We start from the raw sequence: 57,671 nt of genomic DNA, 5'->3' as shown, positions 1-57,671 counted from the left end.
GGTGTACAGAACCGTACTCAAGCGGTACTCGCAATCAATGCACTAAATATTGAAAAACGAAAAGTTTAAGATTCTTGCTAGTTAAATTTAACTTCAATATATTGAAAAATTACGAGAAGAGTGTATTAAAAATATGCTCTTTTTTATTTTCTGATTTCTGCATTTACTCATGTAATTTTATTCTAAATCAAATATTTAAAATCTATATCTTACTTGAATCATCAAGGCATTGTCTGTAATAAAACTTTAGCTTTTATCAAGAGTTAAAAATAGGCGTATACTGAACGGACATGAGGAATAATTATGTCTGAAGCACCTGAATCTACAGCTTATATTGAGTATGGCACTCGGCCTTTTATCGCAATTTTACTTTCATTGTTTTTAGCTGGCTTTGCTGTATTTTCATCATTGTACTGTGTTCAGCCGATGATGCCGTTTTTGGCAAGTTTTTTTCATGTTACGCCAACCCATAGCAGTTTCCCGCTTTCATTTTCCACCATTGCCTTAGCTTTAGGGCTTCTTTTTGCAGGACTGATTTCAGATCGTTATGGTCGCAAGCAGATCATGGCCATTTCCTTATTTTCCACCGCAAGCTTATTATTGCTAAGTTCGTTTTTACCGTATTGGGAAATATTTCTTGCAACACGCATGATGATTGGCTTGGCTGTCAGTGGTGTTGCTTCTGTCGCAATGACCTATATCGGTGAAGAAATTGCACAAAAGGATGTTGGCTTTGCCATGGGACTGTATATTTCAGGGACAGCAATAGGGGGAATGGGCGGGCGTTTGATTGCAGGGGTATTGCTGGATTATATCTCTTGGCAAACTGCGACGATGATTATTGGTCTACTTAATTTATTGATCGCGATTACATTTTACATAGCCTTACCTGCCTCTAAACACTTTAAATCTTATCCCATTCAATTCACACGTTTTATCGAGTCCTTTAAGAAAAATCTTTCTGACCCAAAGCTCAGACTATTGTTTGTCGAAGGTTTTATTCTGATGGGATGCTTTGTGACCGTGTTTAATTACATGAGCTATCATCTGTTAGAAAAACCTTTTGAATTGTCACAAACTTGGATTGGTTTAATTTCGATAGCCTATTTATCTGGAATTTATAGTTCGCCTCGTGCAGCCAGTTGGAGTCGTCAATTTGGACGAGGTAAAGTGCTGATTGTGATGTTCTCAAGCATGATTTTGGGTTTATGGATTATGCTGATTCCATCACTATGGGTGATTTTGATTGGCCTATTGATTTTTACTTTCTCATTTTTTGCCGCCCATTCCACATCAAGCAGTTGGGTATCGGTACAATCCTTACAGTATCGCGCTGTCGGTTCTTCGCTTTATCTATTTTGTTATTATCTTGGTTCAAGTTTCTTGGGCAGCAGTAGTGGTTTAGTCTGGGAAAAATATGGATGGTTTGGCCTAACAGTTACGATGACTTGTGTACTTTGTATCGGGCTCTTGGTGGCTTTAAAACTAAATCAAACACTTCATAAAGATCAGGTAAAAGTATGAGCTGCTGCATCTAAATAGCGTTAAATAAGCTTTTCTATTCAATTTCGCTGCGCTTTTAAACGATCCATCATGATAGGTAAATTTTCCTTTTATAACGGATGACGAATATCTTTAACATCTTAAAAAGCTATCAATAACAGACTAAATAGAAGATAAGAAGAAATGTTTACTTTTTAATCAAACAACATGAGTAAAATTCATGGTAAAATGATCAACTTTCATTTTAGATCTCTCCCGATCGCCAACTGCCAATCGAGAAACTCACCATGTCGACCGCTTATACTGCTCAGACAGCGCCTACTGCGTTGTTTGATTATGACAAATATTGGGCATCGTGCTTTGAACCAGCACCATTTTTGCCAATGTCACGTGAGGAGATGGATCAACTCGGTTGGGATAGTTGTGACTTTATTCTGGTATGTGGTGACGCTTATATCGATCATCCATCGTTCTGTTCAGGAATTATTGGCCGAACGCTTGAAGCACAGGGTTTTCGTGTCGGGATTATTGCACAACCAGATTGGACTTCTGCCGAAGCATTTAAAGTATTAGGCAAACCGAATATTGCATGGGGTGTGACCGCGGGTAATATGGATTCTATGATCAACCGCTATACGGCTGACCGTAAAATCCGTTCTGATGATGCATATTCACCAGATAATCTACCCAATAAACGTCCTGACCGTGCAGCAACTGTATATTGTCAGCGTTGCCGTGAAGCATTTCCTGATGTACCCGTATTATTGGGCGGTATCGAAGCATCATTACGCCGTATTGCACATTATGATTACTGGTCAGACAAAGTTCGTCGTTCAGTGCTGATGGATTCCAAAGCGGATTTATTGATGTATGGCAATGGTGAACGGTCTGTTGTTGAAGTTATGCATCGTCTTGCCAAAGGCGAAAAAATTCATGAAATCACCGATGTTCGTGGTACGGCATTCATCGTCAATAAAATTAATCGTGTTTCTAAAGCCAAGTTTGTTGAAATTGCATCGAATGATGTTGATGCGATTGGTCGTGTTGACCCAATCATCAATCCATATGTAATGACTGAAGATTTAGATGGTTGTGAAATTGAACAAGGCAAAGGAAATTCTTTAACCCAATATCAAAATTTCCAAAAAGAATTGGTGGCAAATCCTGTTGTTCGTGAAGGTGATCAACTGGATGAGAATACCCAGATTGTACGTTTATTGCCGACATCTAAAGCAATTAAACATAAATTACCGCCGCGTGAATTGGCTGTGATTCGTTTGCCTGCTTTTGAAGAAGTGGCAACGGATCCTGTACTTTATGCACATACCAACCGCATCTTGCATCTTGAAACCAATCCGGGGAATGCTCGTGCATTGGTACAAAAGCATGGTGAACGTGATGTATGGTTAAATGCACCACCAATTCCATTGACCACCGAAGAAATGGATTATGTGTTTGACTTGCCTTATGCGCGTCTACCACATCCAGCTTATGGTGAAGCGCGTTTCCCTGCATTTGATATGATCAAATTCTCTGTAAATATCATGCGTGGTTGTTTTGGTGGTTGTACATTCTGTTCGATTACCGAACATGAAGGTCGTATTATTCAAAACCGTTCAGAAGAATCAATTTTACGTGAAGTTGAAAAAATTCGTGATACAGCCCCAGGTTTTACAGGCATCATCTCAGATTTAGGTGGTCCAACTGCAAACATGTATCGCTTGCAGTGTAAAGATCCTGAGATTGAAAAGAACTGTCGTAAACCTTCTTGTGTGTATCCAGGTGTATGTCAAAATTTACATACCGACCATGCACCACTTACTCAACTTTATCGCAAAGCACGTTCATTAAAAGGCATCAAAAAGATTCTGATTGGTTCAGGCTTACGTTATGACCTTGCGGTATTGAACCCTGAATATGTCAAAGAACTGGTTCAACACCATGTTGGCGGTTATTTAAAAATTGCACCAGAACATACCGAGAAAGGTCCATTGTCGAAGATGATGAAACCGGGAATCGGGACCTATGATCGCTTTAAACAGATGTTTGATCGTTTTAGTAAGGAAGCAGGTAAAGAACAGTATTTAATCCCGTACTTTATTGCTGCACATCCGGGAACAACGGATTATGACATGATGAATCTTGCGATCTGGCTTAAGAAAAATGGTTTCCGTGCCGATCAGGTGCAAACCTTTTATCCATCACCAATGGCGACAGCGACCACGATGTATCACACGGGGAAAAACCCGTTGGCCAAAGTGGCTCGTTATACCGAAAGTGTGGATATTGTAAAAGGTGAAAAGCGTCGTCGTTTACACAAAGCCTTCTTGCGTTACCATGATCCAAACAACTGGCCATTACTACGTGATGCATTACGTGAAATGGGCCGGGTAGATTTGATTGGTAACTCTAAGCATCATCTGATTCCAACTTATCAACCGCAAGGAACTGAAGGGCAATACCAATCTGCGCGTAAGAAAAATTCGACTGTTGACGGTGATTCGCAAAAGCGTACTGGGGATAGCCGTAATTCACAGGCGAAAACTCAATCGCGTCCTTCCAATACCAAAAAGCGTCCTGAGCGTGGTCAAATATTGACACAACATACAGGTTTACCACCGCGCGAAACAGGTGATAAAAAACCATTTTCTGGAAATGGCAAAGCAAAGTCTAAGCCAAAAAGCAGAGCTTAGTTGCTGTTTGAGAAAGTAATAAGAAAGGATGCCTAAGCATCCTTTCTTAAATCAGCAATTGAATAATAAAAATACCTAACTGTGGATAAGTGTCTGTAAACTGTTGAAAACTTTAGTGTACTAAAAACACACAATTCTCGAATATCATTGTCCTACAATAGTACGCAAGATTCATTAAATTCAGTTGTATTCGCATTCAATACGCGATATATATGAGGTGTAATTCAATTCATTTGGTTGAAATACCAAGTGAATAAAACAAATAATAGTTCAATAAATAAGTTAAAAATGTGATTTATTTGAGTATTTTGAAAAAGCAAATATGAGAATGCGTCTGGCATATTACAAAATTGAACTGATTAAAAATAGTATCTTTGATACACAAGAACTGGTCGTAGACCAAATTATAATAAAGAATTAGGAAATGAAAAATGGACATGATAATCGTTGCGAGTTTGATATTACTTGCTGTCGTGATTGCCGCTGCTTATAAAGGATTGAAAAATAAGCAACAAGCAGATAGTGCTTTACGAAGAAGAGCAGTATTTAACTCACATGAACAAATTACGTTTACGCGTTTAAAAGAAATTTTACCTGAAGCCAATATCTTGGCTCATGTATCTTTTGATGCCTTGTTAACGACAAAATATTTACATACACGTCGTAAGTATCAGCAAATGTTTGCAGACTTTGTTGTGCTGGACAAAGATTATAAAGTTTTAGCTGTGATTGCTTTAGATGATATCAATGCGATTAAGCGTTCGAATCAAAATACCTATGAAGATGCCTTGTTACAGTCGGCAGGTTATCGTGTGATTCGTTATATGGGGATTCCAGAGTATCAGGATTTGCGAGAAGATTTTTTAACAGAATTTTCAGAAATGAGCCATTCGCAAATGTTGGAGGAACATGTACTGGGGAAGTTTGATCTGTACTCAAATCGCGCATATAGCTAAGCAAAAAATGCATGTTTAAACATGCATTTTTTAGTTCATTCAAAATTTAGTATTGAGCTTATTCTGGTTTGACCGCAACAACCGTCATTTCAACTAAAACATCAGGTCGATAAAGCTTTGCTTCTACACAAGTTCTCGGCAGAGCTTGCATATCTGAACACCATGCATCCCAGATTTCGTTCATTCCTGCATAATCTTTTTCGATGTCTTTTAAAAAAATCATCACAGACATAATGTGCTTTTTATCTGTGCCCGCATCTGCAAGAAAACGATCAATGATATCTAAGGTCTGTTGAGTTTGCCCTTTGATATCCAAACTTAAATCCGTAGCCAATTGACCCGCCAAGTGAACTAAATTTCCCGAAATTGCAATTTCGGAAAAGCGTTTTTCTACGTGCAAACGTTGTACAGTCATGATCATTCTCAAAGTTTGTTTATGTTTTAAATTTTACGTCATCATTTACAATCTGCAAATTAACTTTGTTGCTTGTTGGTGAATCTATCTATACGAATGAGGATTTTATACTTAAAAATAATCAAACAGTTATATTCTGGGCAAATAATGAAATTGCCTAAATTTAAAAATTGAATCTGCGCATCACGTAACTGATTTAAACAAAATGCAATCGAACATTGCAGAGGACAAAGTTGTTGCAACTGCTTAAAGTGTTGCTGCTCCTGTGGTATGGAAATATTCATTGAAATACCTATTATTTAGAATCTATTTTTAAGCCAGTGAATCGCTTTGAGCTATTCACTGTGCCGTTATCAAGCTTGCGGAGGCGTATAGGATTTGAGTTTTTGCTCAGGCTTATTGTTGATTTGATACCAGTCGATATGCCGTGTAATAAACATCATTACAGCAAGTAAAACAAATGAAATGATAGAGCCGATCAGGAAGGTTTTGCCTGAAGATTGCAATAGCATATACATCACGGCATAAAGTGAACTCAGGATGATGCTGAATAGGCCAGCGGCTTTAAAACCTTTCATCACATAGTATAAGTACCAGCTCATTAGCCCGACACAGGCAATTCCAGCAACGAAATAAGCCCATGCAAAGGCATAGTATTCACTGATCGAAAGCAGTAAAACAAAGAACACCACTTGAGCCATCGCCACCAAAGAATATTGAATGGGGTGAATCCGTAAGCTTTTAAGCACTTCGAAGAGAAAGAAACAAGCAAAGGTGATGATGATAATCACGATACCGTATTTAATCGCACGATCTGTTTGTGTATAGACATTGACTGATTCTAGGAATTCTGTTGATAAACCAATACTTTGACTAGGTTCACCCATATAAGCCGGCTCTTGTGCAAAATAGCCATTACTAAACTGGCGAATACACTCATTGTTGTCGCAATCAATCAATTTACTGATGTTTTGATGACCTAGAGCAATATTTTTCCATTGTGCGGTGAATTGTTGCGGTGTACTGGTTTTTGCAAAGGGTAAGTTTTGTCCTGAATATTTGGTATCCGCCCAATTGCCTTTGGCCTGATAAGTGACACTACGACTGGTTGGGATCAGGGTGAATTTTCCCAGACCCGTAATATTGGCGGTTAAATCAAAAGTGAAACCATTTTGAATGGCATTGATTAATTCAGGATACTTTTTTGCAGAAACATACATAAAGTCAAAACCAGAACTGTTACTGCCTTGAGCACTCATTTCAAAAGCATAACTTTTATTGAGCATGTTTAAGTTCGGTTGGGTATCTAAGCCGCGAGGATCATGTACAGGGAAGATAATTTCAGCTCGGTCCCATTGGTAATCTTTCTTTTCAAGTGTTGGTTTTTGGAATACGCCTTTGGCCATGAGATTTGCGGTGTAGCTAATTGCTCGATAGATGGTGCGTTTATAAGTGTTGTCAGAAACATTAAAGTTGGATGACCATTGCGTGCTGTCAGCACTGATATATAGCCATTGTTCCTCAGTACACAAATAGGCCACCTTCTTTTCATCGAGGCAGTTTTTTTGCTCATTGTAGGGCACACGGATATACGGTGAAATCACGGTTTGAGGGCTAATATTGTTTTGTGCAATTTCTTTCAGAAATGCCCGTTGATAATCTTGTCGTTCTGAGACCAGACTGGTAATAAAGAGTAAGCCTATCCAAAATAAGGCAACTAAAATTGCGATTGCAATAATTTTGAATGTAATAAAGTTGGATCGCATCACTGTTTTCCTTCGCCGTTGTTTGTTGTCAGTGTTGAGTGTGCGAAACAGCAATGTGCTTTGTTTGAGGCGTATCAGTTTTTTATATGAATTTTAAGTGAAGTTTGGTCGTGCTAAGGCAATTGAATTTTTACCAATACACCCTTTTGGTGGGGTTGTAAGATGGTGATTTCATTTCCTTGAATATTGCCAATGTGAATCTGTCCATGGTGTTGTTCAATGACTTGTTTAACAATGCTCAGTCCAATACCAGAACTGCGTTGTTGGCTAATCGGACGAGGCAAGGAAAAATAAGTATCAAACACTTGCGTGAGTGCATAATCTGGAATCCATTCGCCCTCATTAAAAACCTGTAATTCTATCTGCTGGTGTGTTTGACGATGAAGCCGAATCAGGATTTTTGCTGAATCTGTGGAAAAATCCAGCGCATTATCTAAAATATTGGCAAGGGTTTGTTGAATCCAAAATCGATCTGCACGAAGCATACAATTGGCTTCAATATCCAGTAAACACTGGATTTTTTTGGCTTGAATTTGACTGGCATGCTGGTCTAAAGTCTGTTGAATCAGTTCAGATAAATTGAAATCTTGCATTTCAATTTGATGTTTAGATTTTTCCAGACGAGTCAATAAGAGCATTCGATCAATCAGGCTACGTAAGCGCTGGCTTTGTTCATGAATATGCGTGGCAAATTGTTGTTGATCATTTAGTGGTAAATCTTCTTTGAGTAGTTCTGCACTGGCTTGAATTGCGGTAAGCGGACTTTTGAGTTCATGGGTCAGTGTATTGACATAGTGTTCCACATAAGCACGATCTTCGAGTTTTTCTCGCATATTTTCAACTGCTTGAGCAACTTGATTGAGTTCTTTTGCCGAACGAAAATAGGGGGTTTGATTGACAGGTGCAAGTGCCTGCGCGTATTTACGGACACGGTCAATACTGTGTTTTAGCCAATAGGCCACCAAACTGGCAAGAAACAGACTGAGTAATGTAATCCAAGCGGCTTGTCGGATCAGCTGATTTTCAGCACGCTGAATATAAGGTTGTACTGAAATATTGGGCTTTCCAATACTGACAACGCCAATCAATTGCTGTTGTTGACCAACTTGATAATAGATTGGCGCTGCAATAAACATAGTGCTGCTATTGCTGTCCTTTTCATAACTGCGTGTAGAGCGAACGCCGTATTTTCCCTTTAAGGTCAGGTAAATATCATTCCATCGTGAGTAATCTTGTCCTGTAGCGATACCTTGTGAGTCATAAATGACGATACCTTTGTTGTCGGTAATATAGATTTGTTGATTGATCTCATTTTTATTATGTTTCCAGATCGTGGCATTGAGTTTTCGATTCAGCGCTTTTTGAATTTTTTCATCAAACTGAATGGTACTGACTTTATTTTCATAGACATCTTCAGCCACTAACATCGCGATAATATTGGCATTTTCCGCAAGGGTATCTTCTACGACCTGTCGTACATTGGGCTTTACTTGTTGATTGAAGGTATAAGACATAAACCATAAACCCAGCAAGATGATCAATCCAAAGAAGAACCAAATACGAATAAAAATGGACATGGTTTATCCTTGCCTTTTTAAACTATAGCCAAAGCCTCGGTGGGTTTCGATCGGGTCTTGCTCAGGAGAGATCTGCTTGAGTTTATTGCGAATACTTTTGATATGAGTATCGACTGTTCTTTCTAAACTATGCTCAGGATGTTCCCATACATGATCCATCAATTGTTGACGGCTAAACACCTGTTCAGGGCGTTGAATCAATAATTTAAGTAAGCGATATTCATAGCGAGTCAGCTGCAGTATTGTACCTAAGTAATGGATTTGCAAAGCCTCATCATTGCATTGCCAAACTTTAGCTGGTGTTGTAGAAAGCTGTGTATTTGGCTGTGAGGTGTGCTGTAACTGATTTTGTATCTCCATTCTGCGCCAAATGGCTTTAATCCGAGACACAATTTCACGCGAACTAAATGGCTTGGTACAGTAGTCATCTGCGCCAATTTCTAAACCCACAATACGATCTATTTCGTCATCTCGTGCGGTTAAAAATAGCAAGGGTGTGTGATTAAAGAGACGAATTTTTTTACAGACATCAAAACCATTTAAATCAGGTAATCCAACATCTAAAATAATAAAATCAAAGGGTTTCTGTTGAATAAAATCAATGGCTTGCAGGCCTGAATTGGCCCAAGTCACTTGCCAGTCTTCTCGTTCAAGTGCGTAACGTAACGGCATAAGAATAGCAGCATCATCTTCTACACATAAAATCTGTTTTTTATTATTCATTGCATTTAAAAACTCATAATCTCAATAGGAGTGTACTCAAATTGAAATACTTAGGCGAATGAATTTTCAGTGAAGTTTAGATGAACTGTTTTATTGTTTGAAATTGGCTGAATGCCTGTTGGGGTGGGCTTTACCCATGTGAATTTCTGAGCGCCCTGTAATCTTCGGATTTGATCGTCACGCCAATCACAGGACAGCAAATCAAAAGTATTGGTGACTTTTGATATCTCGGCAACGACATGGGTAATGTATTGCGGAAAATAGATTACTCTAATTTTGATCAATTTGGGTAAATTTTTATCGAATTATATTTCTTTTGAGTAAAAAATATTCAATTTGTCCACATATCTAAGCAAGGTTAAAAAAACGATTTTGAAGAATAAAACAGGATGCCAAAGCATCCTGTTTTAACGATTGATTGATCAGGTCATGCCTGAAAATTGGATCAGCGTTTAACCACGATAGAGTCAATACCGCTATGTTGTAAGGTTTGTTGGGCAATCACTGCTGCATTTTGTGATTCATAAGGGCCTGAAATCACACGATACCAAGTTTTTCCAGCTTCTGTGCTTTGAACCACATCGGCAGATAAACCATTTAAGATAATTTCAGCACGACGTGCATCAGCAGCATCAGGATCATCATAACTACGAACTTGAAGGATATATTCAGGTTGAACAGGTGTTGTACGTTCAGCATTTACACCGACATCCACATTTTCAGATTGAGACGGTGCTTCAACAATTACTGGTTGTTGTTGATTTCTGCTTTCAGGAACAGCTTGTTCAGGGATAGGGGTAACCTGTTGTTGAGGTAACAGATCATAAAAACGATAGTCTTTGTTGGTATCTTCTTGATAATGCTCAGACGTGATTTCGTTTTTGGGTTGGACGGGCGCCCACGGTTTCCAGAGCATCAGTGCGACACCAAAACTTAACACGATTAAAATGACGACAAGCATCCCTAACCATTTAGGAATCAATGGTTGTTTAGGTTTGGTTGGCCTTTCTGAAACACCGCGTTGCGTTTTTCCAAACACGTGGAACCCTCTTATTATGTATTGCTTAGATCGTGTTCAAGCATAGTTTTGCTTGAACACGATGTAAAGTAATGATTTATTACACACTTCAATGCTTACTTTGAGCCAGACCTTGGTCTTGGGAACATGTAAAGCAATTCTTGACTTACATACTTTCAGGTGCAGATACACCCAATAATTCAAGACCATTATGTAAGACTTGTTTGATATTTGCTGAAAGCAATAAACGGGCTTGAGTCAATTCTGCATCATCACCCAATACTTTATTCTCGTTATACCAACCATGGAATAAAGCAGCAAGTTCTTTCAAATAATTACCAACTTGATGTGGTTCATAATTATTTGCAGCGCGAATAAGGACTTCAGGATAAGCCGCGAGTTTTGCTAAAATTTCAGTTTCAGCATCAAGTTCTAATTTTGCAGCAAATTGACGTGCATTTTCAGTATCAAATTGAATATTTGTTGTTGCTGCTTTTTCTAACATACGGCAAATACGAGCATGTGCATATTGAATATAATACACGGCATTGTCTTTGCTTTGAGATACCGCTAAATCTAAATCGAAATCAATGTGCTGTTCAGATTTACGCATCACATAATAAAAACGAGCTGCATCATTGCCGACTTCTTTACGAAGATCACGCAATGTCACGAATTGACCTGAACGAGATGACATTTGTACCATCTCACCACCACGCCATAAGCTGACGAACTGCACTAAAAGTACCGTCAATTTAGATGAGTCATAGCCCATCGCGTCAATTGCAGCTTTAACACGTGCAATATAGCCATGGTGGTCTGAACCCCAAATATCAACAAGGTCAGTAAAGCCACGTTGTAATTTATTTAAATGATAGGCAATGTCAGAGGCAAAGTACGTGGTTTGTCCATTACGACGTTTGACTACACGGTCTTTTTCATCGCCAAATTCAGTTGATTTAAACCAAATGTTGCCATCTTTTTCATAAAGAAAACCACGTTGGTCTAATGTTTGTAAGGCTTCATCAATTTTTTCAGCCAAAGATGCTTCACTAAACCAGTGATTAAACGTTACGCCAAACTCACCAAGGTCATCTTTAATGTCATCTAAAATGGCATGTAAAGCTGCTTGATGGAATACACGATAACCTTCACCCACTAAAGCTTGTGCGTTGTGAATTAAGCCATCAATGTGCTTTTCTTTATCGCCTGAAATAACCACTTTATTGCCATCGGCATCAAGCTCTTCAGCATATTGCACATCTTCAGGAACATCTTTGTAAACATCAGCCACACTACGTACATAAGCATCAGCATGTTTGTCGATGATACCTTGGGCGATTTCTTTAACGTAATCACCTTGATAAGCATTTTTAGGGAAAACTAAAGTTTGGCCGCTTAATTCTAAATAACGTAAATAAGTTGATGTGGCGAGGATGTCCATTTGACGGCCAGCATCATTGACATAATATTCACGTTCAACTTTGGCACCTGTTGCTTCAAGTAAGTTTGCAACAGTCATACCATATGCAGCACCACGACCATGACCTACATGCAGGCTAGAGGTTGGGTTGGCAGAAACGAATTCAACCTGAATTTTCTTGGCTGCATTTGCTTGGGTTTTACCAAATTGTTCTTTTTGGGCTTGGATTTGATCCAACACAGTAAAGCGTTGATCGGCATTTAAAAAGAAGTTGATAAAACCAGGACCCGCAATTTCAGCTTTGGCAATATCGACCACTTCGGGTAAATTTGCCAAAATTTTCTCTGCAAGATCACGTGGTTTCATACCAGCAACTTTAGCGCCCATCATGGCAATGTTTGATGCGAAATCACCGTGGCTTCGGTCTTTAGTTCGCGTTAAAACACTCGTGTTTTTCCAGTCAGATGGAAGAGTCCCTTCAGCTTGTAGGGATTGCACTGCATGATCAAGAGCTGCTTGTATGGCCGTATTCATAATCTATAGAGAAATAAATGTCGCAGAAAAACGCTAAATATAGCAAATTTTGCGCCTTTTAGGTGAATGCATTTGTATAGAATAAAACTTATTCGATAAGAAAAATGTCGGTATGCTCAATTTCACTGTGTATTGGCGTTTAGATTTCAAATGGACTTGACGGATTACACTGCTTTAATCACAGGATAAAAAATATGTTTGTGAGTTTTCTAGATCAAATCGATCATGAGATTATAGAAAAAGAACAAGTTATACACTTGTTTGCGAAGATTCAGGCCACAGACTTGGAATATTCAAATTCAGGTTATCTTGCGCTAGATATGCCAAAACAAGGTCAGATCATTTTATTGTTTTGGTGGATAGATACGACTCACTTGATTTTGCGTTACGATAAAAATATCCCTACTGCCCAACAAGGCGAGTCGTGGCTGTCTTGCAATGAAGATCTGAACTTAGCGTTATTTGATGTTGGTGATGACACCTGGCTCCCTTTAAATTCAATTATTTCACTCGATGATGCAATCAATGTGATATCTGAGCTCTATGATCAGCCTTTAAATTTGTCCAATCAAATCAAATGGCAAAATGTGGCCGATGTTATGTGGAAGGATTAATTGTTTCAGGTCTATTAAAAGAATAAAATGTGTCCTGTTGGTAAATTTAGAGCGATATATGTCAAATACTCCTCCCACAATTATTGGCAATATCCCAAAACTCCCTGCAAAATTTGCAGCATGGATTATGCCGTTGTTCTTATCTTGTTTAATGAGTGGCATGGTGTCATTGATTAATATGTTGATCAATGTGGGTTTGATTAACGGATTTTGGGTCAAATGGCTTGCTGCATGGATGGTATCATGGGCTGTGGCATATCCTGTGGTTTTGATTGTTTTACCCTTAGTACGACGTTTAACCGCCGTATTTGTGGATATGCCTAAATAATGGATCTACTCTTTACATGTGACAGGCTTGCTGAGTAACTCAGCATGGCCATTTGTAAAGGTATAAAGTTTGGAATTGTTAAAGATTTTAATCACTTTGGCTTTACTCAGTGCCGTTTTAAATGTCGGCATTTTTTTCGCATTGACTAATTCAAATGGATTGCCATAGTTTTTATTGTCGATTAAGAATTGAACCTGACCGGTTTGCGCATCATGTGCTTTAAGCAGCTCTTTACCATCTTTATCTTCAATCGCAAAACCAGACTTCTGCGAAGGAATCTTACAATTCAAACGCAAATATAGGACGTTTCCATCACTGGATTTGTTTTGTAAGGTGTAAATACCTTGAAGATCATTTTCAATATAGACCCATTGTCCAGTGGGCATATTGATCTTCATTTGTTCTAGTTTTTCGAGGGTGGCTTTACTGACATCAACCACACCTTGCTGATCAACTTCTGGAACTTTGGCTTCGCCTAAGCCCACCATGCTTTTGACTTTTTCAGTGGTTTTAGAAACACCAGAAGAGACTTTTTTTGCAGTTTGGCAGCCAGTACATGCAATGACTGTGCTAAGAAGGAGTAGAGAGATCTTTGTGTTCATTGTTATTGGTTTAGCTTCATCGTATTTTAAACAAAATAAATCTAAACAGAAAAAAAATCAATGATTGGTCAAAATTGCGTACAAATATGCATTTTAATGGTGGGATCATGACTCATTATTTTATGGAAAAATATTAAATTGCTTAAAAACCAGAATTTGATCAGTAAAACTGAGAATAATTTATCATTCTGTAAAATACTTTGAATATCATTATCACGTATCTAAATACCCATTTAGTCAAAAATAGGCTTAAGCTTGTATCAGACCAAAGTCGTAGCTTAGCAAAAGATAGAAGCAGGCAGTCTGCTTCAATGAGAATGGAAATGCCAACGGAAACCCTGAAAAAATATCCTCTATATATTCATTATGCAGGTAATGCCTTATTAGAGCTGCCTTTATTAAATAAAGGTTCAGCCTTCACAGAAGAAGAACGAACTCAATTTAACTTACACGGTTTAATTCCTCATGTGATCGAAAGTATTGAGGAACAAAGTCAACGTTCATACCAACAGTTCTGTTCTTTCAGTGAAGCGATCAATAAGCATATTTATTTACGAAATATTCAAGACACCAATGAAACGTTGTTTTACCACCTGATTGAAAACCACTTAAGTGAGATGATGCCGATTATCTATACACCGACAGTGGGTGAAGCATGTCAGCGTTTCTCCGATATTTATCGTCGTCATCGTGGAGTATTTCTTTCCTATCCTGACCGTAAATACATTGATGAAATCATTCACAACGTAAACCGTAAAAATGTCAAAGTGATTGTGATCACAGATGGTGAGCGTATTCTTGGTTTAGGCGACCAAGGTATTGGCGGTATGGGCATTCCAATTGGAAAACTGTCTCTTTACACTGCATGTGGTGGTATTAGTCCAGCCTATACATTGCCGATTACCATAGATGTGGGAACCAATAATCAACAATTATTGAATGACCCGATTTATATGGGATGGTCGCAACCTCGTGTCAGTGGGGATGAATACTATGAATTTGTTGATGAAGTGATTGCAGCGGTTAAACGTCGTTGGCCAAAAGCATTGATTCAATTCGAAGATTTTGCGCAAAAAAATGCCATGCCTTTACTTGAAAAATACCGTGATAAGATTTGTTGTTTTAATGACGATATTCAAGGGACAGCGGCAGTTTGTGTCGGTACTTTAATTGCTGCGAGTAGAGCCGCAGGTAAACAGCTCAAAGATCAGAAAATTACCTTCTTAGGGGCTGGTTCAGCAGGTTGTGGTATTGCAGAACAAATTATTGCACAGATGGTTGCTGAAGGGCTGACAGATGCTGAAGCGCGTGCCAAAGTATTTATGGTGGATCGTTTTGGTTTAATCACTGAAAATCAGCCAAACTTATTAGATTTCCAACGTAAGCTTGCGCAGAAACCTGAAGATGTTGCACATTGGGGTAATGCTGAGGAAATCATTTCACTGCTTGATGTTGTGAAAAATGCCAAACCAACCGTATTGATTGGGGTATCGGGTCAACCGGGTTTATTTACAGAAGAAATCATTAAAACGCTGGCTGAAAACTGTGAATATCCGATTGTATTGCCTTTATCCAACCCAACTTCACGAGTTGAAGCCGTGCCAGCTGATATTATTCAATGGACAGATGGTAAAGCATTGATTGCGACAGGTAGCCCATTTACCCCTGTGAATTATCATGGTGAAACCTATCAGATTTCACAGTGCAATAACTCTTATATTTTCCCTGGTATTGGTTTGGGTGTGGTAGCAGTTCAAGCAACCCGTGTTACAGACAATATGCTGATGGCTTCAAGTTCAGCTTTGGCTGATTGTTCACCGAAGTTGCAAGATATCCACGCAGACCTATTGCCTGATTTAAATGAATTACAGCAAGTGTCTAAAATTATCGCGTTTAAAGTTGCCAAAGCCGCTATTCAAGATGGTGTAGCGCCGATGATCAGTGATGAGCAATTGCTAGAAAGTATTGAACAGAACTTCTGGAAACCAGAATATCGTGATTATAAACGTGTTCCGTTCTAACTTTTATTGATAGGTCATGAAGATAAAAAGGGAAATTACTAGATAATTTCCCTTTTTTTAAAAAGAAATATTGATTAAAAAATATAACAATTTATCGGTGTCTTTTTTTAAATTTTTAATTAAAATATGGACACTTGTAATTAAATATCAATAACTAAAATGCTGAAAAATATTACGACCTTACTTGAAAGCTTTGGCTTGGGACTACAAACACGAGCGATCCATGTTCAATTCTCAAATCAAGCCTTAAACAGCAGTGTATTCTTGCAATGCATTCAGGGGCAACAACAGATTAATCAAGGCTTAAAGGCGGAATTACTCTGCCTTTCAACCAATGCGCATATTGCTTTAAAACAATTTATCGGGTGTCAGGTTGCAGTTGATCAAGTCACCGATTTTGGTGAATTGTACCGAACCACTGGAATTGTGACAGGGGTAAGCCAAGGGCAGAGTGATGGGGCGTTAAGCGTTTATAAATTAACGCTTGAAGATGCAACCAGTCTTTGGCATAAGCGTCGTAATAGTCGTGTTTTTATGAACAAAAGTGTTCTGGAAATATCGGAAATCTTATTTAAAGAGTGGCAAGCGAAAAGCGCCTTATTTTCTGCCAGTCTAAGTCTGGACAGTAGTGGTTTAAAAAAACAATACGATATCCGTCCTTTTGTAATGCAAGCCAATGAAACGGATTATGAGTTTTTAACTCGCTTGTGGCGCAGTGAAGGTATTAACTGGTTAGTTGATGAGTCTGTACGAATTGTGCCTATTTCGGCAACGCAGATTCAGGCACAGAAATTACGTCTGATTGATGACAATACGCAATATGAGGCAATGCCTAGACGCAGTATACGCTTCCATCGCAGTCATGCAACAGAACGCTTTGACACGATCACCAGCCTCATTGCCCAGCGCTCAATTCAATCAACAGCAATACAAGTACAACGTTGGCAAGCGGATAGCCTTTTACAAGATCAGGGCGATAGCCAGTTAAGTAATCACCAACATAGTGATCAACAAGATAATGAAACTTTAAGTTTAGAGCAGGCTTGGACAATTAGCCCGGCTTGGACCAGTGATCTCAATGGCGAAGACCAAACCACAGTTTCCAGTTCAGCTCAAGTTGATAAATTAAATACCCAACTAACACAATACCAAGAATTACAGTCCAAATATTTTACCGCAACCAGTTCAGTGCGCGATGCGCAAGTTGGCTATTGGTTTGAATTAAGAGAACACCCTGAAATTGATCAACATGATGGTTCGGATCGTGAGTTCTTAATCTTAGGTAAGACTTTTTACAATCAAAATAATTTACCCAAAGAGTTACAAGATCAGTTATCCAAGCTGCTTAATTTAAACTATTGGAACCATTTAATAAAAGACCAACGTCAAGCCAATGAGTTGTCTTTGGTACGCCGTAGAATTCCGATCGTTCCAGAGTATAACCCTTTAGCACATAGACCTTCTGCATTTCCACAACGTGCCAAAGTGGTTGGGCCGCAAGGTGAAACGATTTATGTCGATCAATGGGGGCGAATCAAAGTTCGTTTCCTCTTTACCCGTACCGATGACAATAGTCATGATGGTGGTGCAGGCTCGAATGACAATGATACAGACTCAGCTTGGGTTGATGTATTGACCTCTTGGGCGGGAGAAGGTTATGGCACAAGATTCCACCCACGAATTGGTGAAATTGTAGTCATTGATTTCTTTGATGGCAATGTCGACCGTCCATTTGTGATGGGACGTTTACATGAAGCAGAACGTCATCAAACCATGTTTGATATCAAAGGCCAGTTGCCTGATACCAAAAAATTAAGCGGTATTCGCTCATCGGAAGTGGGTGGATCAGGTTTTAACCAGCTACGATTTGATGACACCACAGGCCAAATCAGCACACAGCTACAAAGTAGTCATGCAGCAACACAACTTAACCTTGGGAACTTAAGTCACCCGAAAGATAAGGAAACCAGCAATGGGCGTGGCGAAGGTTTTGAGTTAAGAACCGATGCTTATGGTGCCATGCGTGCAGGCAAAGGCATGCTTATCACGACGTATGCCCAAGAAAATGCGATTGCAGACCATTTAGAAGCAGCACAAGCGCAGTCCTTGTTAAATCAAGGTGCAGAAAGTATGAAAGTGCTGAGTGAAATAGCAGTCAAACAACAAACGGATGCATTGAATGTTGTCAATCGTTTGCCGAAACTGATTAATTCTTTAGAACTAAAAGGTGCAAATCAGGCTTTACAGGCAACCGTGGGTTTATTTAAAAATGCTGTGGGGAGTGATCCAATTTCAGCACTGAAAAACAGTGGTGATTTTATTGAGGACATCCAGAAATTTGGTAAAGATACCAAGAATATTGTAGACGAATTTAAAGACTTTTTTAATGATTCCAAAGAGTCGATTGAGAACTTAAAGAGTTTTATTGAAAATATTGAAGAACATGGTTCGGATGTTTTAAAAGGAAAATTAACCAGTTTAAAAGACAAATTTGATACAGAACCGTTAAGTGCTTTAAAAGACGTGGGTAAGGTAATTGCCAATGTTGAAATTAAGGATTTTGATTTAACCAGTGTTTGTGGAACTTTTAATAAAGGCAGTAAATTGGATGTGAATCCGATGCAGGCTTTAGGCTCTTTACAGGGCTTTATGGAGAGTTATACAAAAGACTTAGAAAATAGTGGTGATAGTGCCAAACAAGAGCAAGGTAAGATCTTTCGTCAGGCATTGATGTTACTGGCTTCACCCAATGGGATTGCACTGACAACCCCAGAAGATATTGTCTTACAAGCTTCACAAGATATTGCTGAAAGTGCGCAAGGCTCAATTAATTTGAGTGCACAGAAGAATATTGTCGGTCATGCACAAGATAAGATCAGCTTGTTTGCAGCTCAGAAAGGTTTAAGTGCTTTTGCTGCAAAGGGTCCGATCAAAGTTCAGGCGCAAGATGATTTGATTGAAATCATTGCCAAGAAAGTGATTAAACTGATCGCGACTGAAGATAAGATTGAGCTGACCAGTTCTAAAGAAATTGACTTAAAAGCAGGTGGTACTCAGCTTGTGGTTAATGGTAGTGGTGTCTTTATTAAAACTGGTGGAAAGTTTGAAGTGAAATCGGGCCAACAGTTGTTTACCAGTGGGGCAACTGTAAATGCGCAGTTACCGAAAATGCCTGAGAGTGGAATATTTAGTCGAAGGTTTGATTTTGGCGATATTTTTAGTAAAGATGAGTTAAAACAGCAGGTTAAATTTAAGTTCGTAAATCACTCACGAAAAACTGAGTTTATTGGTATTTTGGATGAACTTGGTCGTACACAACGTTTTTTCAGTGATAGTGCTGATAATGTCGAAGCTATTATTCTTGGGCATGATAGTGAAGATTTGAAAGAATTAATTGTGATAAAAAACGATGTTGATGACACTACAGATCATAGTGCATGTGAGGGTGAGGGATGCTGTGGCGCTGCAGATGATCATGGTGCAATAGAAGATCAAAATGAATCTTGTGATGAAGATTTAGAAGCAGATTTTGGCAGTTTCGGTCAGTAAGGGCTTTATTATTATGAGAGCAATATTTTCTTTCTTGTGTTTTTTATTATTTGTACCTTTGTGTCATGCGCAGATTATCAAAGAATTTCCAAAGCGTACCATAGGTGCTGAAACGGTTAGCTTTGCTTATATTGAGTCTGATAAATGCAGTTTTCAACGTAAGGATATTAAGGAGTCTGTATCGAAGATTTTAAAGCAAAATAATATAGATTTAAGTACAGGTTCTTGGTTACATGTTCCTGATGAATGTTGGAATATCAAAAGTTCAGAGCAAAATCTTTTACTTATTTCATTAACAAATAAAAATAAGCCTTTGAAATTTTATATTATTGATGATGGTAAAAACTTAGGTAATGTCATGCTACATCTTAATGAGGATCTGAGCCTAAATTTTGATGGAAATAAAATTAAATTTTCAAAACAAATTAGTGAAAAAACAAAAAATAAAATTCTAATCCTATTTAAACAAATTGATCAAGAATCAAAGGGGGCACTATGAGTTTTGTTTCTCCAGTAAATGGCAAGTCATTTGGTGATGATAGACAAGCATATATATATGCAGTATCCCGAAGAGAGTCATCATCAGATTTAACCTTATCAGATCTCGTAGATCCAAACCTTACTGCTAGAAAGGTGCATAATGGTAAAACTGCTGGGTATGGCTTTATTGGCTATTTTCAGTTTGGTGAAGGTGCACTTTTCGATTTGGGTTATTTTAAGCCACCTTATACTTTTAGTAATGATTCTGACAGCCTTTTTCAGAAATCATTTTCGGTCAATGATTGGAGTGGAAGTTGGACGGGCTTAGATGATGTAACTTCAAAAAGTATTTTTTTAAAAGACAGAACTATTCAAATAAAAGCATTTAATAGCTGGATTAATACACTCTGTAATAGATTAAGAAGTCAGAACGTCAATGAATTTTATGGTGTTCGAATTAATGGCGTTGAAATTACTGAGTCAGGCTGTATTGCCGGAGCACATTTAAAAGGCCCTAAATATGTTTTGGAGTTTGTGCAAGGAGTAGGAAATCAGGCTGATGCTTTTGGTACAAAGGTTGGTGAATACATATCGTTATTTGCTCATTATGATTTAGAAAACTGTTGCAATCGTAAGATTTATATAAATGTTGTAGATGAACAAGGTAATGCTGTTTCAGGGAAAAAAATTATAGTAGAGTCAGAGTATAAAGAGGGAAAATATTATAGCAAAATTGGAAAGCTTTCAAATGATTATAAAACGAATGAAGAAGGAAAAATTCCTGTAATTGTTAGGCATCCCGGCACTAAAATTAAAGTAATCGTTGATGGTAAAACACTCGAGATTACGCAACAAAAAGATAAGAAAGAAAGCTACACGATTAAATTAACTAAACAAGTCTCAGTGCCTGTTGTTTTAGAGCAAAATAGTGCCCCTCAACCAAAACCACAAGCCAATAAAACGCCTCAAGAAGTTAGAAATGAGCAAGCTCCAAGTGTTGCAGAAGAATCAAAAACGACCGATAAGAAAGATGTGAGCTTTAATATACAAATTGTTGAAGCAGATACTGGCAAACCGATCTCTAATATGGGATTTTTTCTCACCTATAAAAATAATATAAAAAAACATGCTGCTGATGGTAATGGCATCAAACAAAATATTATTGCTGAGGAAGGGCAAGATATTGAAGTTTCTGTTTCAGGTGATGGGAAGAATCAGAAAATTCATCATTTTAAAGTTGATACGTCTTTAAATAATCAAACAATAAAAGTAGCACTGCCAGTCCATAGCTTTCAATTGATTGTGAAAAAAGATGATCAAATTGTACCGAATACCTCTGTAACTGTTTTTTATAGAGGAAAGCAAATTCCTAAAAAAACAAATGCTGCAGGTGTAATAAACTTGAAAATGCTGGTAGGCTTTGTATATGGTTTTGGTGTTGGTTCTAAGTCAATAGTAAAAGCTAGAGTAATTAATGGAAGTCCATATAGAATATTTAGAATAAATGAAGGTTTTGTCAAAGAGTCGAGAAAATTAGATGCGGGGCAAAAAACTGTACAACAAAAAACAGTTGGAACTGTTCAGCCAGAAACTAAACCGAAGCCACCAACCCCAGCTAAAGTGCCTGAAGTTAAACAAGAGCCTGCTAAGGTTGCCCAACAAAATACTCATACCGAAAATGGTGGTAAACCACTGACGACAATTTCTAATCAATCACCAGCAACTAGTGATACAACACGATATCATATTTATTCTGATGGTAAAATCAAACGAGAAAATTCAGCTGCAACAGGTTTTGCTGAATACATTTATTATGATAAAAATAATCAAGCACATAATATTGGTAAAACAGAATTTATAGTTGCGCCTAAACGGCAAAAAGGTAATGGATTAGTTGGTGGAAATGTATATTTAGTGGACCAAAGAACTTTAAAGTCTTACAAGAGTCCTGATGGTAAGGTAGGATATTTGTGGGATATTTTTCTACCAGGTCGAACCAGATATTACTTGAAAGGAGATGCATTCGCAGCCATTATTGGAGCCATGTGTTCTTTAGGTTATGGTTATTATCATGGCTCAGGATTTAGTGTCAGAGATGGACGATCTGTGGGTAGCATGTCACACTATAACGGTATTAATGGAGATTTTCGTTATCTAGGAATTAACGGTTGTCATAAAAACGGCCCTGTTCTCGTTAGCCAAGTAGATAGATTTGATTGGGATGCAAATGTACGATTTGTAAATGCCTTATATCTTTTTGGTTACAAAGCATTTGGTTCACAAGTAATGAAAAGAAAAGGTCAGCCAAATAAAACGTTGCCACATGTAGCTTTCACAAATGGCGATCATGATAATCATTTACATTTACAAGGTTATCAACCAAATATTCAGGATATATAAAGGCAAATTATGCATATTAAAAAGTTTATTCCTTTGCTAGTCTTATTTTCACTCGCAGCTTGTCAAAAAGCAGAAAATAAAATGCTAAACTCAGATTCGCAAAAAATGAGTGAATCTAAGGTCAATAGTAGTCTTTTGGTAAATGAATATAAGAAAATTAGGTTGCCATTTGATTTAAAAACAGTATTAGTCAATGATAAGTTTATTAAATTAGATGAATACCCGCTTAACCAAAAGGATTTAAAGCTGTTTTACTCTGGAGAAGATCAGGCAAGAATCTTGATGACAGGTGTCAAAAAACTTGGAAGTAAAGAGTATTTATTGGGTTTAATTGCTGTAAATTTTGATAATTATGAAGGCTCAGGCCCCGCACAATTGGTATTTTTATCTGGGGGTGAAAATAACAACAATAATTATAAAAATACTCTATTTGTAACGATGGGAGGTAAGTTTCCAATCTTGGAGAATGAAGTTAAAAAATTTAATAATATCAATGAGATTAAATTAAAAAATTACTGTATTCAATCTTTTATTCTTAATGATGACTTAAGTAAAAAAGAAGAAATGAAATGTGTGGGGAGTGATCCTAGTATTGAAAAAAAGAACTTTAAATTTAATATAAGTCAACTCGGATATGATGAGCTTTAAAAAAATTTTATTGCTTTACAAATATTTTCTATTATCACTAATTCAAAAATAGTAAATATAATTACTGTATTAACTCTTTTTTGGAATTTATATTTTATATTGGAAAAATAATAATGTAGAAAGTTTATAATATTTAAGATCAGTACTTAACAATATATGGGTATAGTTATCAAGCTTCTAAGAGAAGACGTTAAAGTAATGATAAATATTAACTCTGAATTTTCGAATAGGTGATATAAGTATATTCACTCAAAAATAAAGGTAGCAGTTAAATAGCTACCTTTATTTTTACATCAGTCTTCCAAAATCTCTTCCAACACTTCTTCACTCGGTGCAAAGAAATAAGCACCATCCATAGGTGTTACAAAGTGCAGCAAACGGTCATGAATCCCATCGCCTTGAGTACCAAACATATTGACTAACATACGATCAATACGGGTTAAGTCTTTGGTATAGGCAATAAAAAATAGACCTTGCTCACCTTGACCATCGCCATAAGGAAGAGAGTGGCGTAGTATTTCTAATTCTTCACCTTCATTATCTTCAATGACAACACGAGCAATATGGGCATTTTCAGGTTTGTGTTCATCGTCCATCTCTATACTTTCTAATTTAGAACGACCAATCACATTTTCCTGTGCATCAACTTTTAAACGTTTCCACTTTTCAAGTTCATGTACATAACGTTGTGCAAAAATAAAAGAACCATCTTCAAAAATACCTGAATCTTCACCTAATAACGCAGTCTCCGCACGATCATCAGGGAATTGAGGATTTTCAGTACCATCAATAAAACCAGTCAGGTCACGACCATCAAGATAACGGAAGCATACCCGTTCATCCAGAACCTCAACTTGATTTTGGATGCCATCAAAAAAGGATTGGCTAAGCGCAAAGCAAATATCTGTACGTGCAGACGCAATATGAATCAGAACATCAGCAGGAACCACTGGCATCTCAAATGCGCCTTGAATCGGTTCTAACTGCTTAAACCCTTCAGGAGTTGTGTGATAAAGTTTTGCCCAAAGTTCAGGACCAAAAGCAATAGATGTTTTAATTTCAGCATCAGGGTGTTGGGTAATTAAACGATCACGTGTATTTAACAACGCATTGAGTTGTTCTTTTAAACCATCAATAGACAGATTTTTTAAATTTAAAACAATGAAACGAGCATGATTAGAAGGTAAAGGTAGAATTACAGATTGGGCTGTCATATGGTGATGGCTCCTCAATTTTTATTTATCAATCCTCTTATTGTGCATGATCAAGCAACAGCTGAATAGTAAAGTCTTATACTTTTTACCAATTAAATTAATCGAAATGTATCGTTTTAAAACCGCTATAATAGCGTGTTAAAAGTTTTCTATCCTTTTGTTATGTCGTATCAAGTCTGGTTTGCCTATATGTTGGCGTGCTGGGTGATCAGTATTTCACCTGGTGCGGGTGCGATCGCGTCTATGTCGAGCGGTCTAAATTATGGTTTTCGCCGTGGTTATTGGAATGCAATCGGTTTACAACTGGCGTTGTTGGTTCAAATTGCGATTGTCGCAGCAGGGGTTGGGGTATTGTTTGCAACCACACCGCTGGCGTTTTTCGTAGTGAAATGGTTTGGGGTTTTATATTTATTGTATTTAGCCTACATACAATGGACAACGAAAACACAGTCGATAGATATCCCAACTGAGCAACCGACAAAATCTATTCCCAAGCTGATCTTATATGGCTTTATTGTCAATATCAGTAATCCAAAAGCCATCGTCTTTTTACTTGCTGTTTTGCCACAGTTTCTAGACTTGTCTAAACCACAATGGATTCAGTATTTGATTATGGCAGCGACCATGATCACGATTGATTTGATAGTCATGGCTGGTTATACAGGATTGGCAGCCAAAGTGTTAAGACTATTAAAATCACCAAAACAACAAAAATATATGAATCGTACCTTTGCTGTATTGTTTAGTTGTGCCGCTGGCTTATTAAGCCTGGTTCACCAATAACAGCATAGGCGATTAACTGAGTTATATGTTAGAAATTTGACCCTATAAATAAGCCATTGTTTCGAGGTTACTTTGAATTATTTAGAATTTTATCTGTATGCCATTAGTGTGATTATCATGATTGCAACGCCTGGTCCAGTCATGATCTTGGTTGCAAGTGCAGGTTTAAAAGGTGGCTACCGACAGTCTTTACTGACCATTATTGGGACAAATTTGGCTTCTTTGGTACTTATCACAGCCTCTATTTTAATTTTAAAAGGCATGTTTAGTGTCAATGAAACCCTCTTCTTGATCATTAAAGTTTTAGGATGTCTTTATATTGCCTATCTAGGTTATGGAATTCTAAAAGAAGTATTATCCCAGCAGGACCATCAACTCAATACAATGTTGTCGCCTGTAGATGGTGGTCTCAGCAAAGGCTTTTTAGTAGGTATCTCAAATCCTAAAGATATCATTTTCTTTTCATCATTTTTTCCGCAGTTTATTCATATTCATGCTGATATGAATACCAGTCTGGTTATCTTAGTCGTGACATGGATTATTTTAGATTTTCTCACGTTATCTTTGGTCTATCTGTCGTTTAATAAGCTTTCTAAAAGTCAAATTTATCCAAAAATATTAGGGCTTTGCGGATTAATTCTGATTGTCATTGCTGTATATGGTTTATATGTTTCGTTAAAAAGCATAGTTTAAATATTGAGTGCGGCTAAAGATGGAAATGATTGATTCATCAAGCCATCTTTCTTACTTTCATTACACAGAAAATCACAGCAAACAGCAAAGACATGGTTAATACGATGCTTAGACCTGTAGAGATATTCAGGGCTGCACTTGACCATAAACCCACAGTCACACCAATTTGAGCAATCACAAACGCTCCCATCACCATTTGTTTCGGTGAGTGCGAAATAAGACGTGAAGCCAGTGCTGGAATAACCAATAATGCACCCATCAATAACGAACCAACGGCACGTAAAGCGAGTACGGTGAATAAAGCCAATAACAACATAAAAATTAAGCGCTGCCATTTGGCGTTTACGCCTTCACTTACCGCAATATCTGGATCAATCGCAATTTGAATTTGTGCTTGCCAGTAACGGTAGAGGACAGCTAAAGCAACAATAATCACAGTTGCAAAAATCGGTAGGTCTGACCACTCAATTGTTAATAAATCGCCAAATAAATAACTTAATAACTCAGGACGTAATGCGGGTAAATGTTGAATTAACAATAGCCCAGAACAAAGTAAGGTCGCAGCACATAATGCAAGTAAGGCGTCATTGGGTAAACGCGGGTCATGTAAAACCCAAAGTACTGCCACCAAGAGTATCGCAGTAAAGGTAACACCGACCCAAAGCGGTAAAGTTAAAACAGCAGCTAACGCAACACCAAGCAAGGTACCATGCGCCATCGTGTCAGCAAAAAAAGACATTCTGCGCCATAGCATCAAACAACCTAGTGGCGCTGTTAAAAACACTAAAAGTGTTCCCATAATCCATGCAGGTAACAGTAATTCTAACCATTCCATCATGGTTTAAGCTTCCGGTTCTGGGTGAATGTGTGGATGTGGGCCATGTTCACAAGTTTTGGCGGAGTCACCATGTGCACAATGGTCATGATGGTGTTGGTAAAAAGCGTGGTATTTTCCAAAAGTATCACCAAACAAAGCTTGATATTCTGGATGCTGCTGAATACTGTCAGGTAAACCACTACAGCAAATGTGCTTATTTAAACAGACAACTCGCTGAGTGCCTTGCATGACCCATTGTAAATCATGAGACACAATTAAAATGGCGCAACCATAACGTTGTGGCAGGCTACGCACATATTCATACAATTCAGCTTCAGATTGAATATCTAAACCTTGCATAGGTTCATCTAAAACTAAAATATCGGGTTGGCGTAATAAAGCGCGCGCCAATAAAACCCGCTGACGTTCACCACCTGAAAGTTGTTGTACTTTGGCGTACTCTAATTTGGCAATACCAGTATCTCGAATGATTTCAGCTTTAATGGCCTTATCACATTTCTCAAGATCCAGTAGATCTTTAACTCTTAAAGGCAGACTATGAGAGGGGTTAAATTTTTGTGGTACATACGCCAGTTTAATTTTTTTTGAGCTGATAATTTTGCCCGCATTGGGTTTTAAAATACCCAATAATACTTTGATCAGGGTTGATTTGCCTGCGCCATTGGGACCAATAAGCGTGACAATTTCTTTTTCTTGTAATGAAAAATCTATATTTTTTAGAATGTCACGATCATCAATTCGGACATTAATTTGTTGCAGTTGAACGAGAGGGGAGTTTACGCTTTGTTCGAGCACTGCTGACATATTCCTGAAATCTCAATAATACTGTGATGTGCATTGAAGTGATCTGACGCTGCTAAGTGGTTTAATTCTTGAATTAAACCTTTTGCTGAAGCTTCTTTCACTGTATGACATTCAGTGCAAATTAAAAATGCGGCTTGATGTCCTTCACGTGGGTGACAACAAGGGATATAAGCATTAATAGAGGTTAAACGATGAATAAAACCTTTTTCTAAGAGAAAATCTAAGGTTCTATACACAGTAGGTGGTGCAGCTGGACGTTCTGCAGCACCTTTCATCTTGGCTAAAAGATCATAAGCACCTACAGGACCTGAGGCATTCAAAATTAATTCAAGTACTTCTTTACGCAAAGGGGTAAGGCGGGCACCTGAGGTTGCACAAAGGCTTTCTGCTTCTGATAAACGAGCTTCTACATTGAGATGATCGTGTACACCATGCAAAGTATCATGCTGCTCGTGTGAACATAAGCTCATATCAGACCTCAAAACTTGTTATTTGAATGGAAGAGAATCGCAAATATTAACATGAAGCTCTATCAACTTACGAATGGCGTAGGTATTTTTTAACTTCTGTTATACTATAACATAAATTTTTTTTGGTAATACACTCCCATGAATCGCATTATCGCCTTTTGCTTATGTGCATTATTTATTAGTGTCACTTGGGCTCAAGCGCCTTTAGTGGTATCAACTCATCCTATTTATTTGATTGCAAAAGAAATAACTGAAGGCATAGAAGAGCCTGTTTTGCTTTTGGGAAATCAAACGGGGCATGATGTGCAACTTACACCAGATAATCGCAAAACGATTATGGACGCTTCATTGGTGATTTGGCTGGGAAAAGAACATGAAGCACCTTTGGAAAAGGTTCTAGGTGAGAATACAAAGGCGATTTCAATACTCAATTCAGGTATTATTCAAGCACTTCCTTTAAGAAGTCCAAAAGGTGTTGCACTGAAAGATACGATTGATACACATGTGTGGTTAGATCCAAATAATGCTGTACGTATCGGTTTCTTTATTGCAGCCTTACGTTCACAACAACATCCAGAAAATAAAGCAGCATATTGGAATAATGCGAAGAAGTTTGCCAGTGAAATGCTGCGCGTTTCACAGAAAAGTATCAGTGCTGGTAGCGCACGTCCATACTGGGCTTATCATGATGCTTACCAATATTTAGAGCGTTCATTAAACTTAAAATTTGCAGGTGCGATGACAGATGATCCGCATGTTGCGCCGACCGTGACTCAAATCAAGTTTTTAAATGACACGAGACCTTACAAAAAAATGTGCTTGCTGGCAGAAGGCAGCGCAAGTCCAAGTCAGTACCGAAAATTGGGTGAAATTTCATTTCAAGCGGTAGACGAAACTTTGGCTAAACAACAAGATTTTGTGGTTGCATGGCAGACTTTGGCTCAACAAACACAAGCTTGCGTACTTAATGCACGGAAATGATGCAAAAATTAATCAACAATTGTTCATATGCAAAGCAACCTGTATATCGAAAAAAACACGACTAAGGTCGGGAAAAGATTGCATGTTCAGGGGTGTAACTCTATAATGCCTGCGATTAAAAACGATCATCAGCTAAACTTGTCAAGCATTTATGCTGTGAGTGGATAAAAAATGAGCCAAACTAGTCGCTTGATTGACCGACGATTAGCAAAAGCTTTGGTCTATTTGCAAGCGTTTATGATTCCTGTTTCAGCCTTGGTAGCGTGGGTCTTGAAAGACTCGACTGCGGCTCTGAGTGCAGCGTTAGGTGCACTGATATGTTGGCTTGCCAGTTGTTATTTTTCTTGGCAGTCGTTTCGAGCAGCAGGGGCGCGTGCTTCAAAACAGGTTCTTTCGAACATGTATAGAGGCTTAATGGGCAAATTTGCAATTGTGATCGTTGGTTTCATTTTAATTTTATGCAATGTCAAACCGTTATCTCCGGTGGCATTGTTTTGTGGTTTTATTCTCGTTCAAGCGATGTCGTGGATTGCACCTTTTTGGGTAGCACGGCAACAAAAACGAGTATAAGCGCAGCAGAAATTGAAAATTTTTTTGGGGATTAACGAGATATCATGCAGCACGCGATATTCGTTAACTCTATTTATTATTTGACATTGACCAGGTGTGATTTATGGCTGCTGAAGAACATGCCCTGACTTCGACCGAGTATATCAAGCATCACTTGACCAATATGACCTATGGCAAAATGCCAGATGGTACTTGGAAATTGGCTGAAAGTGGTGCAGAAGCTCAACAGATGGGGTTCACTGCTATCCACTTGGATTCAATGGGTTGGTCAATTGGCCTTGGTGTGATTTTCTGTTTGATATTCTGGTGCGTAGCGAAAGCTGCAAACTCTGGTGTTCCTACCAAGTTCCAGTCTGCAATCGAAATGATTATCGAGTTTGTTGACTCAAGTGTTCGTGATACGTTTCATGGTAAATCACGTTTAATTGCGCCTTTAGCCTTGACCATTTTCGTGTGGATTTTCCTCATGAATGCGATGGACTTAATTCCTGTTGACTGGATTCCGTATACAGCTCAATTGATTGGTGCAAACGTATTTGGTATGGACCCTCACCACGTTTACTTCAAGGTTGTTCCATCTACAGACCCTAACATTACCCTTGGTATGTCTTTGTCTGTATTTGCGTTGATCTTGTTCTATAGTATTCGTGAAAAAGGCATCGGCGGTTTCGTTGGTGAATTGGCACTTAACCCATTTAATCCAAGTAACCCAGTTGCAAAAGCGTTATTGATTCCAGTGAACTTAATTCTAGAATTAGTAACATTCCTTGCACGTCCAATTTCATTGGCACTCCGATTATTCGGTAACATGTATGCGGGTGAGTTAATCTTCATTCTTATCGCGTTGTTACCTTTCTGGATCCAGTGGGCGTTGTCTGTGCCTTGGGCTATCTTCCACATTCTTGTTATTACATTGCAAGCCTTCATTTTCATGATGCTAACAATCGTATACTTGAGCATGGCAAGCGAAAAACATTAATGGTATTGCCTAACTGTCATCCGGTGGTTAGGTATAATTTTTTTACTTTAATTTGGTATAAACCTAACCTCTGAGGAATTATCATGGAACTCACTTTAGGTCTAGTTGCAATTGCATCTGCTATCTTGATCGCTTTTGGTGCTTTAGGTACTGCGATTGGTTTTGGTCTTTTAGGCGGCCGTTTCCTTGAAGCTGTTGCTCGTCAACCAGAATTGGCTCCACAACTTCAAACTCGTATGTTCTTAATCGCAGGTCTTCTTGATGCTGTGCCTATGATCGGTGTTGGTATTGGCTTGTTCTTCATCTTCGCTAATCCATTTGTAGGTTAATCAGCTTAATTCCGAAATTCACTATTTGAGGAATTTGCAATGAATATCAACCTCACATTGTTTGGCCAAGCGATTGCATTTGCGATATTTGTCGCATTCTGCATGAAGTTTGTATGGCCACCACTAATCAATGCGATTAGTGAGCGTCAGCGTAAAATCGCTGATGGCTTAAATGCTGCAGAGAAAGCGAAAGCTGATCTTGCTGATGCACAAGCACAAGTTAAGCAAGAAATTGATGCGGCGAAAGCACAAGCGGCTCAATTGATCGAACAAGCGAACCGTCGTGCGGCACAATTGGTCGAAGAAGCGCGTACTCAAGCATCTGCTGAAGGTGAGCGTATTCGTCAACAAGCGAAAGATGCTGTTGACCAAGACATCAATTCTGCTCGTGAAGAATTACGTCAACAAGTTGCTGCTCTTGCAGTTGCTGGTGCAGAGAAAATTCTGAACCAACAAGTTGACGCAGAAGCTCATAATGCCATGCTGAATCAGCTGGCTGCTAAACTTTAAGAGAGGCGAATATGGCTGAATTCTTGACGTTGGCACGCCCATACGCTAAAGCAGCATTTGCTTATGCATCTGAGCAAAATGCAACTGACGCTTGGTCAAATGCATTACAACTGCTCAGTGCTGCGGTGCAAGATGAAGCATTCTCCGCTTATTTAAATCGCCCTGAGTTGACACCTGCAGAGCAGGTTGATCTTTTTGCGAAAGTTTTAGGTAATGAACAAACTGTGGCTGTGTCAAACTTTTTGACACTTCTTGCAGACAATGGCCGTTTAGCATTGTTACCTGAAATTGACACAGAATTTGAGCAACTCAAATCGCAAAATAACAACACTGTAGATGTTGTGATTGAATCCGCTTTTCCATTGGATTCAGTACAAGAACAGAAGTTGGCTCATGCGTTAGAAAAACGCTTGAACAGCGCTGTGAAAGTTACAGTTGAAGTAAATCCAGCATTGATTGCTGGTGTTGTTATTCGTGCAGGCGACCAAGTGATAGATGATTCTGCGCTTAGCAAGCTTGAAAAAATGCGGACTCGTCTTCTAGCGTAATTGTTAAAAATAACTACGTCTAAAGAAGACTGAACTTTAAAAAGATTGAGGTATAGCGCAATGCAACAACTGAATCCATCCGAGATCAGTGCGCTCATTAAACAGCGTATCGGCGATCTGGACACCAGCGCGACCGCTAAGAACGAAGGGACCATTGTTATGGTTTCCGACGGTATTGTGCGTATTCACGGCCTTGCTGATGCAATGTACGGTGAAATGATCGAATTCGACGGCGGCTTATTTGGTATGGCACTGAACCTAGAACAGGATTCAGTGGGTGCCGTTGTCTTAGGTAACTACTTAAGCCTTCAAGAAGGTCAAAAAGCTCGTTGCACAGGTCGTGTATTAGAAGTTCCGGTTGGTCCAGAACTTTTAGGCCGTGTAGTAGATGCTTTGGGTAACCCGATTGATGGTAAAGGCCCTATTGATGCAAAACTTACTGATGCTGTTGAAAAAGTAGCACCAGGTGTAATTTGGCGTCAATCAGTGGATCAACCTGTACAAACTGGTTATAAATCAGTAGATACAATGATCCCTGTTGGTCGTGGTCAGCGTGAGTTGATCATCGGTGACCGTCAAACTGGTAAAACAGCAATGGCGATCGATGCGATCATTGCTCAAAAACAATCAGGCATTAAGTGTGTATACGTTGCGATTGGTCAAAAACAATCAACAATTGCAAACGTAGTACGTAAGCTTGAAGAAACTGGCGCTATGGCGTACACAACTGTTGTAGCAGCTGCTGCAGCAGATCCTGCAGCAATGCAGTATCTTGCTCCATATGCTGGTTGTACAATGGGCGAGTACTTCCGTGACCGCGGTGAAGACGCACTTATCATTTATGATGACTTGTCTAAACAAGCTGTTGCTTACCGTCAAATTTCATTGCTTCTTCGTCGTCCACCAGGTCGTGAAGCTTACCCAGGTGACGTGTTCTATCTTCATTCACGTCTACTTGAACGTGCTTCTCGTGTATCTGCTGACTATGTTGAGAAATTCACTAATGGTGAAGTTAAAGGCCAAACTGGTTCATTAACTGCATTGCCAATTATTGAAACTCAAGCGGGTGACGTATCTGCATTCGTACCGACAAACGTAATTTCGATTACTGATGGTCAGATCTTCTTAGAAACATCATTATTCAACGCAGGTATTCGTCCTGCTGTGAACGCGGGTATCTCTGTATCGCGTGTTGGTGGTTCTGCTCAAACGAAGATCATCAAAAAATTGTCTGGTGGTATCCGTACTGCTTTGGCGCAATACCGTGAATTGGCAGCATTTGCTCAGTTCGCTTCTGACCTTGATGAAGCAACTCGTAAGCAACTTGAACATGGTCAACGTGTAACTGAATTAATGAAGCAAAAACAATATGCTCCATATTCAATTGCTGACCAAGCTGTTTCAATTTATGCATCTAACGAAGGCTATATGGCTGACGTTGAAGTGAAGAAAATCGTAGACTTTGATACTGCGTTAATCTCTTACTTCCGTTCAGAACATGCTGCGTTAATGCAAAACATCGATGAAACTGGTAACTACGACAAAGACATCGAAGCTGCAATCAAAGCAGGTATTGAAAGCTTTAAAGCGACTCAAACTTACTAATTTCAATGTATGTTGTTGTTAGTTATGGTTTGGTTCACGGATCAACCTTCGGAAGCTCGAAAGGGCTTTCGAATACTAGGTTAAGCGTATGGCAAATTTAAAAGAAATTCGCGCCAAAGTAGCTAGTATCAAGAGCACGCAAAAGATTACTCGCGCGATGCAAATGGTAGCAGCTTCTAAGATGCGTCGTGCGCAAGAGCGCATGGCTCAGGGCCGTCCGTATGCCGAAAATATGCACCGTGTAATTGCTCATTTGGTCCAAGCGAATCCTGAATACAAACATCGCTATATGGTTGAACGCCCTGTAAAACGCGTTGGCTATATCATTGTTTCTTCAGATCGTGGTCTTGCTGGTGGTTTGAACATTAACTTGTTCAAAAAAGTGGTAAAACACGTACAACAGCAACAAGAGCAGTCAATTGAAGTTCAATTTGCTTTAATTGGTCAAAAAGCGGTTTCGTTTTTTAAAAACTACGGCGGTAAAGTACTTGGCGCAACTACGCAAGTAGGTGATGCTCCAAGTCTTGAACAGTTAACTGGTTCTGTACAGGTGATGTTAGATGCATTTGATAAAGGCGAGTTAGATCGTATTTATCTTGTGTCAAACGGCTTTGTCAATGCCATGACTCAAAACCAAAAAATCGAACAACTTGTTCCTTTAGCTGCGGCTGATACGGACGAGGATCTTAACCGCCAATATGGTTGGGATTATCTATATGAACCAGAAGCTGAAGAGCTTTTAAATGGTTTATTGGTTCGTTACATTGAGTCTATGGTTTATCAAGGTGTGATTGAAAACATCGCATGTGAGCAGTCTGCTCGTATGGTTGCAATGAAAGCTGCAACTGACAACGCAGGTGATCTTATCAAGAGCCTACAACTCATTTATAACAAGCTGCGTCAAGCCGCGATTACTCAGGAAATTTCTGAGATCGTTGGTGGTGCCGCTGCCGTTTAACATTATTTTGAATTGAGGAGACAGCAATGAGTAGCGGTCGTATCATTCAGATCATCGGCGCGGTTATCGACGTCGAGTTTGAACGCAATAGCGTTCCTAAGATCTATGACGCTCTCCAAGTTGACGGTACTGAAACTACTTTAGAAGTTCAGCAACAACTTGGTGATGGTGTAGTTCGTACCATCGCAATGGGATCTACAGAAGGTCTTAAACGTGGTCTAAACGTATCTAATACTGGTGCACCTATTTCTGTACCTGTAGGTACTGCATGTTTAGGTCGTATCATGGACGTTCTTGGTCGCCCAATCGACGAAGCTGGTCCAGTTGCGACTGAAGCGCGTTTGCCGATTCACCGTCAAGCACCTTCTTATGCTGAACAAGCTGCTTCTACTGACCTTTTAGAAACTGGTATTAAAGTCATTGACTTACTTTGCCCGTTTGCTAAAGGTGGTAAAGTTGGTTTATTCGGTGGTGCCGGTGTTGGTAAAACTGTAAACATGATGGAATTGATCAACAACATCGCGAAAGCTCACTCAGGTTTATCTGTGTTTGCTGGTGTTGGTGAGCGTACTCGTGAAGGTAATGACTTCTACCACGAGATGAAAGATTCTAACGTTCTTGACAAAGTAGCAATGGTCTACGGTCAGATGAATGAGCCACCGGGTAACCGTTTACGCGTAGCGTTAACTGGTTTGACCATGGCTGAATACTTCCGTGATGAGAAAGATGAAAACGGTAAAGGCCGTGACGTATTGTTGTTCGTTGACAACATTTACCGTTACACATTGGCTGGTACTGAAGTATCTGCTCTTTTAGGTCGTATGCCATCTGCAGTAGGTTACCAACCAACGCTTGCAGAAGAGATGGGTGTTCTTCAAGAACGTATTACATCGACTAAGTCTGGTTCGATTACATCTATCCAAGCGGTATATGTACCTGCCGATGACTTAACAGATCCATCGCCTGCAACTACATTTGCTCACTTAGATGCAACTGTAGTATTGAGCCGTGACATCGCATCTTCTGGTATTTACCCAGCGATCGATCCACTTGACTCTACTTCACGTCAGTTAGATCCACTTGTTGTTGGTGCTGAGCATTATGAAATTGCACGTTCTGTACAGAACGTATTGCAACGTTATAAAGAGCTTAAAGACATCATCGCAATCTTGGGTATGGACGAGTTAGCAGAAGAAGATAAGTTGATTGTTTACCGTGCGCGTAAAATCCAACGTTTCTTCTCTCAACCGTTCCACGTAGCTGAAGTGTTTACTGGTGCTCCTGGTAAACTTGTACCACTTAAAGAAACAATTCGTGGCTTTAAAGGTCTTCTAGCTGGTGAATACGATCACATCCCAGAACAAGCGTTCTATATGGTTGGTGGTATTGACGAAGTGATCGCTAAAGCCGAGAAGCTTTAATTAGCAACTCTAATTTAGGAGATTCACATGTCGACTATGCAATGTGATGTTGTAAGTGTTAATGAGTCTTTGTACTCAGGCACTGTGACAATGCTTATCGCAAAAGGTGCTGGCGGTGAATTGGGTATCATGCCTGGTCACGCTCCGTTAGTCACCTTACTCAAGCCGGGCGCAATTCGCGTTCTGCTTGAAAACGGTACAGAAGAGTTAATCTATGTATCTGGTGGTGTTCTAGAAGTTCAACCGCATGTTGTTACTGTGCTTGCAGATACTGCAGTTCGTGCTGACAACTTAGATGAAGCTGCAATTCTTGAAGCACGTAAACATGCTGAACAATTGCTTGCAAATCAAAAAAGCGATTTGGACTCTGCTGCTGCTTTGGCTGCTCTTGCAGAAACTGCTGCTCAGTTGGAAACCATCCGCAAAATCAAAAACCGCGCGCTATAACACGCAGTTTGAGATTGAAAAACCACCCGCGAGGGTGGTTTTTTTATGCGATTAATTTATGGAGGGTTCAAATTTATATCGGTTCAACATGGTAGGAGCTTATTCTTGGGGGGTGTCCAATAAAAATTGTGTTTGTATAAATTGACTATAATCATCCCCCAAAGGTAATTCATAGTCTTTAAAAATGTGTCGACGAGTTGATACTGTCGACTGTTTAGTTTTTGGATTAAAACCAATTTTTTCAATATCTTTCCAATATAAACCTGTACCACGCTTCTGCCATGCAGGTAATTCATTAAAGTTAATGTCACGGCTAAAGAGTAAATCATGCTTCTCTTGGCGAGATAATCCTTTTACTTGGTCGGTTGCATTTTTTACATTTTCTCCTTCCTTGCGCAACATCCAATAGCAATGTGCATTGAGTGCGTTGCGATGAGCATCTTCATGACGCCAACGAAAATAATCTTCAACAGTTTTTGCATTGGGCAGTATACAAATTCGAGCATCAAAAGTTGCCATCTCACCATGTAACACACTGAATTTTGCACTGGCTTCTGCGGCTAAAATAGAAATAATTTTTCGTGTTTTACGATTAAAGCTGTCATCTTTTAAATGAAACAGTAAGGAGATTTCATCGCTTTGTGTATAGCCATAAATAATATTAAAGCCACATTGCATTAAGTGAGCTGTTGTTTCGACCATCAAGTCCCTAAAACGAAGATCAAAGGGCGCTTCAAATTTCCAAATATCTTTGGTGAGTTTGGTAAAGCCACGTCCATCCAAACGCACAACGATATATTGTTCTGGTGGTACACAGAAATCATAAGCTGTTTCATAAACACGTAATCGTGTATCTAGATCATCAAATCTCATGGTTAAACTTCTTCGTTATTCTCATGCTAAAGTTATATTTCATCACTGACTAGTTTTAGCATAATCTAAACAATAAAAAAGGAGATATAGAAGACAATGCACCTCATCGAACAGCAAGCGCACTTTTGGGAACTTTATCAAACGCAAGATGACTACTATCTTAGTATAGCCGTAGATATGAGTTCTGTTGTTTCATGTTGGGATATTTATTTAACCGAAGTAGAAATTCAGGCGTATCACAACAAAGGTCGAATTGCGATCGAAGATTTGGCAAGTTCAATTGTGGCTGAAACCTATCGTGGAGATTTTTCCAATTTAGCAGCTCGTAAAGTACCTAGAGAAATACAACAACAGATGCAAACCGCATTTAAAACATGGCGGTTGGCTCAACATTAAATTTTTTATTCAGTTATGACCGTAATTGAAAAGTCATTATTTTCTATCATGTTTACTTTAAACAGCGCATCAAAACCTTCTGAACGATTCGGGACTTCTAATTTATAAAAGGTGGCTTTAACGCCTTTTTCAGCAATATTGGCTTTACCCTCACGTTGTGCATTACGCTGTAAAGTACTGTCTAGATCCGTTTCAAAATAATATGAAATGATCTCGAAGCCAGCAGTTTTGGCAAGTTGAATATAACGGGCTCGATCGGCTTTGCTTATGTTGGTGTTATCTATCACGATTTTGGTTTTAGAGGCTATAGCTGCTTCAAACAGTATCTTTTCGCGATGGCGTGTTTTTAGCATATCGAGATTGATACGTAGATGTGTATGGTAAAAATACTGTTGATAAAAAGTAGATTTACCCGAAGCTTGTACGCCTGTGAATAAAATCAGTTGCATGAAACACTACAAAAATACAGTTAATCTGCTATTAAATCATGTTCATGAACTTTGCTACAATCCCTTCATTGTTGTAGAAAACCAATAAACTTAAAATGAAAAAATTAGTGCAATGTCGGTATTTATTTTCTGTACTTCTACTGAGTGCTGTTTCAGCATGCCAAAGCCAATTTGTCACCACACCAAATGCACCCACTGAAGCAAGTTTGGTGGCAAATTCAGTGGGAAATGGTTTAGAAACAGAGTTAGATATCGATTATGTTGTCGCATTTAAAAATTTGAAAATGGCCTATGGGCAATGTGTTGCGTTTACTGGCGAAAAAGATTTTGTCTTTACCGACAATCGACTAGAACGAGATTTAGAAATGGGAACCTTGTTTACCCGTACAGAGGGTGGGGCGTATTTATCAAAAACCTTGGTGGAATCCATTGGAAAGAATAAAACCCGTTTAACGCTATTTTTACCCGCAAGTTATAAGTCTGCTCAAGCTCGTTTTAAGTTAGATGCTAAACGCGCACTAGGACAAGATCGATCATGTAATGTCGCCAAGCCAAGCCAAGGCTGATCTGTTCAAATCTAATTAACGCTGTTCAAGTGGCTTGCTCTGTATTTGATCCAGGAATCATCATGCCTGCCAGTTTAAGCATATCTAGTTGGATGGTATTCATTTGTTGTTCGATTTTCTTAAAATCAACTTTTGAAATGTCTAAATCACCGTTTAACAGTGCTGAGTTAAGCACTTGCTTATTTGCTTGTAGCACTTGTTGGCGGATACCATCAATCTCTTGGCTTTTTAAATCTAATGAAATCAATGCTGTATTAAAGCCTTGTAGTTCACGAGTCAATGTTTTGACAGATTGTTGCAGCTCAGCTTGATTTTGTGATTGTATCGCTTGTTGTAAATTAGATTGGCTTTGCTGTAATTTTTCAACATAGTCACCAGTTTTCAGCTGTACGTTGGCAACATCACGTGCGATATAAAACATATTGCCTTGTTTTAAATCTTCAGTACTTTTTGCTGTTGATTGATTATTATTATTTGAGTCGGATGTATTCTCACTCATTTGCGCAGTTTCAATCGCTTGAGCGTCATCTTGTTGACGTGATTGTTCAGCTGCTTGATTACAGCCTAGTAGTAACATGCCAGAAATAAAAATAACAAAAGGCAAAACCGCACCTTGTAAAAACTTTTTCATCGTTGTCCAAAAGTAATTTAATCGGTTATGAATTCACTATAATTTGCAAAAGTGTAGAGATTGAGGATTGTTGCAAAGGACATACAGTCTGTAACTTTAGAGATTCATTTCTACTCAAACAAAAGCAAAAAAGAATGCATTTTTAGTACGCCATTGAAGGTTTCGAAATTTTAAATTGTGAATAAAGCTAGAGGGATTTTGATCGAAAATATAAAATTTTCGATCAAAACTGCAAAATATAAAAATTTATTTAAAGCATAGTGCTTTTAATGCTCGATCTATTTTGCTAATTCAGCTTCAATCGCAGATGTAATTCGTGGATCATCAGCAGTGATATCTGGTGCAAAACGTGCCACGATTTCGCCATTTTTACCGATTAAGAATTTTTCAAAGTTCCAAAGGACTTCAGGTTTTGGGTTTGGTGTTAAGCCATAATCGACTAAGTCTTTCCACCAAGGACCTTCACCAATACGTTCAGGGATTGCATGAATTAAGCTGTCATAAAGTGGATGTTTATCATCACCAGCAACTGAAATTTTAGCAAAAAGCGGGAAGTCGACATTGTAAGTTAAAGAGCAAAATTGCTCGATTTCATCATTTGTTCCAGGCTCTTGCGCAAGAAAGTTATTTGCAGGAAAGCCGAGGATTTCTAAACCTTGATCTTTCTTTTCAGTATATAGTTTTTCTAAACCTTCATATTGTGGAGTAAGGCCACATTTAGATGCAACGTTAACGATTAAAAGAACTTTACCTTGATATTGATTCAAGGTCGTCGCTTCACCTTTGATGGTATTGACTGGGATGTCATAAACGGAATTGCTCATAGGGGTATCCTTAAAAATCAAAAGACAGTGATTAGAAATATGTCTAATGTTTTAGCGATATTCCAAGATTTCAGCAAGTTACATTTGTATATAAGTGTAATAAAAAAAGCAGATCATAGGATCTGCTTTTAAAAACTGCATCAAATTTAATCGATTATGGTGCAGCGTTTGCTTTGGCTTGAAGTGCTTGCATTTCAGTTAACAGGCTTTGTTGTAACTCAGTACCTTTCTTTTGTAGTTCCATGATTTTTTGTGGATCTGGTGAAGTCGCTAAACCAGCTTCAGACATTTCAACGCCTAGGTTATTTGACTCTTTCATTTTGTCACGTACAGACGCAACTTCAGTACTTTTAAGTGCTAAACCATCAAGATCTTTGTTGAAACCATCCACATAAGTTTTCATTTTATCGACAACACCTTTCAGTGCATCTTTATCACCCTTTTGTGCAGCTTGCATCACTTCTGTTTGGAAGTTCAATGCTTCTTTAGCTTTCGCTGTAGACATTGTTTGAAGTGCAGTTAAATCGCTTTTGATATCAGCAGTATTGTTGGTACTTAAAGAAACCGCAGCTGCAGCAGGTTTGTTCTCAGTTCCTGAAGCTGAATCAGCTGGTTTTTTATCACATGCAGTTAAAGCAAACGCTGAAGCACATAGTGTAGCTAGTAGTAATTTTTTCATTTATTCGAACCCTTCATTATTTAAAATTCTTATGAATTTGACGGTAATATATACAAATTCAAAAAGTTATATGCTTAATCTAGAGCATAAGATGCAAAATGCACAATTTTAAGGCAATTTTCTATAGTATTTTTGTATATAAACTTATCAATAAAGCGGAATTAGGCTGCTTGAAAAATACCCCAATCTTAAAGATTTCGCATTTGTGCTGGGGTTTGATGAGTGTAACGCTTAAAAAACTCAATGAAGCTGGATGTGTGTTGATAGCCGAGGTCTAAGCTAATTTTTTTAATTGAGATGCCTTGTTGGATCAATGAGATTGCATAAATAATCTTGGCGCGATTACGCCATTCAGACAGCGAAAGTTTAAGGTGCTCTTGGCTAAGTCTAAGTGCATGCCGTTCAGTAATCTGAAAAGTATCGAGAATTTCTTGAAGGCTTTGGGGGAAGCGTGTTGTATCCGACAAATGCTCAAGAATAGGCTTGAGTGTGGGATGGTTGGTTTGCGGTAAATAATGCTCATAACACACACTATTTTGGATTTGATCGACCAACAGTTCTAATAAGTGTTGATAATAGGGAGATGATGGAATCCCTTGTTTCTGCTGCTCTAAAACTTCTTCAATGGTATGACGTAAAAAAGGGCGAATACTTAAAGTCTTTGTGCTTTGGGATAAGCTTTGACAAAGCTGAGGATGAATACGGATACAGATGTAATGCGTCAGTTGATCATCCACAGCTGTACAACAATGTTCGGTTTGCGGCGGAATCCACAAACCATAACTTGGTGGAGACAGATAGGTTTGTTCTGCGACATTGAGTTCTAAAGTCCCATTTAAACTCAAATTAAAATCACCCCATAAATTTGAATGGGGTGTCACTACATCATGCTTTTGGTAGAAAAATTCTTCTACAGAAATCAGCGCTGAATACATAGTTGAAAAGACTTAACTCTCACATTGAATGGCAGTGTTTTCAGCTTTGGGGTTATTTAATCCACGACTCAGCGTGAAGATTGAAATAAAGGCCAAAAGGATAAAACTCAGTACACTATACAATAAAATGTTGGCATTAAAATGGTCAACAACATAGCCACCGATTAATGCACCTGTTGCAATCATCACTTGGAAGAAACCAACAAATAACGGCATGCCTTTTTCTACAGCTTGAGGGGCGTGTAAAAACATCCAAATATTGGCAGTGGTTGGAAATGCACCAAATGCAAAGCCCCAAAGCGCTGTAAGAATAAAGGCGCCTGATGGATGAATTGCAAATAGAGGAAAGCCAAAGAATACAACCGCAAAACAGATGGCAACGAATGCAAAGGTATAACGCACATTCAAATTACCGCTATAACCAGCAAAAGCATTACCAAAGATACCGGCGATACCAAATAATAGCAGTAGCGAACTGATGGTAGCACTGTCAAAGCCTGCTGAATTTTTAAAGAACGGGGTCAGATAGCTATATGATGAAAAATGAGCTAAACCAATCAACAAAATAATAATCAAACCTTGTCTGGCTTTACTGATTCTTAGCAATGCAGGTAAGTCTTTAAAATGAATGGCAGATTCTGGTTTTAAACTTGGGATAAATTTAATTCCCAACAGTAAAACAACGAAGCCGATGGCGGAGGTAATTCCAAATGATGTTCGCCAGCCATATGCATCACTTAGCCATGTCCCAATCGGTACACCAAGAACAGTGGCTAAAGTTACCCCAGCCATGACAGTTGCTGTTGCTTTCGCAATAGGTAAATGGCTTGGTGCTAAACGACCACTTAAGGCAATCGCAGTCGCCCAAAATCCACCAATTGCAAATCCAAGAATGAAACGGCTCAGCAATAAAATTTCAAAAGTTGATGCAATTGCAGTGATGGCATTGGCAAACACCATCGTTGCAGACAAGGCTAGGAGTAAGTAACGTCGATCTAAATTTTTGACTAGAACGGGAAGGAGTGGTGCTGCTATGGCGGCCATGATCCCTGGGAGAGTGATCATCAAACCCGCTGTACCAACAGATACATGCAAATCACTGGAAATGTCGTTGAGGACACCAATTGGGAGAAACTCACTGGTGACCAAAGCAAAAGCAGTAATTGCAACGGTTAATAGCGCCAACCAGCTCCCTTGGCTACTGGGGGGAATCTCAGAGGACTGTGGTTCTGAAACTTCTGATTGCATCATATTCATGAAGATATATTCCTGCTGTAAAGCGAAAGCATATGGAGGTATTTTTTAATTCATTAACGATCGTTATAAAAATAAAATATTTGATTAATTTTGTGTTGTCAATTAATTTAATAATGTTCGTTATAAAAATATATGTGAAAGTTATGGCTGATTCTGAAAAACATGCTTTAGTCGCTGAAAAACAAGCACCTAAGCGTGGGCGTGGTCGTCCTAAATGTTTTGATGAACAACAAGCGCTACAAAAAGCCATGTTGTTGTTCTGGGAATATGGCTATGAATCCACATCGATGAGCGATTTAACCAAAGCCTTAAATCTTACTGCACCCAGTATATATAGTAGTTTTGGGGACAAATCACAGCTGTTTCATGCCTGTTTGGAGTACTACTTAAAGCATGAGGCATGTCCTTTGGAAGTTATTTTTCAACAAGCCAAAACAGCAAAAATCGCTATTGAAATTTATTTGTATGAAAACCTTAAAAAACTGGTTCAACAGAATAAACCGACGGGCTGTATGTTGGTTACCGCAACCATGAATTGTTCACAAGAACATGCACCGATTCAGCATGATCTCTTGTTGAAAAGACAACAAGTCAAAGAAAATATCTACCAACGTTTGCAACAGGGTGTCAAAGAAGGTGACTTAAACCCACACGCCAATATTCAAGCGATGACAGATTATTATTCAACGGTGATCCAAGGTTTAACCATGCAAGCCCGTGATGGGGTTGGTGCTGAACAGTTACAAAGTGTGGTGACTTTAGCAATCAAAACTTGGGAATTATTTTAAGTTTAAAATATATAAAATAGCATTTGTCTGAAAAGCCCTATAGATGTCTGAAATGCCATATTTAAATTTATTCCGACTTCATCGATAATCATTTTCAGATCCTATTCGACAGTCAAAATTATGTATAGCAATTCAAAACCCATGTGGTGGGCAATCAGTTTACCGATCATTGCAGTATTGATTTGGTCAATGAATATTGCAGTTACACGTTATGTTTCGGATTATATTTCACCTGTCAGTATTAGCTTTTATCGCTGGTTAGTGGCATTTATTATTTTGACCCCATTTATGTTGCCCCAAGTGTGGAAGCAACGTCATTTGGTTAAACAACATTTTATGCAATTTGTGGTGCTGAGTGCTTTTGGTATGTTCTTGTATCAAGGCTTGGCATATAGCGCAGCGCATTACACCACAGCAACCAATATGGGCATTATCAACGCCTTTATTCCAGTATTTACCATTTTTGTTTCGATTCTTATTTTACGTGAAATTCCCAATCGCTTCGCTGTTGTCGGCAGTATCTTGTCTTTTCTTGGTTTACTGTATGTGATTGGCCGAGGGGATTTTAGCAACTTGACTCAATTGGCAGGGCACTCTGGTGATTTGATCATGGTCTTGGCTGTGTTCTTTTATGCTTTTTATGGGGTTTTTCTGAAAAAATGGCAATTGAAAGTTCCATTACTGTTGAGTCTCTATGTGCAAATTGCGTTGACCTTGGTCTACCATTTACCATTTGTGCTTTATTATGGCATTGATGCGATTAACCAAGGTAATGTCGCTAGCGTTTTATATGCGGGTATATTACCTTCTCTTGTTGCACCTTTATTGTGGATGATGGCTGTGCAATATCTAGGTCCAAATCGAACCAGCATTTTTATGAATTTAATGCCAGTATTTACTGCAATCATTGCCTACTTCTGGTTGCATGAGGCTTGGACGATATCGCATACAATTGGTGGTATTGTCATTTTAGTAGGAATTGCATTGGCACAAAAAAAGTCACTTAGTGTCAAAAAAAGTACATTATTGAGTTAAAATTTAAAGTGTTTTGAGTGAAAATTGTTCATTTAAATCTTTATTTTTAACGCTTTTTAAGTGTTAAATCTGAGCAAAATTTGTTTTTTAATTAGTGATTTAACTGTTGAAAATTCAAATAGTAAAACAAATTTAAACACTTAGTTTTATTATTGAAATCCAAGTTATTTGCAATTCACTCAAATGAACAGATCTTGCTCAGAAGAATATATTTGTATTCAAAAAAAATTTATAGGATAATATTTTCATCGTAGCGAATTAAGAATTTCTTAATTAAATTGTTCTACACTGAATTTTTCATACCCTCTGGATGTGTTTAACGCATCCTTTTTTATACTCAGCCAACCCTATATGTGGCTGAGTTTTTTTTTGCCTTTTTATTGGTAATATTGAGGGTCTGTTGACAATTCGTCTACGCCTTGCGCTGCAAACAAAGCAATGCTTTGTTCTTGCTCAGGGTTGTGGCTAAAATTATCTCAGCCTACGTTATGAAACTCGAAAATAGTCTCGCTATTCTCTTCGTTTCCTGCTTTACGACGTATACGTCTCATGCTCAATTTTAACCTACAACGCAAGCCATTTATGAAATTCCAACAGGCCCTGAACTCATGTTTGAATGAATATTTTAACGTGTTTAAACCCGAATCACTTGTGCTGTAGATGCGTCAATGATTTTGCTTGGTTCGCGACTTAAACCAAGATCGCCGTTTAAATAATTCAATTCCGAACCAAAATATTGACTGGCTTGTTGTAAAGATCTTGCTGGTTCTAAACCTGCCGAATTTGCACTGGTCGACACAATAAAGCCATTAAAGGCATTACATAAGGCAATGCACAAAGGGTGATTGGTTACACGAACCGCAACCTGAGCATGCTGGCCTTTAATCCATTGTGGAATTTTATCATCAGCTGGAAGTAGCCAAGTTGTTGCACGTTCTGTTCTAGAGCGTTGCGTCCATGATTGAATGATTTGTTCACGAATAATAGGGTCAATTTCTGTTAATAGATGTTCAACTTGTGAGAGCTGTCCTGCCAATAAAATTACGCCTTTCTCTATAGGGCGTTGTTTAAGCCTTAAAATTTCTAAAAAAGCCTGTTCATTGAACGGATCACAGCCTAAACCCCATACTGCCTCTGTTGGATAAGCCAAGACTTTACCTTGTTGAAGAATTTGTGCAGCTTCAGCAACTGAGGTTGTAATCATCTATGTTTACCTTGCCATTTCGTGGAATAAGCCACTATTGTGAACCTTAATAACTGACTCGGCAACGTAAGTACAGCCCAGATTGTTGAATACAGTGACCCAAAAGTTCTAATTCCATAAGATCGCTTGTGAGTTGTGCAATGTCTAAATTTGCGTTTTGAGCAAGCGTATCTAAGTCTTGCCCAATCCAATCCAGCAATTGATACAGCTTAAATAAATGCTCGGGAATTTCTGGCATTGGGGAGAGTGATTCAGACTGTTGTGCACAATGCCATTGGGTGGGAAGTGCTAAATCTTCAACAATCTGTTCTGGATGATCAACCAGAATGGCCCCTTCACGAATGAGCTGATGACATCCTTGATGATGCTCTCCATAAATATGCCCTGGAATTGCAAAAATCACTTTACCTTGTTCTGCGGCAGCTTGCGCCGTAATCAGTGAACCACTACCCAGTTGTGCTTCTGCGACAACAACACCTAAGCTCAAACCACTCACGATCCGATTTCGATAGGGAAAATTGCGCTGAATAGGCTGAGTTTCTGGCAGGTATTCAGTCAAAATCGTTCCTGAATGCTGCAAAATTTGTTCTTGTAACTGTCTATTTTGACTAGGATAAACCAGATCTAAGCCTGTACCGATCACCGCAATGGTTCGATGGTGTTTTAGTCCACCCATATGTGCAGCGGCATCAATTCCCAGTGCTAGGCCACTGGTAATAAAAAAGCCCTTTTCACTCAAATAGTAAGCAAAATCATAAGCCACTTGTTTGCCATGCGGACTTGGCTTTCGGCTACCCACGATGGCGATTTGCGGTTGACTTAGATTCTGAAATGCACCTTTACCAAATAGAATTGGTGGATGATCAGGATAAGGTAGCAGTTGTTGAGGATAATGAGGGTCGGTATCTAAAAGAATAAAATCTGTATGTTGTTGAATTTTATCGAAGCAAACTTGAAATTTGGATTGCCCAAGCGCATTGAAAAATTCACTGGCTCTTTCAAGATGGTTTTTATGAATTTTGGCTTCAGACCAGCGGTTTAAATTTTCAGCTTGCAGCGCTTTTGCGATAGAACCAAAATGTGTTTCTAATTTACGAAAAGCGCTGAGCGAATGTTGAACCAAATACCAAAGTCTGATGGCATCATATTGGTCATTGGATATTTGCTTCAACATATTTAAATCACATCATGAAAAACTTAGTTATCTGCAATTGCAGGTGGTTTAATTTCAGCACCCATTTTAATTGGTAAATTACTTTCCAAAATATAGGCATAGCTGAGGTGATCAAAACTCTTAAAGATCATCAGCGTACCAATTTTTTGACTTGGTAATTTCACAGACTCTTTAGTTTTTGGGTCACGGACTGTTTCACCTTGTTGGTAAATACTAAAGACTTGCCCAGGTTTAGCACCTTGTAAGCTCCCACGGTCAATGGTGACTACACTATATTGCGCTGCTGTACCAATTGAACCTTGTACACGAACCACTTTACCGCCATTGCTGACTTCATTGGTGGTGGTTGGATAGAACAAACTCGGCAATTCAGCATCATAGCTTGGTAGGACATAGTCGCTTTTACGCACTTCAGCATTATAACTTTTGGTTAGCTCTAGAGTGGTTACATCATTTTCACCAGCCGCCGCTGTTGCAGAAGCAACCTCAGTTAACTCCATGCCCGCATTAAACTTTTTGCCTTCAGCATTGAGGAAAATATAGGGTTTGCCTTCACGATAGATCCCATAACGTTGACCCACGACTAAGCCATTTCCACGCGCATAAACGGTTTGTCCTGCACCCGTAATCACACGATTATCAGCAGCACCGATGGTATAAGGGATGTTCTGTAAAGATTCAGGATTGACCACAATACTGTGTTCTAACCACGGTTGAATATCTGATAATGGAATTACTGAAATCGCATTATTTAAGGATTCAACGCGTATTTGAGGGCGTAAAGATGTTCCACCTTGATGACGACGGATAATTCCATCACAACCATCACCTTCATCTACACCAATCAGTGGACGACCATCTAAAGTACACAACAATAATTTATCGCCAGGATAAATCCAATGTGGATTTTTAACATGCTTATTGCTTGCCCAGATTTCAGGCCAGCGCCAAGGTTTGCTTAAAAATTTCCCCGCAATATCCCATAAAGTATCGCCACGTTTCACCACATAGACATTGGGTGCACTGGATTTCAGTGCAGGTGGATTGGTGTTTGGACTTGCGTGTGTGATTTCCATGTAAGTGAATCCTGCACTTAAACATAGTGTCACAGCAAGTAATTGTTTCTTGAACCCCTTGGCATGAAAGTTCGTTATGCCAGTTAAAACCTTTTTCATTATCATAATTCCTAAAATTATGTCTCTATATGCGTTATAATACGCATATTACACACATTTTTTTAATGAAGCATATTCTTCATTTAGTTTTAAGATCAATGGCATAGCAACAGAGGGTACAGTATGGCCTTATTACCTATTTTAAGTTTTCCTGATCCCCGTTTACGCACCATTGCAAAACCTGTCGATGTGGTAACTGATGAAATTCGCCAGTTAGCAGCAGACATGTTTGAAACCATGTATGAAGCGCCAGGTATTGGTCTGGCTGCTACACAGGTCGATCAGCATATTCAGCTTATCGTAATGGATCTGTCTGAAGACAAAGACCAACCTATGGTGTTCATTAACCCCAAAATAACACCGCTTACAGAAGAAACCTTATCTTATGAGGAAGGCTGTCTTTCTGTTCCTCAAATATACGATAAAGTTGAGCGTCCGTCACGAGTTAAAATTGAAGCAATTAACCTTGAAGGTCAAGCTTTTGAAGTCGAAGCGGATGATCTATTGGCGGTATGTATTCAACATGAAATGGATCACTTAAACGGTAAATTATTTGTGGATTACTTATCCCCTTTAAAGCGTCAACGTGCGCGTGAAAAAGTGGAAAAAGTGGTTCGTCAGCGTGAAAAGCAAAAAGTTCCAGCAAAACGTTGATCTGAGTCAGTTGAATTTTAAAATCTTTTAAAATTTTCCTGCAATACAAAGCCCAATTTTGTTTGGGCTTTGTTATACTCTGGCTCGAAAAATGTTGAGACGAACGTTTTGTTGAGAATAGGTTTACTGCTCGGTTTTACCGCAGTTTTTTTACAGATTGCTGTATTTTTACAGCCTTTGCTACCGAAGCAATATCAAATTGCGCCGGTCTGTGAAACTATTACTCAAGCTTTAGTACAAAGTCATTTCTACGAAAAGCATCAACATAACACCCATCATCAACATCAATCTGCATCTTCTGCACATGAAGCTGCCAGTCATGACCATCTATTGGCCCATGCTGAACATGCAGCGCCAGAGCAACCAAGTTCACATCACCATGATGCGGGTCACCAGTGCCAATACTGTACAGTCTATGGCAATTTGGTTTTACCTCCTGAACTTGAAATCAAAGAAATATTAGATCGTATCCAAGTGCGACTGGTTGCATTTCAAAAAGCATTTCGACATGTCTATTTTGTATTGCAACGTTTGTTTCTACTTCCCCAAGGGCGAGCCCCGCCACTTTTTGCATAAATCAAAAACTTAATTTTTAGGGTCTTCATTGACTCCAGCCTTGTTTAATTTATGATTTAAGAGAAAGAAAATGGCTCAACCTCAATTCTTTTTACAGCCTTTAGCGGCTGCGGTTTGTGTTGCTTGTTATTCTACAGCGGCATTTGCACACGATCAGGAACATGCATCTCAACTTGCTCCAATCGTGGTTACAGCACAGTTAAATAATGATGCCAATGGTTTGATTATTTATGCTGATCCAAAACAGCCGATTCAACCTGTACCTGCTACAGATGGTGCTGATTATTTGCAAAGTATTGCAGGCTTTAATTCAATTAAAAGCGGTGGAACCAATGGAGATGTCACATTCCGCGGCATGTTTGGTTCACGGATTAAAATTTTAACAGATGGTACCGAAAATTTAGGTGCATGCCCTGCACGCATGGATGCACCTACATCGTATATTCAACCCGAAAGTTTTGACCGTATTTCGGTGGTAAAGGGACCTCAGACGGTTCAATATGCCAATACAGGTTCAGCAGCCACGGTGATTTTTGAACGTCAAAAACCAACCTTAACAGATGATAAAAATTATCAAGGTCAAGCCAGTGTTTTAGTCGGTTCTTTTGGACGTTTGGATCACAATATTGAAGCTGCTGTAGGTGACAGTAAAAAATACATGCGTATCAATGCCAATCGTTCTGAGTCAAACAGCTATGAGGATGGTGATGGCAATAAAGTGCCTTCTTCTTGGGAGCGCTGGAATACTGATTTAGCCTTAGGCTGGACACCCGATGAAGATACATGGGTTGAACTGACGGGTGGTAAAGCCGATGGTGAGGCTGAATACGCAGGCCGAACCATGGATGGTTCTCAATTTGCACGTGAAAGCTTAGGCTTACGAGTTGAAAAGAAGAATTTAAGCCCTGTGATTAAAAAGCTCGAAGGGCAAGTGAACTATAGTTATAACGACCATATTATGGATAACTTTAGTTTACGTACTCCACCATTGGCAGAAATGACACATGGTGGCATGAAGATGTTGATGCCAAACCCAATGGCAATGCAGGTGACACGTCGTACTTTAAATAGCCGTTTAGCCATGACCAGTGAATGGGATAAGCTCAGTTTAATTACTGGGGTGGATTCTCAGCTGAACAAACATGGCGGCAGTATGTCATCACCGACCATGCCATCCATGAATGTTGCATTTAGAGAGGATATGCGCTTCCAATCTTATGGTGCTTTCGGAGAAATGACCTATCAATTCAATGATGCTTATAAATTGGTGACAGGTGCACGAATTGATCAAGTTAAAATTGATGCATTAAAACTGAATGATCAACGTAAAGAAACTTTGCCAAGTGCATTTATTCGTTTAGAAAATCAATCTCCTGAACATAATGCCAAATCTTATATTGGTTTAGGTTATGTGGAACGTGTTCCAGATTATTGGGAGCTATTCAGTACTGCACATGGTAATACTGGTATGTCTAAACCGACGTTTAATGATCTAAACACTGAAAAAACTTTACAGTTGGATCTCGGTTATCAATACCAACATGATGCATTGAGTGTGTGGACATCAGCATATGCAGGATTGATTAATGACTTTATTTTATTGAGTTATCATAATCATCCAACGGGCGGGATGGATGGACATAGTCATGGTTCATCATTTAGTGCGGGTGCAAAAAATGTCGATGCAACTATCGCGGGTGCTGAAGCGGGGATCGGTTATCAATTTACTGATGCGATTCAAGCGGATTTAAGTGCAATGTATGCATGGGGCGAAAATACCGATACACATAAACCATTGCCACAAATTGCGCCTTTAGAAGGTCGTTTGAATTTACGTTATGTTCAAGATAAATATTCTTTAGGTTTATTATGGCGTGCGGTGGCGAAACAAGATCGTATTAGCTTAAATCAAGGTAATATTGTCGGTTATGACACTGGTGAAAGTAAAAGCTTTACCACCTTGGCATTGAATGCGTCATATAACATTCAAAAAGATCTAAATCTTGCTGTTGGTGTCGACAATGTCTTAGATAAAACCTATACCGAGCATTTAAACAAATTGGGTGTAGGTGCGGATGGTCAAGTCGGTACTCAACAATTTAATAATACTGGGCGTAATTATTGGGCTCGTATTAGCATGAAATTTTAATTGATTTAAAACTGATTTTTTACAGAAATATGAGGATGTTCTATGAGTAATGACAGTAATAAGTTGTCACCTGAAAAATCGTTTTGGGGATGGAAATTGCTGATAATCGCAATTATTTTAAGCTGTATTTTTATGGGAATCTTCTATTTGGCGATTACCAACGAGCCTGACTATATGCCAAGCCAAAAACAGAATGCAGCTCAGCAACATGATATGTCTAAGATGAGTCATGAAAGTATGCCAAACATGGATCATTCGGCTTCTGAAGCAATGCATTCTCATTGATCAATGAGTAATGTGACGCGAAGTCATGTAATGTGAAACAAGGGGAGGCCAATTGGCTTCCCCTTGTCTTTTCGAGTGTTCCTATTTAATTTAATCATGAAGTACGGGAGAGTGAGAGTAGATCTTACTGATGCATACTCGCTAATTGTTTCCCCGCATTTTGATAAAGCTCAAGTGCATATTCTTGTTCTGCACGACCATTCTGTTGTAAATATTGATCCAGTTTGTCAATATGCTTAGCACTACGGTAGAGCAGGGTATTTTTTGCAATTAAATAAAGCGGATACCAAGCCAAAGTACGTGGCTTGAGTCCTAGGTTTTTCATTTTACGTTGCCCAATAAAAAACTGAGTAATATCCAAATGATTTTGATAGGCCTTTTTTTGCAAAAAGGAATTGAAGTGTTTGTAGTGTCGTTCAAAAGGCTCTTTGGATAAGCTGATGGCTAAAGCTTTGCTACTTTCATCGGCCTTGGGGTGGGCATAATTCATCCATTGCAGTAGTTTCCATGCGTCAGACTCTTTATTGACTAGCCATTTTTCATCTACTCCCATTAACCAGCCCATATATTTCCAAAAATGCATGATGGCTTCTGATTCGGTTTTGCTTGGAAAAATACCAATGGCTCTGACACCGAGAAGTAACACCGCACTAAATGCGATATTGGTCATGGCTTGATCATATTGATTGATCGGCGCTCCCCAAATATCGTTATCCCAGTCTTTGGATTTATTGAGTTGGTGCCGTACCAACGAATGAATAAAACGCACATAAATGGTTGAAGTAAAACCATTGTTAAAACGAGAGAAACTATCTTGTTGATTGACATCAAGCCACCATTTGTGGGTTTCAGCTAAGCGTTTTCCCGCGTATTTATGTAAAGCACCTGTCATAATTAACGGTTGATTAAAACCAGGGTATTGATAACCCGTCATTAAAGCCACATCGCGTAAAATAAAAGTACCATTTGTCCCTAAACGATGGGTAAATTTGATCGCAGTTTCAATTTTAGCTGGATCAAGCCAAGTAGGCGCTTGTTCAACCATTTTAAAAAAATCAGTTAATTCAGGGATGTCATTGGGAAGTTTATCCAAACCTTGATACAAGGCTGTTTCAAAAAGCTTTCTATTTTGTCTAGGATTGGTCATCACCCAATCCATAACTTTATCCATCGCGATATCACCAGTCTGTAAGGCACGATTGAGTGAAAGATATTCGTCATAACTCGGTTGTAACTGCCGGTCTGTAAAATAATAAAAAAGCTTAGACTTCATATTTGTTCGTGCCATCTTCTCAAATGAGGCAAGGCGTTGTGGCTTAATTAATGTTTGCATTTTGAGCGCGACCTGATTATTGTTTAGTCAAACTCTAATATGAATAATTATTCGCATTCAATTCGCATTTCGGAGTGAACCGCAAAATGAGAAAACAACCACAACAACAACGTGCTCGGAATGTCGTAGATAGTATCTTGGAAGCAACTCAATTATGTGTTGCTGAATATGGCTTAATCAACGTCACCACACCCAAAATTTCAGAAAAATCAGGTGTCAGTGTTGGTTCTATCTATCAGTATTTTGGCAATAAAGAAGAAATTATTCAGGAGCTTTTAAGTCGTAAAAGTGAGCAGCTGGGGCTTGCGTTGAAACAGATTGCGATTAGCCAAGAAGAATTGAGCTTAGAAGAAATCATTCCACTTAGTCTTCAATTCGGTTTTGACATGATGAAAGCCGATGGTGGCTTTTTTATTGAAGTGCTTAAACATTGGCATGGCTATAACAATTCAGAAGCAGCAAAAGTGTTAGAAAAGCATTTCTATGAAGTGGGATTGTATGTATTTAGCCGTTTTTTTAATCATTGGAGTTTTGAAGTACTTAAAAATAAATCCTTTGTGATTATCAATAGTACGCTTTTTACTATGATGCGTTATGTCAGTCATAATAATTTTCTAATTTCAGAACAGCAGCTAAAAAAAGAATTAACTTTGATGATTTTGGCTTATCTAGAGCAAGGTGCCAACCCTAATTCACTTTAGGAAAATTATTTAATGGGGAGAGGGGGATTCATAGATTGTACTCGACTTATATAGACATACATCCAAATATAACTAAGGCTTGGTTTTATAGAACCCGATTTTATAGAGTTGGTTTTATAGAGTGAGTTTTATAGCGTTGGTTTTAGCGAGTCTAAGTATTGTTTGAGTTGGGACAAGATATTGATCTCTTTCTCAGGAATAGTTTGATGCTTCTATTCAATGATAAAAGTGATCTATCTCCTTATATAGATTTTAATCGCCGTATCTCTATTAAATTGCATTTATAACAATGCTAAGGGTATACAAGAGGCCGTTTTAGTTGTTTTAGTGAATATATGATGGGGTATTGGTTTTTTATTGCTGTGTTTTTATGCAAAAAAGCAGATTTTTAAAGAAAAAGTGCTGTTTTAGAAGAATAAATAAACAAGTGATAGATAAAATGAAAAATAATTAAAAAAAGGGGTTGTGTTGGTTTGTGAATGCTGTAGAATGCACATCCATCGGCGGTGATGTTAAATAAAACTTCTGATAAATCAGGCACTTGATTAAGTTGTTAAGATTTCGAATTGAGATTTTAAGATGAGGTTAGGGTTGGGTTTGTTAGAAAAAATAATTAACATTATTGATTGACTTTTTAGAGATAGAGAGTAGTATAGCCGACCTAGCTTGATGCTGACGAAGCATTGAGAAGATCATTAAGAGAATATGAAGAACAACTTGTGTGGATTTTTACTGATTGATTGATCGAAATATTATCATTGATTGATTGGTTTAAATTACTCGAAGTTTATTTGAGAGAATTTGTCAGTACATTGATGAGCCAGAATTGTGACCTTAAGTCACTAATGATTTTTAACTGAAGAGTTTGATCATGGCTCAGATTGAACGCTGGCGGCAGGCTTAACACATGCAAGTCGAGCGGGGGAAGTTGCTTCGGTAATTGACCTAGCGGCGGACGGGTGAGTAATACTTAGGAATCTGCCTATTAATGGGGGACAACATCTCGAAAGGGATGCTAATACCGCATACGCCCTACGGGGGAAAGCAGGGGATCACTTGTGACCTTGCGTTAATAGATGAGCCTAAGTCGGATTAGCTAGTTGGTGGGGTAAAGGCCTACCAAGGCGACGATCTGTAGCGGGTCTGAGAGGATGATCCGCCACACTGGGACTGAGACACGGCCCAGACTCCTACGGGAGGCAGCAGTGGGGAATATTGGACAATGGGGGGAACCCTGATCCAGCCATGCCGCGTGTGTGAAGAAGGCCTTATGGTTGTAAAGCACTTTAAGCGAGGAGGAGGCTCTCTTGGTTAATACCCAAGATGAGTGGACGTTACTCGCAGAATAAGCACCGGCTAACTCTGTGCCAGCAGCCGCGGTAATACAGAGGGTGCGAGCGTTAATCGGATTTACTGGGCGTAAAGCGTGCGTAGGCGGCTTTTTAAGTCGGATGTGAAATCCCCGAGCTTAACTTGGGAATTGCATTCGATACTGGGAAGCTAGAGTATGGGAGAGGATGGTAGAATTCCAGGTGTAGCGGTGAAATGCGTAGAGATCTGGAGGAATACCGATGGCGAAGGCAGCCATCTGGCCTAATACTGACGCTGAGGTACGAAAGCATGGGGAGCAAACAGGATTAGATACCCTGGTAGTCCATGCCGTAAACGATGTCTACTAGCCGTTGGGGCCTTTGAGGCTTTAGTGGCGCAGCTAACGCGATAAGTAGACCGCCTGGGGAGTACGGTCGCAAGACTAAAACTCAAATGAATTGACGGGGGCCCGCACAAGCGGTGGAGCATGTGGTTTAATTCGATGCAACGCGAAGAACCTTACCTGGTCTTGACATAGTAAGAACTTTCCAGAGATGGATTGGTGCCTTCGGGAACTTACATACAGGTGCTGCATGGCTGTCGTCAGCTCGTGTCGTGAGATGTTGGGTTAAGTCCCGCAACGAGCGCAACCCTTTTCCTTATTTGCCAGCACTTCGGGTGGGAACTTTAAGGATACTGCCAGTGACAAACTGGAGGAAGGCGGGGACGACGTCAAGTCATCATGGCCCTTACGACCAGGGCTACACACGTGCTACAATGGTCGGTACAAAGGGTTGCTACCTAGCGATAGGATGCTAATCTCAAAAAGCCGATCGTAGTCCGGATTGGAGTCTGCAACTCGACTCCATGAAGTCGGAATCGCTAGTAATCGCGGATCAGAATGCCGCGGTGAATACGTTCCCGGGCCTTGTACACACCGCCCGTCACACCATGGGAGTTTGTTGCACCAGAAGTAGGTAGTCTAACCGTAAGGAGGACGCTTACCACGGTGTGGCCGATGACTGGGGTGAAGTCGTAACAAGGTAGCCGTAGGGGAACCTGCGGCTGGATCACCTCCTTAACGAAAGATTGACGATTGGTAAGAATCCACAACAAGTTGTTCTTCATTGATGTATCTGAGGGTCTGTAGCTCAGTTGGTTAGAGCACACGCTTGATAAGCGTGGGGTCACAAGTTCAAGTCTTGTCAGACCCACCAAGTCTACTGAACACAGAAGAGCAGATATATTAAGATCTTAAGCTGGGGACTTAGCTTAGTTGGTAGAGCGCCTGCTTTGCACGCAGGAGGTCAACGGTTCGACTCCGTTAGTCTCCACCATCACTTACATTGAACTTAAAATGTTCAAATAGACGTAAGATAAGTTAAGAAATAAGCATATAGTTGATTAGATCCTAGAGATTAACAAATGGATGGCGTAGTATACGCACCAGTTGATAATCTCTGTGATTTATCACAGTTAACTACTCGCTGACGAGGCGGTAGTGAATCATTAACAGAATATATTTGAGTTGAAATAATTGTTTAAACTCGTTTTAGTTGATGTTAGCAAGTAATTGTTAATGTTGAATGAAATGAGCACTAGCGATAAAACTGAATCAAGCGTTTTGGTATATGAATTAAATTGAAGCTGTATAGTGATTAAGTTCACAGGCAACAAATAGAAGTGGTTAAGTCCACATTGTTGATCCTCCTTGTAGGGATTAACGACTGTTTGGGGTTGTATAGTCAAGTAATTAAGTGCATGTGGTGGATGCCTTGGCAGTCAGAGGCGATGAAAGACGTAATAGCCTGCGATAAGCTTCGGGGAGGCGGCAAATATCCTGTGATCCGGAGATTTCTGAATGGGGAAACCCACTTACCATAAGGTAGGTATCGCATGATGAATACATAGTCATGCGAGGCGAACGAGGGGAAGTGAAACATCTCAGTACCCTTAGGAAAAGAAATCAATTGAGATTCCCTCAGTAGCGGCGAGCGAACGGGGATCAGCCCATTAAGTTATATGTGTTTTAGCGGAAAGCTCTGGGAAGTGCTACCGTAGAGGGTGATAGTCCCGTACACGAAAGGGCACATATAATGATGACGAGTAGGGCGAGGCACGTGAAACCTTGTCTGAATATGGGGGGACCATCCTCCAAGGCTAAATACTCCTGACTGACCGATAGTGAACCAGTACCGTGAGGGAAAGGCGAAAAGAACCCCTGTGAGGGGAGTGAAATAGATCCTGAAACCGCATGCATACAAGCAGTGGGAGCC

The 57,671-nt window shown here is 39.1% G+C and carries 55 protein-coding genes, 2 tRNA genes and 2 rRNA genes (1 of these 59 running past the window's edge); 36 read left to right on the top strand and 23 right to left on the bottom strand.

Going from position 1 to position 57,671, the window contains the following annotated elements; genetic code table 11:
- The 4 genes from F981_RS16260 to F981_RS16245 all read left to right on the top strand — a co-directional run.
- Positions 1-69 carry the 3' end of a response regulator gene (locus tag F981_RS16260; RefSeq protein ID WP_004723460.1) on the top strand. Its footprint begins 585 nt before the window's first position, so the window shows 69 of its 654 coding nt (coding positions 586-654); its start codon lies off the left edge, out of view; the stop codon is at positions 67-69.
- Between the two features lie 234 nt (positions 70-303).
- The gene (locus F981_RS16255; protein WP_004723459.1) at positions 304-1,524 is read left to right on the top strand and encodes an MFS transporter; all 1,221 of its coding nucleotides are present in this window, start codon (positions 304-306) and stop codon (positions 1,522-1,524) included.
- Positions 1,525-1,790: 266 nt separating this feature from the next.
- The gene (locus F981_RS16250) at positions 1,791-4,196 is read left to right on the top strand and encodes a YgiQ family radical SAM protein (RefSeq protein WP_004723458.1); all 2,406 of its coding nucleotides are present in this window, start codon (positions 1,791-1,793) and stop codon (positions 4,194-4,196) included.
- Between the two features lie 431 nt (positions 4,197-4,627).
- Entirely contained in the window at positions 4,628-5,152 is a 525-nt protein-coding gene (locus F981_RS16245) for a DUF2726 domain-containing protein (protein WP_004723457.1), read from the top strand.
- A gap of 58 nt (positions 5,153-5,210) precedes the next feature.
- Here F981_RS16245 and F981_RS16240 read toward each other — a convergent pair whose 3' ends face one another.
- The 7 genes from F981_RS16240 to argS all read right to left on the bottom strand — a co-directional run bounded on the left by F981_RS16240 (position 5,211) and on the right by argS (position 12,608).
- A complete protein-coding gene (locus F981_RS16240; RefSeq protein ID WP_004723456.1) occupies positions 5,211-5,567 on the bottom strand; it encodes a RidA family protein in 357 nt (118 codons plus the stop codon).
- Positions 5,568-5,626: 59 nt separating this feature from the next.
- Positions 5,627-5,851: a hypothetical protein gene (locus tag F981_RS16235; protein WP_004723455.1), complete on the bottom strand. Its 225-nt coding sequence runs from the start codon at positions 5,849-5,851 to the stop codon at positions 5,627-5,629.
- 69 nt (positions 5,852-5,920) lie between these two features.
- The gene (creD, locus tag F981_RS16230) at positions 5,921-7,333 is read right to left on the bottom strand and encodes a cell envelope integrity protein CreD (protein ID WP_004723454.1); all 1,413 of its coding nucleotides are present in this window, start codon (positions 7,331-7,333) and stop codon (positions 5,921-5,923) included.
- A 113-nt stretch (positions 7,334-7,446) separates the two neighbouring features.
- A complete protein-coding gene (gene creC / locus F981_RS16225) occupies positions 7,447-8,910 on the bottom strand; it encodes a two-component system sensor histidine kinase CreC (protein WP_004723452.1) in 1,464 nt (487 codons plus the stop codon).
- Positions 8,911-8,913: 3 nt separating this feature from the next.
- Positions 8,914-9,633 carry a two-component system response regulator CreB gene (creB, locus tag F981_RS16220; RefSeq protein WP_004723451.1) on the bottom strand — a complete coding sequence of 240 codons (720 nt, stop codon included), beginning with the start codon at positions 9,631-9,633 and terminating at the stop codon, positions 8,914-8,916.
- Between the two features lie 445 nt (positions 9,634-10,078).
- Positions 10,079-10,672 (bottom strand): SPOR domain-containing protein, encoded by a 594-nt coding sequence (locus tag F981_RS16215; RefSeq protein WP_004723450.1) that lies wholly within the window; start codon positions 10,670-10,672, stop codon positions 10,079-10,081.
- A gap of 145 nt (positions 10,673-10,817) precedes the next feature.
- Complete coding sequence (gene argS, locus F981_RS16210) at positions 10,818-12,608, bottom strand: arginine--tRNA ligase (protein ID WP_004723449.1); 1,791 nt, start codon at positions 12,606-12,608, stop codon at positions 10,818-10,820.
- A gap of 194 nt (positions 12,609-12,802) precedes the next feature.
- Between argS and F981_RS16205 the strand changes: the two genes are divergently transcribed.
- Together F981_RS16205 and F981_RS16200 are read left to right on the top strand one after the other, a co-directional pair.
- The gene (locus F981_RS16205) at positions 12,803-13,222 is read left to right on the top strand and encodes a hypothetical protein (protein ID WP_004723448.1); all 420 of its coding nucleotides are present in this window, start codon (positions 12,803-12,805) and stop codon (positions 13,220-13,222) included.
- 58 nt (positions 13,223-13,280) lie between these two features.
- A complete protein-coding gene (locus tag F981_RS16200; protein WP_004723447.1) occupies positions 13,281-13,550 on the top strand; it encodes a DUF2798 domain-containing protein in 270 nt (89 codons plus the stop codon).
- Between the two features lie 5 nt (positions 13,551-13,555).
- Here the strand turns inward: F981_RS16200 and F981_RS16195 are convergent, their stop codons facing one another.
- Positions 13,556-14,152 carry a hypothetical protein gene (locus F981_RS16195; protein ID WP_004723445.1) on the bottom strand — a complete coding sequence of 199 codons (597 nt, stop codon included), beginning with the start codon at positions 14,150-14,152 and terminating at the stop codon, positions 13,556-13,558.
- A gap of 323 nt (positions 14,153-14,475) precedes the next feature.
- On the opposite strand from F981_RS16195, the gene F981_RS16190 reads away from it, so the two are divergent.
- The 5 genes from F981_RS16190 to F981_RS16170 all read left to right on the top strand — a co-directional run bounded on the left by F981_RS16190 (position 14,476) and on the right by F981_RS16170 (position 23,250).
- The gene (locus F981_RS16190) at positions 14,476-16,173 is read left to right on the top strand and encodes an NAD-dependent malic enzyme (protein ID WP_004723444.1); all 1,698 of its coding nucleotides are present in this window, start codon (positions 14,476-14,478) and stop codon (positions 16,171-16,173) included.
- 159 nt (positions 16,174-16,332) lie between these two features.
- Positions 16,333-19,722 (top strand): type VI secretion system Vgr family protein, encoded by a 3,390-nt coding sequence (locus F981_RS16185; protein WP_004723443.1) that lies wholly within the window; start codon positions 16,333-16,335, stop codon positions 19,720-19,722.
- On the top strand, positions 19,703-20,221 hold the full coding sequence (locus F981_RS16180; RefSeq protein WP_224964429.1) for a hypothetical protein: 519 nt from the start codon (positions 19,703-19,705) through the stop codon (positions 20,219-20,221). Before F981_RS16185 ends, F981_RS16180 begins: the two co-directional genes overlap by 20 nt.
- Entirely contained in the window at positions 20,218-22,602 is a 2,385-nt protein-coding gene (locus tag F981_RS16175) for a hypothetical protein (RefSeq protein WP_004723441.1), read from the top strand. Before F981_RS16180 ends, F981_RS16175 begins: the two co-directional genes overlap by 4 nt.
- Before the next feature lie 9 nt (positions 22,603-22,611).
- The gene (locus tag F981_RS16170) at positions 22,612-23,250 is read left to right on the top strand and encodes a hypothetical protein (protein WP_004723439.1); all 639 of its coding nucleotides are present in this window, start codon (positions 22,612-22,614) and stop codon (positions 23,248-23,250) included.
- A gap of 293 nt (positions 23,251-23,543) precedes the next feature.
- On the opposite strand, the gene F981_RS16165 is transcribed toward F981_RS16170, so the two are convergent.
- A complete protein-coding gene (locus F981_RS16165; RefSeq protein WP_004723438.1) occupies positions 23,544-24,464 on the bottom strand; it encodes a Dyp-type peroxidase in 921 nt (306 codons plus the stop codon).
- A 162-nt stretch (positions 24,465-24,626) separates the two neighbouring features.
- Between F981_RS16165 and F981_RS16160 the strand changes: the two genes are divergently transcribed.
- Positions 24,627-25,247, top strand: a complete 621-nt coding sequence (locus F981_RS16160) for a LysE family transporter (RefSeq protein ID WP_004723437.1) — start codon at positions 24,627-24,629, stop codon at positions 25,245-25,247.
- 72 nt (positions 25,248-25,319) lie between these two features.
- Complete coding sequence (locus F981_RS16155; RefSeq protein WP_004723436.1) at positions 25,320-25,940, top strand: LysE family translocator; 621 nt, start codon at positions 25,320-25,322, stop codon at positions 25,938-25,940.
- Between the two features lie 37 nt (positions 25,941-25,977).
- Here the strand turns inward: F981_RS16155 and znuB are convergent, their stop codons facing one another.
- Genes znuB through F981_RS16140 form a run of 3 tightly spaced genes read right to left on the bottom strand, consistent with a single transcriptional unit; the run spans position 25,978 to position 28,052 of the window.
- A complete protein-coding gene (gene znuB / locus F981_RS16150; protein WP_004723435.1) occupies positions 25,978-26,778 on the bottom strand; it encodes a zinc ABC transporter permease subunit ZnuB in 801 nt (266 codons plus the stop codon).
- A 3-nt stretch (positions 26,779-26,781) separates the two neighbouring features.
- Positions 26,782-27,582, bottom strand: coding sequence for a zinc ABC transporter ATP-binding protein ZnuC (gene znuC / locus F981_RS16145; protein WP_004723434.1), 801 nt, complete (start codon positions 27,580-27,582; stop codon positions 26,782-26,784).
- Complete coding sequence (locus F981_RS16140; RefSeq protein ID WP_004723431.1) at positions 27,555-28,052, bottom strand: transcriptional repressor; 498 nt, start codon at positions 28,050-28,052, stop codon at positions 27,555-27,557. Before F981_RS16140 ends, znuC begins: the two co-directional genes overlap by 28 nt.
- A 138-nt stretch (positions 28,053-28,190) precedes the next feature.
- On the opposite strand from F981_RS16140, the gene F981_RS16135 reads away from it, so the two are divergent.
- From F981_RS16135 to F981_RS16090, 10 genes are all read left to right on the top strand, one after another.
- Complete coding sequence (locus F981_RS16135) at positions 28,191-29,033, top strand: metal ABC transporter solute-binding protein, Zn/Mn family (protein ID WP_004723430.1); 843 nt, start codon at positions 28,191-28,193, stop codon at positions 29,031-29,033.
- Between the two features lie 171 nt (positions 29,034-29,204).
- A complete protein-coding gene (locus F981_RS16130; protein WP_004723429.1) occupies positions 29,205-29,603 on the top strand; it encodes an ATP synthase subunit I in 399 nt (132 codons plus the stop codon).
- Between the two features lie 103 nt (positions 29,604-29,706).
- Positions 29,707-30,582 carry a F0F1 ATP synthase subunit A gene (gene atpB, locus F981_RS16125; RefSeq protein ID WP_004723427.1) on the top strand — a complete coding sequence of 292 codons (876 nt, stop codon included), beginning with the start codon at positions 29,707-29,709 and terminating at the stop codon, positions 30,580-30,582.
- An 83-nt stretch (positions 30,583-30,665) separates the two neighbouring features.
- Positions 30,666-30,911: a F0F1 ATP synthase subunit C gene (gene atpE, locus F981_RS16120; protein WP_000424060.1), complete on the top strand. Its 246-nt coding sequence runs from the start codon at positions 30,666-30,668 to the stop codon at positions 30,909-30,911.
- Positions 30,912-30,950: 39 nt separating this feature from the next.
- On the top strand, positions 30,951-31,421 hold the full coding sequence (locus F981_RS16115) for a F0F1 ATP synthase subunit B (protein WP_004723424.1): 471 nt from the start codon (positions 30,951-30,953) through the stop codon (positions 31,419-31,421).
- Positions 31,422-31,432: 11 nt separating this feature from the next.
- The gene (locus F981_RS16110) at positions 31,433-31,969 is read left to right on the top strand and encodes a F0F1 ATP synthase subunit delta (RefSeq protein ID WP_004723423.1); all 537 of its coding nucleotides are present in this window, start codon (positions 31,433-31,435) and stop codon (positions 31,967-31,969) included.
- A 60-nt stretch (positions 31,970-32,029) separates the two neighbouring features.
- Entirely contained in the window at positions 32,030-33,574 is a 1,545-nt protein-coding gene (gene atpA / locus F981_RS16105; RefSeq protein WP_004723422.1) for a F0F1 ATP synthase subunit alpha, read from the top strand.
- A gap of 88 nt (positions 33,575-33,662) precedes the next feature.
- Positions 33,663-34,532 carry a F0F1 ATP synthase subunit gamma gene (atpG, locus tag F981_RS16100; RefSeq protein WP_004723421.1) on the top strand — a complete coding sequence of 290 codons (870 nt, stop codon included), beginning with the start codon at positions 33,663-33,665 and terminating at the stop codon, positions 34,530-34,532.
- Positions 34,533-34,558: 26 nt separating this feature from the next.
- Entirely contained in the window at positions 34,559-35,953 is a 1,395-nt protein-coding gene (gene atpD, locus F981_RS16095; protein WP_004723420.1) for a F0F1 ATP synthase subunit beta, read from the top strand.
- 27 nt (positions 35,954-35,980) lie between these two features.
- Entirely contained in the window at positions 35,981-36,400 is a 420-nt protein-coding gene (locus F981_RS16090) for a F0F1 ATP synthase subunit epsilon (RefSeq protein WP_004723419.1), read from the top strand.
- A 99-nt stretch (positions 36,401-36,499) separates the two neighbouring features.
- On the opposite strand, the gene F981_RS16085 is transcribed toward F981_RS16090, so the two are convergent.
- Positions 36,500-37,273, bottom strand: a complete 774-nt coding sequence (locus F981_RS16085) for a tRNA(His) guanylyltransferase Thg1 family protein (protein WP_004723418.1) — start codon at positions 37,271-37,273, stop codon at positions 36,500-36,502.
- Between the two features lie 96 nt (positions 37,274-37,369).
- Between F981_RS16085 and F981_RS16080 the strand changes: the two genes are divergently transcribed.
- Positions 37,370-37,669 carry a hypothetical protein gene (locus F981_RS16080; RefSeq protein WP_004723417.1) on the top strand — a complete coding sequence of 100 codons (300 nt, stop codon included), beginning with the start codon at positions 37,370-37,372 and terminating at the stop codon, positions 37,667-37,669.
- Between the two features lie 5 nt (positions 37,670-37,674).
- Here the strand turns inward: F981_RS16080 and F981_RS16075 are convergent, their stop codons facing one another.
- Positions 37,675-38,118, bottom strand: coding sequence for an ATP-binding protein (locus F981_RS16075; protein WP_004723414.1), 444 nt, complete (start codon positions 38,116-38,118; stop codon positions 37,675-37,677).
- 95 nt (positions 38,119-38,213) lie between these two features.
- Between F981_RS16075 and F981_RS16070 the strand changes: the two genes are divergently transcribed.
- A complete protein-coding gene (locus F981_RS16070) occupies positions 38,214-38,684 on the top strand; it encodes a hypothetical protein (RefSeq protein ID WP_004723413.1) in 471 nt (156 codons plus the stop codon).
- A 25-nt stretch (positions 38,685-38,709) separates the two neighbouring features.
- On the opposite strand, the gene F981_RS16065 is transcribed toward F981_RS16070, so the two are convergent.
- From F981_RS16065 to F981_RS16045, 5 genes are all read right to left on the bottom strand, one after another.
- Positions 38,710-39,315: a hypothetical protein gene (locus tag F981_RS16065; RefSeq protein WP_004723412.1), complete on the bottom strand. Its 606-nt coding sequence runs from the start codon at positions 39,313-39,315 to the stop codon at positions 38,710-38,712.
- 278 nt (positions 39,316-39,593) lie between these two features.
- On the bottom strand, positions 39,594-40,139 hold the full coding sequence (locus tag F981_RS16060) for a glutathione peroxidase (RefSeq protein ID WP_004723411.1): 546 nt from the start codon (positions 40,137-40,139) through the stop codon (positions 39,594-39,596).
- Positions 40,140-40,293: 154 nt separating this feature from the next.
- Positions 40,294-40,818 (bottom strand): hypothetical protein, encoded by a 525-nt coding sequence (locus F981_RS16055; protein WP_004723410.1) that lies wholly within the window; start codon positions 40,816-40,818, stop codon positions 40,294-40,296.
- A gap of 188 nt (positions 40,819-41,006) precedes the next feature.
- Positions 41,007-41,753: a helix-turn-helix domain-containing protein gene (locus tag F981_RS16050; protein ID WP_004723409.1), complete on the bottom strand. Its 747-nt coding sequence runs from the start codon at positions 41,751-41,753 to the stop codon at positions 41,007-41,009.
- Positions 41,754-41,765: 12 nt separating this feature from the next.
- Positions 41,766-43,004 (bottom strand): MFS transporter, encoded by a 1,239-nt coding sequence (locus F981_RS16045; RefSeq protein ID WP_227515188.1) that lies wholly within the window; start codon positions 43,002-43,004, stop codon positions 41,766-41,768.
- 149 nt (positions 43,005-43,153) lie between these two features.
- Between F981_RS16045 and F981_RS16040 the strand changes: the two genes are divergently transcribed.
- Complete coding sequence (locus F981_RS16040) at positions 43,154-43,798, top strand: TetR/AcrR family transcriptional regulator (RefSeq protein WP_004723407.1); 645 nt, start codon at positions 43,154-43,156, stop codon at positions 43,796-43,798.
- 141 nt (positions 43,799-43,939) lie between these two features.
- Positions 43,940-44,833, top strand: coding sequence for a DMT family transporter (locus F981_RS16035; protein ID WP_004723406.1), 894 nt, complete (start codon positions 43,940-43,942; stop codon positions 44,831-44,833).
- 634 nt (positions 44,834-45,467) lie between these two features.
- Here the strand turns inward: F981_RS16035 and F981_RS16030 are convergent.
- The 3 genes from F981_RS16030 to F981_RS16020 are packed head-to-tail and all read right to left on the bottom strand — an operon-like array spanning position 45,468 to position 48,386.
- Positions 45,468-46,037 (bottom strand): L-threonylcarbamoyladenylate synthase type 1 TsaC, encoded by a 570-nt coding sequence (locus F981_RS16030; RefSeq protein WP_004723404.1) that lies wholly within the window; start codon positions 46,035-46,037, stop codon positions 45,468-45,470.
- Positions 46,038-46,083: 46 nt separating this feature from the next.
- Positions 46,084-47,211, bottom strand: coding sequence for a DNA-processing protein DprA (gene dprA / locus F981_RS16025; protein ID WP_004723403.1), 1,128 nt, complete (start codon positions 47,209-47,211; stop codon positions 46,084-46,086).
- A 23-nt stretch (positions 47,212-47,234) separates the two neighbouring features.
- Positions 47,235-48,386 carry a LysM peptidoglycan-binding domain-containing protein gene (locus F981_RS16020; protein ID WP_004723401.1) on the bottom strand — a complete coding sequence of 384 codons (1,152 nt, stop codon included), beginning with the start codon at positions 48,384-48,386 and terminating at the stop codon, positions 47,235-47,237.
- Between the two features lie 123 nt (positions 48,387-48,509).
- Between F981_RS16020 and def the strand changes: the two genes are divergently transcribed.
- The 4 genes from def to F981_RS16000 all read left to right on the top strand — a co-directional run bounded on the left by def (position 48,510) and on the right by F981_RS16000 (position 52,050).
- Complete coding sequence (gene def / locus F981_RS16015) at positions 48,510-49,040, top strand: peptide deformylase (protein ID WP_004723400.1); 531 nt, start codon at positions 48,510-48,512, stop codon at positions 49,038-49,040.
- 108 nt (positions 49,041-49,148) lie between these two features.
- Positions 49,149-49,616, top strand: coding sequence for a DUF2946 family protein (locus F981_RS16010; protein WP_004723399.1), 468 nt, complete (start codon positions 49,149-49,151; stop codon positions 49,614-49,616).
- 70 nt (positions 49,617-49,686) lie between these two features.
- Positions 49,687-51,765, top strand: a complete 2,079-nt coding sequence (locus F981_RS16005; RefSeq protein WP_004723398.1) for a TonB-dependent copper receptor — start codon at positions 49,687-49,689, stop codon at positions 51,763-51,765.
- Positions 51,766-51,807: 42 nt separating this feature from the next.
- The gene (locus F981_RS16000) at positions 51,808-52,050 is read left to right on the top strand and encodes a hypothetical protein (protein ID WP_004723397.1); all 243 of its coding nucleotides are present in this window, start codon (positions 51,808-51,810) and stop codon (positions 52,048-52,050) included.
- A gap of 124 nt (positions 52,051-52,174) precedes the next feature.
- Here the strand turns inward: F981_RS16000 and F981_RS15995 are convergent, their stop codons facing one another.
- The gene (locus F981_RS15995) at positions 52,175-53,383 is read right to left on the bottom strand and encodes an oxygenase MpaB family protein (RefSeq protein WP_004723396.1); all 1,209 of its coding nucleotides are present in this window, start codon (positions 53,381-53,383) and stop codon (positions 52,175-52,177) included.
- Between the two features lie 86 nt (positions 53,384-53,469).
- Between F981_RS15995 and F981_RS15990 the strand changes: the two genes are divergently transcribed.
- From F981_RS15990 to F981_RS15970, 5 genes are all read left to right on the top strand, one after another.
- A complete protein-coding gene (locus F981_RS15990; RefSeq protein ID WP_004723394.1) occupies positions 53,470-54,084 on the top strand; it encodes a TetR/AcrR family transcriptional regulator in 615 nt (204 codons plus the stop codon).
- Between the two features lie 853 nt (positions 54,085-54,937).
- Positions 54,938-56,476: ribosomal RNA gene (locus F981_RS15985) — 16S ribosomal RNA — on the top strand.
- Positions 56,477-56,535: 59 nt separating this feature from the next.
- Positions 56,536-56,612, top strand: a tRNA-Ile gene (locus F981_RS15980).
- A 44-nt stretch (positions 56,613-56,656) separates the two neighbouring features.
- Positions 56,657-56,732: transfer RNA gene (locus tag F981_RS15975), tRNA-Ala, on the top strand.
- Positions 56,733-57,138: 406 nt separating this feature from the next.
- Positions 57,139-57,671: ribosomal RNA gene (locus F981_RS15970) — 23S ribosomal RNA — on the top strand; the annotation flags it as partial.

The organism is Acinetobacter guillouiae CIP 63.46 (genome assembly GCF_000368145.1).
GTDB classification, from domain to species: domain Bacteria; phylum Pseudomonadota; class Gammaproteobacteria; order Pseudomonadales; family Moraxellaceae; genus Acinetobacter; species Acinetobacter guillouiae.
The sequence above is the reverse complement of the archived record's forward strand: the minus strand, read 5'-3'. Positions and strand labels throughout refer to the sequence as shown.

Bases quoted from the DNA above. Each gene is read 5' to 3' on its own strand.
- F981_RS16255 (WP_004723459.1), top strand. From the start codon at position 304: ATGTCTGAAGCACCTGAATCTACAGCTTATATTGAGTATGGCACTCGG.
- F981_RS16250 (WP_004723458.1), top strand. From the start codon at position 1,791: ATGTCGACCGCTTATACTGCTCAGACAGCGCCTACTGCGTTGTTTGAT.
- F981_RS16245 (WP_004723457.1), top strand. From the start codon at position 4,628: ATGGACATGATAATCGTTGCGAGTTTGATATTACTTGCTGTCGTGATT.
- F981_RS16240 (WP_004723456.1), bottom strand. From the start codon at position 5,567: ATGACTGTACAACGTTTGCACGTAGAAAAACGCTTTTCCGAAATTGCA.
- F981_RS16235 (WP_004723455.1), bottom strand. From the start codon at position 5,851: ATGAATATTTCCATACCACAGGAGCAGCAACACTTTAAGCAGTTGCAA.
- creD (WP_004723454.1), bottom strand. From the start codon at position 7,333: ATGCGATCCAACTTTATTACATTCAAAATTATTGCAATCGCAATTTTA.
- creC (WP_004723452.1), bottom strand. From the start codon at position 8,910: ATGTCCATTTTTATTCGTATTTGGTTCTTCTTTGGATTGATCATCTTG.
- creB (WP_004723451.1), bottom strand. From the start codon at position 9,633: ATGAATAATAAAAAACAGATTTTATGTGTAGAAGATGATGCTGCTATT.
- argS (WP_004723449.1), bottom strand. From the start codon at position 12,608: ATGAATACGGCCATACAAGCAGCTCTTGATCATGCAGTGCAATCCCTA.
- F981_RS16205 (WP_004723448.1), top strand. From the start codon at position 12,803: ATGTTTGTGAGTTTTCTAGATCAAATCGATCATGAGATTATAGAAAAA.
- F981_RS16200 (WP_004723447.1), top strand. From the start codon at position 13,281: ATGTCAAATACTCCTCCCACAATTATTGGCAATATCCCAAAACTCCCT.
- F981_RS16195 (WP_004723445.1), bottom strand. From the start codon at position 14,152: ATGAACACAAAGATCTCTCTACTCCTTCTTAGCACAGTCATTGCATGT.
- F981_RS16190 (WP_004723444.1), top strand. From the start codon at position 14,476: ATGCCAACGGAAACCCTGAAAAAATATCCTCTATATATTCATTATGCA.
- F981_RS16185 (WP_004723443.1), top strand. From the start codon at position 16,333: ATGCTGAAAAATATTACGACCTTACTTGAAAGCTTTGGCTTGGGACTA.
- F981_RS16175 (WP_004723441.1), top strand. From the start codon at position 20,218: ATGAGTTTTGTTTCTCCAGTAAATGGCAAGTCATTTGGTGATGATAGA.
- F981_RS16170 (WP_004723439.1), top strand. From the start codon at position 22,612: ATGCATATTAAAAAGTTTATTCCTTTGCTAGTCTTATTTTCACTCGCA.
- F981_RS16165 (WP_004723438.1), bottom strand. From the start codon at position 24,464: ATGACAGCCCAATCTGTAATTCTACCTTTACCTTCTAATCATGCTCGT.
- F981_RS16160 (WP_004723437.1), top strand. From the start codon at position 24,627: ATGTCGTATCAAGTCTGGTTTGCCTATATGTTGGCGTGCTGGGTGATC.
- znuB (WP_004723435.1), bottom strand. From the start codon at position 26,778: ATGATGGAATGGTTAGAATTACTGTTACCTGCATGGATTATGGGAACA.
- znuC (WP_004723434.1), bottom strand. From the start codon at position 27,582: ATGTCAGCAGTGCTCGAACAAAGCGTAAACTCCCCTCTCGTTCAACTG.
- F981_RS16140 (WP_004723431.1), bottom strand. From the start codon at position 28,052: ATGAGCTTATGTTCACACGAGCAGCATGATACTTTGCATGGTGTACAC.
- F981_RS16135 (WP_004723430.1), top strand. From the start codon at position 28,191: ATGAATCGCATTATCGCCTTTTGCTTATGTGCATTATTTATTAGTGTC.
- F981_RS16130 (WP_004723429.1), top strand. From the start codon at position 29,205: ATGAGCCAAACTAGTCGCTTGATTGACCGACGATTAGCAAAAGCTTTG.
- atpB (WP_004723427.1), top strand. From the start codon at position 29,707: ATGGCTGCTGAAGAACATGCCCTGACTTCGACCGAGTATATCAAGCAT.
- atpE (WP_000424060.1), top strand. From the start codon at position 30,666: ATGGAACTCACTTTAGGTCTAGTTGCAATTGCATCTGCTATCTTGATC.
- F981_RS16115 (WP_004723424.1), top strand. From the start codon at position 30,951: ATGAATATCAACCTCACATTGTTTGGCCAAGCGATTGCATTTGCGATA.
- F981_RS16110 (WP_004723423.1), top strand. From the start codon at position 31,433: ATGGCTGAATTCTTGACGTTGGCACGCCCATACGCTAAAGCAGCATTT.
- atpA (WP_004723422.1), top strand. From the start codon at position 32,030: ATGCAACAACTGAATCCATCCGAGATCAGTGCGCTCATTAAACAGCGT.
- atpG (WP_004723421.1), top strand. From the start codon at position 33,663: ATGGCAAATTTAAAAGAAATTCGCGCCAAAGTAGCTAGTATCAAGAGC.
- atpD (WP_004723420.1), top strand. From the start codon at position 34,559: ATGAGTAGCGGTCGTATCATTCAGATCATCGGCGCGGTTATCGACGTC.
- F981_RS16090 (WP_004723419.1), top strand. From the start codon at position 35,981: ATGTCGACTATGCAATGTGATGTTGTAAGTGTTAATGAGTCTTTGTAC.
- F981_RS16085 (WP_004723418.1), bottom strand. From the start codon at position 37,273: ATGAGATTTGATGATCTAGATACACGATTACGTGTTTATGAAACAGCT.
- F981_RS16080 (WP_004723417.1), top strand. From the start codon at position 37,370: ATGCACCTCATCGAACAGCAAGCGCACTTTTGGGAACTTTATCAAACG.
- F981_RS16075 (WP_004723414.1), bottom strand. From the start codon at position 38,118: ATGCAACTGATTTTATTCACAGGCGTACAAGCTTCGGGTAAATCTACT.
- F981_RS16070 (WP_004723413.1), top strand. From the start codon at position 38,214: ATGAAAAAATTAGTGCAATGTCGGTATTTATTTTCTGTACTTCTACTG.
- F981_RS16065 (WP_004723412.1), bottom strand. From the start codon at position 39,315: ATGAAAAAGTTTTTACAAGGTGCGGTTTTGCCTTTTGTTATTTTTATT.
- F981_RS16060 (WP_004723411.1), bottom strand. From the start codon at position 40,139: ATGAGCAATTCCGTTTATGACATCCCAGTCAATACCATCAAAGGTGAA.
- F981_RS16055 (WP_004723410.1), bottom strand. From the start codon at position 40,818: ATGAAAAAATTACTACTAGCTACACTATGTGCTTCAGCGTTTGCTTTA.
- F981_RS16050 (WP_004723409.1), bottom strand. From the start codon at position 41,753: ATGTATTCAGCGCTGATTTCTGTAGAAGAATTTTTCTACCAAAAGCAT.
- F981_RS16045 (WP_227515188.1), bottom strand. From the start codon at position 43,004: ATGATGCAATCAGAAGTTTCAGAACCACAGTCCTCTGAGATTCCCCCC.
- F981_RS16040 (WP_004723407.1), top strand. From the start codon at position 43,154: ATGGCTGATTCTGAAAAACATGCTTTAGTCGCTGAAAAACAAGCACCT.
- F981_RS16035 (WP_004723406.1), top strand. From the start codon at position 43,940: ATGTGGTGGGCAATCAGTTTACCGATCATTGCAGTATTGATTTGGTCA.
- F981_RS16030 (WP_004723404.1), bottom strand. From the start codon at position 46,037: ATGATTACAACCTCAGTTGCTGAAGCTGCACAAATTCTTCAACAAGGT.
- dprA (WP_004723403.1), bottom strand. From the start codon at position 47,211: ATGTTGAAGCAAATATCCAATGACCAATATGATGCCATCAGACTTTGG.
- F981_RS16020 (WP_004723401.1), bottom strand. From the start codon at position 48,386: ATGAAAAAGGTTTTAACTGGCATAACGAACTTTCATGCCAAGGGGTTC.
- def (WP_004723400.1), top strand. From the start codon at position 48,510: ATGGCCTTATTACCTATTTTAAGTTTTCCTGATCCCCGTTTACGCACC.
- F981_RS16005 (WP_004723398.1), top strand. From the start codon at position 49,687: ATGGCTCAACCTCAATTCTTTTTACAGCCTTTAGCGGCTGCGGTTTGT.
- F981_RS16000 (WP_004723397.1), top strand. From the start codon at position 51,808: ATGAGTAATGACAGTAATAAGTTGTCACCTGAAAAATCGTTTTGGGGA.
- F981_RS15995 (WP_004723396.1), bottom strand. From the start codon at position 53,383: ATGCAAACATTAATTAAGCCACAACGCCTTGCCTCATTTGAGAAGATG.
- F981_RS15990 (WP_004723394.1), top strand. From the start codon at position 53,470: ATGAGAAAACAACCACAACAACAACGTGCTCGGAATGTCGTAGATAGT.